Here is a 57,671-nt window from a genome sequence, read left to right as displayed (position 1 = left end):
CCCGCATATATGAAGTAAAAAACCCAGGACGCGAATTAACTGTTCCAGTTAATAGCTTAGAGGAAATATAAGAAATGCCACTTCTCTTTTGAAGTGGCATTTTTCTTATGAATCAAAAATACAACTATTATTTCTTCTAATTTTTTTAAGCTTATAATAAGAAAATGTAAAATTTATACTCTAACCCTATATTTTGTGATATTGTATAATCTGGAAATAATTAAATCTTTATAGACGAATAATATATTTTTATTTTTCCCACTCTATACATAAAGGAGGAATTGTATGAGCCTTTCTATATACGAAGGTTTAGGTATTATTTTTTTCGTAATCATTATGACTTACGCCCTTGCACACAAATATTTATGGTCAAAAAAATTACTTATTATTCTATTTCTCATTTGTAATGCTATTTATCTTATTTGGCGAACTTTTTATTCGTTACCAACTATTAATCTCATAAGTATTATCGCTGGTATTATATTGTTAATTACAGAATGGGCTGGTTACTTACAATCTATCGTTTTCAGCATTATTTCATGGAAACCATATAAACGAAAAGAAATACCATTATCCAATTTTGAAAAACTACCTACTGTCGACATATTTATCGCAACTTACAATGAACCGATCGATTTGTTAAAACGTACTGTAGCTGGCTGTACGTTGATTACTTATCCGAAAGAGTTACTAAACATTTATATTTGTGACGACGGGCGCCGTGAAAGTGTAAAGCAACTTGCGGCAGAGTTTTCTGTTCAGCACATAACTCGCACCGAAAATAAGCATGCAAAAGCTGGAAATTTAAATCATGCGATGCTTCATTCAAAAGGTGATATTATCGTAACAATGGATGCTGATATGATACCACGAGCTAACTTTTTAGAGCGAACGATTGGTTATTTTTCTAAAAATAATGTTGTATTCGTTCAAGCACCACAAGTTTTTTATAATGCTGATCCTTTCCAATATAATTTGTTTTTTGAAGATAACATCGCCAATGAACAAGATTTCTTTATGCGGCAGTTAGAAGAAGGAAAAGATCGCTTTAATGCTACGATGTATGTTGGTAGTAACGCCCTATTTCGTCGCACTGCGCTTGAAGAAATTGGAGGATTTGCGACTGGAGTTATTACTGAAGATATGGCAACTGGTATGCTACTACAAGCTAACAAATGGGAAACTATATTTGTCAATGAAACACTAGCTGTTGGATTATCCCCAGAAACATTTAGTGATTTATTAAAACAGCGTGACCGCTGGTGTAGAGGGAATATTCAAGTCGTAAAGAAATGGAATCCTTTCACTATAAAAGGATTATCTTTTATGCAGCGTCTTTTATATGCAGATGGAATCCATTATTGGTTTTTCGGTATTTATAAAATGATATTTTTACTAGCACCGCTATTATTTTTAGTATTTGATATTTATAGTTTAGAAATTAATTTCATGCACTTATTTATGTTTTGGGCACCTGCCTTTTTAACATCACAGCTTATTTTCAAAGCTGTTTCTAATAAGAAACGCACAACTACGTGGAGTCATGTGTACGAAGTTGCTATGGCTCCTTATATGGGATTTGCTATTTTATCAGAAACTTTCTTACGTAAAAAGTTCCAATTTCATGTAACAAGAAAGGGAGTTCAAAATAATACAAGGCATTTTTTATGGATTACAAGCGTCCCTCACCTCGTATTACTCATTTTAACAATTATTGCACTGATTCGAGCAACACTTATGCTCTTATATCCTGAGCAATATCATATTGAAAGAGAAAGCTTATATATTAATATTTTCTGGGTACTATACAACGGGATAGCTATTGTTACTTCACTATTTGTAGCATTTGAAAGACCGCGTTTTCGAAATTCAGAACGTTTCGTAGTAAATTTACCAGGTACTTTATATGCTGAAGATATGATCATTTCTTGCCATGTCCTTGATATTAGTGAAACGGGGGCACGTTTTGAATTAGATCCCTCCATTCCATTTGAAACTTTATCAAGTCTATCTTCCTATACGCTATCTTTTGGCGAGGTAGAAAAGATTCATAGTACAAAAAAATGGATTCGGAGACAAGAAAATTCTGTACAAGTTGGTGTATCATTTGATGATGTATCCCATGAGCAATATTGTAAACTCATTCTTCATCTATTTAGTAAACCGGTTAATGACCGGGTGGAAAAGGTGTACGATAAAGCATTTCTTACACTAGCAATTGCATCTTTCATAAAAAATACCAAAAAAGCACCAAGACAATTTCGCAGGCAACATATACGTGAGCAACTGATGTCTTCTGGAACATTGCATATGAATGGAATGCCGATTGAAGCGACCATTATCGACTATAGTACAGGTGGGTGCCAAGTACAAACGAACATCCCTCTTGTGATTGACCAAATTATACAAGTAACAATGGAAGAACGTAATATTCAAAAGAAAAATGCACAAGTGTGTTGGATTCAAAAAAAGGGTCGTAAAATATATGCTGGATTAAAATTCACAGCGTAAAAAAGAAAAGAAGCGTACTGCTTCTTTTCTTTTTTACATGCTAAAATACTTATTAAAGGGGGAATTTATATGGAAAATGCTTCACAAAAGGCGAATCATTATTATGCAGTTATATTCACTTCTAATTTATCAAATGATACAACAGACTATAATACCGTTGCCGGAAAAATGGAGGAACTTGCAAAGCAACAACCTGGATTTTTAGGTGTAGAAAGTTCACGAGGTAATTCTGGACTCGGGATAACAATTTCTTATTGGGAATCACTTGATGCGATTGAAAATTGGAAGAAGAACGTCTTACATAAAGAAGCGAAAAAAAGAGGTCGTGAGCAATGGTATGAAAACTTCCACCTGCGTATCTGCCTTGTTGAGAAAGAATTTAAGTTTCAAAGAGGCACAATATAACTATGAAGAAAAAAGTAGCTCTCGTTATTGTTCATGAAATATATGGTGTGAACGACCATATGCATCACGTTACCAATCACTTTACTTCATCTCATATAGACGTATTCTGTCCTAACCTTCTACAATCGCAACATGCATTTCATTATAGTGATGAAGAAAAAGCATATGAACATTTTGTAAATCATATTGGATTTGATTATGGAAAAAAGCAAATTGAAGAATTCATTTCTCATCTTTCTAGTAGTTATACACATATTGGTCTTATCGGCTTTAGCGTTGGAGCTACCGTCTCATGGCTATGTAGTAACAATCCGAAAATAAATTTTATTATCGGATGTTACGGTTCTCGTATACGCGACTATGTTCACATAAAGCCTACATGCGCTACACTACTTATATTCCCTGAAAAAGAAGCTAGTTTTTCAGTATCCTCTTTAATTCAAACATTGCAGCAACAAAAAAATCCTTTATTAGAAATAAAACAACTACACGGTGAACATGGATTTCTAAATCCGTACACTGAAAAATATAACAGGCACTCTACAAAACAAGCATACAATTTAATAGATTCATTTCTTGTAAAGTGAAACTTCAATCAGTGGGGGGTTCATCCCCCACCTAATCTCTTTTCTTACGTTGAGTTTTAAGGTGTGGATCTTACTGCCCATGCGTGATAAAAACAATCTTTTAAAGGAGAATCAAATGACGCTGACATTACTCTTACTTGTTTTCATACTCATTGCCTTTATCTCAGCGCTAACTATCATTTTTAAAACCGTAAAAAAAAGGAGATTTTTCAACCGCCCCTACCTACAATCTATTATCATTTGCATTTTATTTTTTACAAATTGGATCTTATATGTAACAACTTTTTATTCGTTACTCCCCGAGAAAGTTAGCTAGTTCATATTCCTGCCCATTTGGTTTTTCCTTTGTATTTTAGGATTTATCGTTTGCTGGCGCGAATGGAGAAATAATCGTGTGTTCTCGATATGTATTGGTTTTCTTTCCTTTATTAGTTTTTTATTTGGGCTGTTGTTGTTAGTTCTTTCGGGGATGTAATAGAAGAAGGAAGAAAAGCCAACTTTCAACTTTTCTTCCTTCTATGTTTACCTTTAGCTTTCACTGTCACTGATTCACAAGGTGTATAATATATTTGAGGCGTCGCCTTATCAACAAACATCATAAATGTAATAAAACCGAGAATAAAGAAAATAAACAACGTTAACAAAATTGCTCCTATCGTTAAAAGTATCATAACACCACCCCTATATTTTTCATGTTATTACACTTTTCGCTATTATATGAGCGTAATCCTTTTTAGAAAAAGAAACGTAACAAAATAATCACAACCACTCCCGTTAATACTGTACCTAATAAACTACGAGTATATATTGCAACAAGAAATGTTGGGATTGCTGCAATAAGATAATCCCACTGCATCGTCTCATGCATAAATAAAACTTGTGCTAAAAGCGCTGCTAATATCGCAATTGGTATGTAATTTAACCATTTTAAACCCCAGTCAGGAATTTGTAGTTTACTAAATACGAGTAGAGGTAAAATACGTGGCACAAGTGTAACAGCTCCTGCTGCTAGTAAAAGTAATAATACATCTAATCTCATTTCCATTTTTCAATCACCACTCCAATCGTCGCAGCTAGTAATGTTGCGATAATAACCGCTATACTATCTGGCATAAATAGGTGTGAAACGTATGCGATAATAATCGATACAATTGCAACACTTAAATGAATTACTAGTTTTGGTTTACTACTTATGAGCTGAAGAACAAATAATCCGATAAACATCGCTGGTAATGCATAATCCATCCCGTATGTATGTGGATCTGGTATCCACTCACCAAATAGCCCACCAATAATGGTAGCAAGTATCCAATTTAAATACGCTGTTACGTTAAGCCCAATCATCCATCTTTCACCTAAATATCCTTTTTGCGCTGCGTGCTGCACTGCAACGCCGAAAGTTTCATCTGTAATTTGCGAACCGATGATTAAGTTTTTAAATAGAGGAATTTTCGTAAAGTACGGTGCAAGCGCTGCGCTCATTAATAAATGGCGTAAATTAACAAAAAATACAGTAAAAATAATTGCGGAAGCAGGAGCACCGGCTGCATACATACCAGCTAATATAAATTGGGCAGAACCTGCATAAATTAAAGTGGACATAAATGTAATTTCAATGATAGAAAAACCTGCTGTTTTTGCAATTACACCAGCTGCTATACCGATGCTCAAATAACCAAATACAGTTGGTAAACAATCTTTTACTCCTTGCTGAAATGTATCATCGCTCTGCAAAGCTACATGTGCCTCAGCTTTACTCATCCTTATCATCCTCCATTCCTTCTAAAGTTCGTTTTCCTGTTACGACATGAACTAAATCTATATTTTCACGCCATAACGTATCTAACTTATCAGCTCCAAATTCCTTTGTGATTTCTTCAACCATAATATCGTGCCGCACATACTCTGTCGCAACGAGAACTAGCGCTGGGTCATACGTTGTAACGGCCCATGAAGTGCTATCATTTGAGAAGTTCGCAATTAATACTTCCTCTCCATCACGAGCAATAACAGTTAAATGACCACCCATTCTCTTTTCAACAACGTGGGGCGTCATATAATTATGGTGAAACGTCGCTCCTATTTTTGTTTCTGGAGCTCCAAATAAGATTGAAAATATATGTACGCCTTCCTCTTCCTTTTGATGAATGTATGGCTCAATTTCATGCACTTGTTCTTCCCATACAGAAATCCATAATTCTTCCTTTGCCCTATTAATTATATTGCATATTTCTTTTAAAACACGATCATTTGAGCGAATATGCGAAATTACATCTATTTGTCGCTCTTGTTCTAAACAATTTAATTTCTCATCTAAAAATTCAAAGGACTTTTCAAAGTCTTTTCGCATTCGATTCATTAATTCGGTAGCTGGTACTGGTACATATTTAACTGGTTCAGAAGGTACAATATGCACCGCACCTTTATCCATTAACTTACCGAGTACCTCGTAAATCATAGAACGAGGTACTCCTGTTTGTTTACTCACTTCATAGCCTGTTACTGGGGAGTGTTTTAACAATCCAATATACGCTTTACATTCATACTGGGAAAATCCTAACTTTTGTAATTCCTTTATAATTTCATCCATCGGTAACCCCTCACAATCTAAATCGCCCTTACTTCAAAACGACGATTTTGCTTCCCTTTACTTTTTACTTTATCAATAACAAGTGTTCCTATTTCACTCGTATTTTTCACATGTGTGCCTCCACAAGCTTGTTCGTCTAAATTTTCAATTGTAACAATGCGGATTTCTTGGATAGTAGTTGGCAGGAGATTTATTGCTGTTTTAATCATTCCTACAGCATTTTCTGCTTCTTCGCGGCTCATATAGCGAGTGGAAATTTCTTTATTTTGCTCAATAAGTTTATTCACTTCCTCAACAATTTCTTCTACTTCCACGCTCGATAACTCTTGTAACTCATTAAAATCGATACGTGCTTTATCAGGGTAAATTTGGTTTCCGGTGCATAGTGCTCCATACTTTTCATAAACAACAGCTCCGATAAGATGCAGTAAAGAGTGATGACGCATTAAATTATGACGTCTTTCCCAATTCATCTCTAATTTAACTGGACCTAATTTTACTTGAGCTTCACCTTTTATATAGTGAACTATTTCTCCCTGCTCCCTCTTTACTTTTTCAACTTCAAATACAGACCCATCTTGTACAATGACACCCGTATCACATTCCTGCCCTCCACCAGTTGGATAAAAAACTGTTTCTTTTAGAAATACTTTATTCCCTTCTACTTTTATCACTTCTGTTTCGCAACTCGTTTTGTATGCATCTTCTAAATATAATGCCGTTGTCATACTCTCACCTCTTTAGTAGTTATAGTTATACCTACTAATATAAAAAATAACATTCATACAGTCAACTTATATTTCAGAATTTTTAATTTCAAACAAAAAAATCCTTTTATAATAAGGCTTTTTTCTACATACTATTATTTATTTTAACTGTAAAGTATTTAATATGTTCCCCGCCAAATGCTCCCGTAAAGTAGAACCTGTATACTCTTCCCTAAATACACCCGCCTTCACAAATAAAGGGATGACTTCACTAAAGAATAGATCTAGTGACTTTGGAGGTCCTCCTGGAATGGCAATAAATCCATCTAACGCCCCTGCTTCAAGCCTATCCATAATTTGCTTCACAACGTCTTTTGGTGTACCAACTGCAACCCAATGAGCCGATCCAACAACTTCTGGTCGTTCTAATATTTGTTCAACTGTTGGTTCATTTTTAATAATGAAGTTCCGTAATAACTCGGCATGAGTTTTACTGCGAACAGTTTGATCCCGACTTGGCAGCATCTCTTCTGTAATTTTACTTTCTTGCGGAATCCCTCTCGCATCTAATCCGAGAACCATTTCAAGTAACGCATATCTCTTCTCTTTTGTGAGATGTTGATGAGCTTGCCTATGCATTTCTAACGCTTCTTCATATGTATCACCTATAAAGAAATATAATCCAGGTAATACGCGTATAGCATCTTGCTTTCGGCCATGTTTTTCTGCTCTTCTTCTTAAATCTTGACGAAGTTCAATACCTGACTCTACATCTGGCGTTGCAGCAAAAATTGCATCAGCAACAGAAGCAGCAAAATTCCGACCAGACTCTGAAGCACCGGCTTGAAATAATGGCATTTCTCCTGATATATGCTGCGGAATATTAAGTGGACCTTTTACCTCAAAATATTCACCGCTATGTTCAATTGGCTTAGCCATCTCTCTAATAACTTCAGTGTTATCTATTTTCAACACTTCATAAGGATGGCTCCTCCAAAGTTTTCTTACTAACTCTGTACATTCTGCCGCTTTCGCGTATCGTTCCTCAGATGATGGCATCTCTTCCTCACCAAAGTTTTCAGCACCGTCAATGGATGTAACAATATTCCACCCTACTCGGCCGTTACTAATCCAGTGTAACGATTGTAATTGCCTTGCTAATATATATGGTGGATAAAACGAAGTTGAAGCAGTTGTAACGACTCCAATTTTTTCTGTCGCATAAGCAATAGCAGTAAACAGTAACGTCGGGTCTAAAATGACATTCCCTTTATTACGAGCAATTAAATCTGGGTGCGCCACTAAATAATCGGCTTTAAAAACAAAATCTAACTTAGCCTTTTCTGCCTGTAGTGCCAACTCTACTTGTTCATCAATTCCGGAATTAAACTCATTCTCTTGTTCTTTCTTTCTAGAAATTAAACATAATCCAATGCAAAGTTGATTCTTTGTAGACATATATACACCATCCCCTTGTTTTTAATTCACTTAGTTAAACAAATATTGCTGTCATTATGAAAATAGATAAAATGATATTGATAATCATTATCATTTTATGATGTAACTGTAATAAAAGCAATAACAAAAAAGACTCCCACTTTTGGAAGTCCTTTATCTCAATATTTCATTCGCTTCTTTTTCATAAATTTTATCAAATGACGTCATAACGCGCTGTGATGCTTGAATCATCTTTTGATCCGTCATAAGATCGGCCATCTCTTTCGTCATATCTACATTTGAATTTTCTAGCATATGATTTTTTACTATTCCTGTTCCGTTCGGTAAATTAGCAATGTTTCCTTCTGCTAGTGTAAAGCTTTTATTTTCACGTTGTACGAGACGAGCATTCGTTTCTGCATCTACTGTTTTTGTTTGCAAACGAGCAATATTATTTTGTGTTACTTCATCATATAATGTACCATCTGCTTGTACAGCAACCTTTGCTCCTTCTGGAATACGAATACGCTCATTATTCTCTCCCATTACGAAAGCACCTGAAGATGTTTGTAAATAACGATCACTATTTAATGTGAAACTACCATCTCTCGTTAAAAACGTTTCATCATTTTTAGAAGTAACGAAAAATGATGTTGTGCCGGCTGCGCCGTCATCTAAAAAGAAATCTGTAGCGCTATTTGTCATTTGTATATTTCCTTGTACTAAATTCACATGTGTTGCAGCTGGTACTACAGCATAATCGACCGAACCGATATTTGTTACCGCCCCATCTCCGCGGCGATATGTGTCTTGTACATCAAATACTTTAGACGTCATATTTTCTGCTTTAAATCCTGTCGTTTGAGCATTTGCAACGTTATTCGAATGAACATTAATTCGCTGCATGTAGTTCATCATACCCATAGAACCTATATAAAGACCGTTCATATTCGTTTGAATAAGGCAAGCGCCTTATTCTTCACCTCTTTTCTACGATGTTTGTAACATTTGTTTCGCTAAATGTTCAGCTGTAGCGATATGTATATTTTTCCTTATGTCTTGGCCATCTGTCATTAATACAATAGGAGCTGATGATACTGCTGGAATTTTCAACAATTCACCACTACTTGCTGTTTCATCAAATTTTGTAAACACAATACCATCTATATGAATATCTTTAAAGTTTGTAATGATTTCAATCATATCTTTACTTTTCATCGAAGCTGATAACGTTAAACAAATATAATCTGGCTCTACTTGTCCCATCGTTTCAATCATTTCTTCTACTGTTTCTGTCGTACGATAATTTTTTCCGGCTGTATCAATTAAAATATAATCGACGCGCGCTTCTTCTTTAAAATACGTAAGCGCTCTTGTCATTGCAGCTTCATCACGCACAGCAATTACTTCCGATCCAATTGTCTTTACGTTATCTTGCAATTGCTGCACTGTCCCTATGCGCGAATGATCTGTCGTTATAAAACCAACTGTTTTTTTCTTACCGTGAAATTGCCATGCCATTTTCGCAAGCGTCGTCGTTTTACCAACACCAGTTGGACCGATTAATGCAATTGTTTGTACTTCTTTTTCAAAGACGTTTTCCGTATTGAAATGAGATTTCATATCTTCCAATATGTACCTAATAACTTCTTCTTCCGTAATCATCGTTGCATTTTCAAACTTTATTTTTAACTTTTCAGCATATGCATAAATGAAATATTGTTCTACATCGTTTTGTTCTAGCATCCGAATTACTTTTTGAATAATAAACGGTACAGATTCTTGATTTTCTTTCTTTGGAACTACTTCTTCTTTCTTTACCGGAACGACTTGTTTCACAACTTTTTTCTTTTTCGGTACTTCCGTTTCTTTCGTCTGTTTCACCACGACAATTCCTTTTTCAAACAGCTTTAATAGTTTTTCTTTTTTTCTTGCCCATTCTTCACTATTTCCTGTTTGCATTGCCGCGTATGACATAGAAGTCGTTACGTTTTCTAAATTGTGCAGTACTGATTGAATTCCATTCGCCTTCACAATTTGTTCTGAAGGATCATTCACGACATCCATTAACTGTTCATGAAATTGTGCTGTACCTTCATTCACTTCTTCCTGTTTTTCTTCTGGAAAAGCAACTAACATTTCATAATCCTTTTTCCAGAAAAACGGTATATTTCGTTTTACACTTTCATCGACAACGTAATAATAATCTGTACCATATTGGTCAAATAACTTTCGATACAATTCATTTTTCGAAGCTGCTTTTATTCGCATTAACGCTTCTTTCTTTTCTGTACTTTCCATTACTTCACCCCCTACTATTCAATATAGGCAATTTGATCCACAACAATTTCTGGTGCTAATTCGCTAATACAAAGTACTTGTGCTTCTACTTGATAACGTTCTAGCAGTCTTACAATTGCAAATCTAAAATCTTTTCTACGTGTTAATAACACTGGTTCTCTTCCCATTAAACGTGCTTGCTTAAAGACGCGTTGCACTTGCTCAACGACACGTGTTTCTAAATCTAAATCCCAGTTTAATAAGTAACCTTGATATGAATTATTCACAACATCCGCATCTAACTCAATTGAATCAGAGAAGAGCGCTGCATATATTTTTCCGTCCGGATTTTTCGCATTTTCACAAATAACTTTTGAAATACATTCACGAACAAATGATGTCACACCGTCAACGTGGTTTTGATACACTTCTTTTCCGTCAATAATACCTTCAATAATTGTTGGTAAATCACGAATAGAAATACCTTCTTTTAGAAGTTGTTTAATAACATTTTGAACGAGTGATAAATCAATTTCTTTCTTCTTAATCTCTTCTAATAGAACGCCATTATCATTTTCAAGCGAGTTAATTAAGTCTTTTACATGTTGGCGCTGAATTAATTCATGCAGATTACGTCTTACGACAACATCTAAATGTGTAATTAATATGCTAAGTGGCTCTAACACTTGATAGCCTTTCATTTGTGCATCTTGCACCATATGCTCTAAAATCCAATATCCATCTTCGCCGAAAATTGGATCTTTCGCTGGTTCTGCATCTAAATCAGCCATTACGTTCGGTGTTTTTAGTGCTAATAAATAACCTGATTTTAAAACACCTTCAGCCGCCTTCGCACCTTTAATACGAATAATGTAACGACCACGTGGTCTAAAGCTCGTATTATCTTTAAAGTTAATTCCAGGAACGTTAATACCGAGGTCAGTAATAATCGACTTCCTCATAAGAACAACTTTATCACGAGCTGTTTCCCCGTTAATTTTCTGCTTTACAAGTGCTGCTAAATCTAAACCAAGCTCTACAATAATTGGATATTTATCCGTAAATACTCCGAATGAATCTTCCACTTGTTGCAGTTGCTCATCTTCGCCTTGAATCATTTCTAATTCTTTTTGGAGCTCGTCTTCTTTTTCTTTCTTTATTCGATTTTTATTACGAATGCCTAAGAAGATAATCGTTCCACCAACGAGTGCGAATGGTAGAAACGGTAGCGGAGTAAAAATACCCATTGCGATAAATAAACCACCTAGTGCATATACAACGACTTCATGCGCTAATAACTCTTTAAAGATACCTTCTGTTACTGTATCCGGTGAGCCGTCAAATACACGCGTTACGATAATACCTGTTGAAATTGCAAGCATTAATGAACCGATTTGGTTTACGATTCCGTCACCGACAGTTAACTGTGTATAATGAAGAGCTGCATCTGCAAAGCTCATTCCTTGCTGCATCATTCCGACAATTAAACCAAAAATAATGTTTACGAATAAAATGACAATCCCGAAAATAACGTCCCCTTTAATGAACTTCCCGGCACCATCCATCGCTCCGTAAAACTCTGTTTCCATATTTAATTTTTTTCGTTTTGCTTGTGCATCTTTTTCTGAAATAATACGCTGGTTTAAATCAGCATCGATAGACATTTGTTTCCCTGGTAAAGAATCAAGTGTAAAACGAGCTGCTACTTCAGCTGTACGAGACGCACCGTTTGCAACGATAAACTGGAATATGATTAAAACTATAAAAATAACGATACCAATTAATAAGTTCCCGCCAATTACGAACTGGCCAAACTCTTCAATAACATGACCCGCATTTCCGTCTGTTAAAATCGCTCGCGTCGTCGAAACGTTAATCGATACGCGGAAAATCCCGATTAATAACAACATCGTCGGAAATGACTTTAACTCATCCCACTCGTTAATACTTGTCGCTCGCATATAAATAAGCACTGACATACTTAGTAGAAAAACGATAACGATATCAAGTATAAATGGTGGAAGTGGAATTAAGAGCGCCACAACGAATGACGCTGCTAAAAAGATAGAAAAATAGGTTCTTGCAGAATCCATCTTAAACAAAGAGATCCCCTCCAAACGCGCTATTATACTTCAAGTTCATTCGTTTGAATTAAATAGCGCATAACTTCAATTACAGCTACGTATAAATCTTCAGGAATTGTCTCATCTTCCTCGACTTGATAATATAAAGAACGAGCAAGCGGACGGTTTTCCACCATTGGTATTTCATGTTCACGGGCAAGCGTTCGTATATATAATGCGAGCTCATCTTCCCCTTTTGCAACGACAATAGGCGCCGCATCAACTTGTTTATTGTACCGAAGCACCACTGAAATATGCGTCGGGTTGTTCACAATAAACGTTGCACCATCCATCTTCTTCGCGATTGTCCCTTGCAAGATTGCATGCATAAAGTTTTTTCGTTTCCCTTTTACTTGCGGGTCCCCTTCATTATCTTTATGCTCTTGTTTCACTTCTTCTTTTTTCATCTTAATATCTTGTTCGTACTCCCATTTTTGATAAATGAAATCGATAATAGAAAGAACGATTAAAATAATTAAAATGGCTAAGAAGATAAATTTAATTTGCCTAATAATTTCAGTAAGTGACGCAGTCCAGTTAAATCCAATCATACTGACGATTTTCTCTAAATTCTTTTTAAAGAGAACGTACGAAACGTAACCGATTAATCCCATATAAAACAGTGATTTCAAAATATCTACTAAACTTTTACGACTAAACAATCTCGTAAAATAGTTTTTCGGATTAATACGTGACGCTTTCGGTTTAATGACTTTAGAAGAAAATAGGAAGCCGACTTGAATCATATAATTGAATAAATGAAAAGCATATACGAGTATTAATATCGGAGCCGATACTTTCAGTAATAAAATCCCCATTAAATAAAAATACTCGGTTGAATCTGTATTTTTTCCAATTTGATCAAACAGCACCGCTACGGAATTCGCAATCTCAAACCCTAGCCAATCTCCGAAAAAGTAAACGACAACTGCTAATACGAGAATGGAAAATAAATTATTTAAATCTTTACTCCGGGCGATATTCCCTTCTTCACGCGATTTTTTACGCTTCTGCGGGGTGGCCTTTTCTGTTTTATTATCCTTTGCCATGCGCGTCCCCCTACTTCGTTAAGAAAAAGTTAAATAGTTTCGTATACTCTTCAAGTAATACATCCGTCATATTTTTAAACACATAACCGAGCATCGGTACACTCATCGCAATAAACAAAATACCACATGTAATTTTAATTACGTATGCATTCATAAAAACGTTTAATTGCGGAGCATTTTTTGCAATTAAAATAAGAACAAAGTTAATGATGAATAAACTTCCCATAAGCGGCAGAGCAATTTCAACCGCTGATGTTATCGCAAATAATAACGTTGCGAGTAGACTATCTAAAAAACTAGTCGTCAACAATTTTGAAATCGCCTCTGTATATTGAAACGACTTTAAAATCGTGGCAACGAAATAGTTAATGCCGCCAAGTGAAATAAAAATAATAAGAAAAAATATATCAAAAATGGTTGATAGTAAAGTAGACTGTGAGCCCGCATTTACATCAAACAAACTTGCTTGTGATAAACCGATATCAAAGTCTAAAATATGCCCTGCCATTTTCGGAATGTTCCACAGCATCTCTACAATTTTTGAAAGTGATAAACCAATTACAATTTGCGTTGCTGCATAAGCTGCAACGTCCCAAACTGTCTTGATGTGAGAGACATCCACTTGATCGGCCACTGTAATTGAAAGAGCAAGTCCAAATGTAACCTTTGCCATCGCCGGAATTGATCGACCTGAGAAAAACGGTAGAAAATATAAAAATGAAGTAATGCGACAAAACGCAAAAAACGTCGCCGCCCATAATTCCATATTCATTTCAGTTCACCTATCTTAGTACGAACGCAATAGCGATGGGATTTTATCAAATAAATCTAAAATAAGCATCGTTAACTCTTGGAACATCCACGGACCTAAAATGATAATAACGAGCACAATACTCGCCATTTTCGGTAAAAACGTCAGCGTTTGCTCTTGAATTTGCATCATTGCCATAATAACCGCGATAATAATAACGACAATCAGACTTACAACGGCAATCGGCATTAAAATCATAACCCCTTTATAAAAAAAGGTTTGGAAAATATCTATAATTGGTGACGTATTCATTTATATGACTCCTATCACATAGCATCAAGCGCTTCAGGCGACCGTCTTAAACATAATATCGACGATTTTTGTATATCCACCTAAATATACGAAAACGAGTATTTTAAACGGTAAACTTAAAATCATCGGCGGTACCATCATCATCCCGAGGTACATTAAAAGTGTACTAATAATCAAATCTATAAATACAAACGCTAAATAAATGAACATCCCTGTTAGTAAACCTTTTTGAATTTGCGTTAACGTAAAGGATGGTACGAGTGTAAATAAGGAAAGATCTTTCAAATCTTTCGGCAACTCTTCTCCGCGTACTTTCAGCATCATTTTCAAATCATGCTTATACGTATGCTTTGACATATATTCTTTCATAATAGGAGCTGTCGTTTCCGCAGCTTGGCTTACTGTTATTTTCTCTTTCGTCATCGGATCCCACACATCGCTCTTCAGTTGCCCGAGTACAGGCTGCATCGTAAAGAGTGATAAAAATAATGCAAGTCCAACAAGCACTTGGTTTGGTGGTAAATTCATTACCCCAAGTCCTTGACGTGTAATCCCAAGAACGATCATAAAATAAGTAAAATGTGTAAATAATAGAACGATAGAAGAAGATAATGATAAAAGGGTAACGAGCGCAAATAGTTGTACACTTGAATTACTCGTAAACTCTTTTCCATTTTCGAAATTAATAAAACCGTTCGGGGCCGCATACGCTGGATTTACAAAAATAATTGAAAAAACGATAGAAAATACGAAAATAACGGCTAATAATGATAACTGTTTCTTTATTCTCATGATGGATCCTCTACTTTTTTCGTTTCAGTCTTCACCGCGTCTTCTAGTGCTTGTTGAAACTGATTTCCTGTTCCGGTTAATTGCACAGACTGCACACCGTTATTACTAATAACAGTGAACACTTGCTTTCCGTCCACTTCAAATAAAAAGGCACTCGTTTGATGATTTAAATACACGCCGTCTTTTACTTGAATATGGCCATTTTCACCCTGCTTAAAAAACTGCTGTTTGCGCGTCTTTTTCGTCATATAATATGCACCGTAACCGAGCGCACCAAACAGTAAAACGACTTGAAATAAGGTCGTCATATACGACATATGACTCCTCCTCTACTCTTTATCTTGCATTTGACTTTGCGCTTTCATAAGCGCCGCTTGTTTCTTATCAGCTTCAATTTCAGAAATGATAATACCGAATTTCTCGTCCATTACAATTGCTTCACCGATGCCGACTTTCATATTACTTAAATACACATCTACTTTATGTCCTAAGTTTTTCTCTACTTCAAGAACATCGCCAACTTTTAACTGCTTTACATCACCGAGCGTAATAGATGACTTTCCAAGCTTTACACCAAGTTCAATCGAAATATCTGAAACAGTATCAATATGTGCTTTACCTGCTTCATTTCGCTTTCCTGCAAAATCTTCTAATCCCATTAATGACACAGGAGATACTTCATGCTTCATATGGATCCTCCTACTCTACAAAACTTTTAAATAGAAGCGCCTTACGCGTTCCATCTTTTCCAATAAAACAATTAAATTTATGCTTTCCATCTACATAACCAAGTAATTCATCCGAAACTTTCGTATGAAGCGGAATAATATCGCCTTCTTCAATTTGTTCAATCTCACTCATTGTCATTTTCTGCTCACCAATCGCAACGTGAACAGGTTTGTACACTTGATTTACTTTCACTTCCACTTCAGACGTATACTTCCTACGTTTGTCCGAAGAATGTTCGACAATATTTTCAGACGTTAACTTATCCATAATTTCTTCAACAGATAAGAACGGAATCCCGATACGCACCGTCGTATTCCAAAAATCTGTTTTCATATTTACGTTAAGTAATGAAATGATATCGCTCGCTGTCGTAATCTTTAATGCATTCGGATCTGTTTCCGTCGTTACAAATTTCGGTTCAATCGCAACAACACTTTCAAATGATTGCTCTAAATTTTTACAAAGAAGCAAGAATATATTATCAAGCGTTAAAAACTCAAATGCTGTTAACGGTCTGCGCATCGTAAAGTTACGCTTACTATCTCCGCCAAGCCAACATTCATGAATATAAATAACGAATGCTAAATCAATCTCAATAACAATTTCTCCAAGCTCTGGTAAACCGAGATCAATTACGCAATATAAATAATAATCTTTCGGCATTTTCTCCACATACTCACTCGTAAATGGAACTTGCTCAACCGTTGAAGGCTCTAATTCAATTGGAATACGCATACGCGCTGATAACGTCTGTGACGTCTGTTTCCCAAACGTAGAAGCAATCGCTTGCAAACTACGTAAATGCTCAACACCGAACTTCTCTGGTCTATTAAAATCATACTCTTGAAATTTCTCTTGCTTTCCTGCTTCTTGTGCGAAAGCTGGCATTTCCTCGCCTTCATTTACCGCCTTCAGCAGGGCATCAATTTGCTCTTGGCTTAATTTTTCGCCACTCATGACAATCCCCTTCCCTACCTTTTCAATTCAACGATTTCAACGTACATCTTCCCATTCTTCGTCAAAATCTTTCCGGTTCCAATCTCTTCATTCTCAAGCATAAGACGCACCGTATTTTTCGTTGAATTTTCAAGACGATACAATGTACCTTTCGTAATATGAAGCAGATCTTCAATTTTCTTTTTCGTATTTCCGATTTCAAAATAAATTGTTAACGGAATATCATCTTGTAATTTCAAATCTAGCCAACTCCCATATCATGTTCACGAAAATTTCATGTTCTCTCTATATATGAAACTTCTTATTTTGAAACGTCGATATTTAATATTTTTTTAATATATCCTTGCGTTTCTTTAAATGGCGGTACGCCTCCGTACTTTCTCACATTGCCAGGACCAGCATTATAAGAGGCAAGTGCCAATACTAAGTCGCCGTTATTTTTCTTTAAATAACCGCTTAACTCTTTCACACCACCTTCAATACTTTCAGCTGGTGAAAATGGATTCTTCACACCCATTTCCTTCACATTAGCTGGCATAAGCTGCATAAGACCCATCGCACCTGCATGTGATACCGTTTTCGGATTAAAATTAGACTCTACTTCAATCATTTTTTGAATTAACGTTTTTGGAATTCCGTATGTACGACTTACTCGATCAATAATATCCTCATACTTCCCTTCATTGGAAGAACGTATTTTTTGAATATTATACTTCTTCGTTAATTCCCACGTATCAGCAGCCTCATTTTTCGTTTCTGGGAAACGTCGTTCAAACTCTTTTTGCGCAACTTGCACTTCATCTGCTTTCTTCGTTTCAACCTTTTCTTCAGGCTTACTCGCTTCCTCTACTTTATTAATAGTTTCTGCCGGTTTATTAACAACCGCTTCTATTTTCGTAGATTGTACCGGCTGACTCATATCCTCTACTTTTGCCGGCTGCGTAGTTTCTTTCGTCTCCTTCGCAGGTTCACTCTGCAACTTCTCTTGAAAACGACTACTAACAAATGCTTGTGGACTACTTAACTTTTGCTGAATTTGTCCTTTTTTATATGCAAGCACTTCTTTTACTATATTTCCAACTATCATAATATCACCTTTTCGGTAAACAAAGATAATCTAATATTAGAGTTTTTTTTTAAAGTTTGCAATAATCCTTTTAATAATTATGTAATAAAAAAATGAATATATTGTTAAACTGTTATTTTTTTATATTTATTAATTCGAATTTTTAGTTGACACCCGTTGTAGCAAGGATTACAATAAATCTCGAAATTGATTTTTTCGCATATTACCGTTTTTCAATTTGCAGAAAAGTCAATATAAAAAAATGGGGGTTTCTTAACATGAGAATTAATACAAACATTAACAGCATGCGTACTCAAGAGTACATGCGCCAAAACCAAGCTAAAATGAGCAACGCTATGGACCGTTTATCAAGCGGTAAACGTATCAACAACGCTTCTGACGATGCAGCAGGTCTTGCAATCGCAACTCGTATGCGTGCACGTGAAAACGGTTTAGGTGTTGCAGCTAACAACACGCAAGACGGTATGTCATTAATCCGTACAGCTGACTCAGCTTTAAACTCAGTATCTAACATCTTACTTCGTATGCGTGACATCGCTAACCAATCTGCGAACGGTACGAATACTGGTGACAACCAAAAAGCATTAGATAAAGAATTTTCTGCATTAAAAGAACAAATCGATTACATTTCTAAAAACACAGAGTTTAACGATAAGAAATTATTGAATGGTGATAATAAAACTATCGCTATTCAAACTTTAGATAATGCAGATACTACTAAACAAATCAACATCAATTTAGCTGATTCTTCTACTAAAGCATTAAAAATTAACGAACTTACAATCGCTGGGGTAAGCACAACAGAAACTATCAACGTTACACTTACTGCTGATGATATCGCGGGTGCTCAAGAGAATATTACTGCAGCAACTAAGGCATTCTCAGACATAAAAGCTGCAGACGGTTCAGCAATACCTCCAGTTACTGCTTCTACTAAAGAAGAAATTGCTAAAGCAGTTGAAACATTTAAAGATGCATTTGATAAAGTTAAACCTTTAATGTCTAAGGCAAATGTTAAAGCCGTTGAAGCAGCAATTGCAGAATCTGTTAAAGCTCCAACAGATATAGACAAAGCTCAGGCAATTGGTACAGCATTTGTTGCTCCTAAAGCAGGAGACGTAATTGAAAAAGGAGTACAAAATGCTTCTGGTGCTATCAAAGCAATTGATTCAGCTCTTGAAACAATCGCTTCAAACCGCGCAACTCTAGGTGCTACATTAAACCGTCTTGACTTTAACGTAAATAACCTAAAGAGCCAATCTGCTAGCATGGCTTCAGCTGCTTCTCAAATCGAAGACGCTGACATGGCGAAAGAAATGTCTGAAATGACTAAGTTCAAAATCTTGAACGAAGCTGGTATCAGCATGCTTTCTCAAGCAAACCAAACTCCACAAATGGTTTCTAAATTATTACAATAAGCCATTTGAGTTAGTTTCATGAATAAACCTCTCTGCTTGCGGAGAGGTTTATTTTTTATAAAAACTTCCTTTTTTTGATGGAAGAGAGCATCTGCGGTGCATAGAAACGGTTAGTGCTTATCTTGATCCCCTCTTATGCTAAAACACAAATAGCAAATAAGCATAAGCCTTTTTATCTTTTCATGACCTTTTATTAACTTTAGAACACTAACTATATCAATCTATAAGGGGTGTCTATTATGCGTATTGGTACGAATGTTTTAAGTATGAATGCTAGGCAGTCGTTGTATGAGAATGAGAACCATATGAATGTTGCAATGGAGCATTTGGCGACTGGTAAGAAGTTAAATACTGCTTCGGATAATCCAGCAAACGTAGCGATTGTGACTCGTATGCATGCGAGAGCGAGTGGTATGCGCGTGGCGATTCGTAATAATGAGGATGCACTATCAATGCTTCGTACGGCCGAAGCTGCCCTTCAAACTGTGACGGATATTTTGCAGCGTATGCGTAATTTAGCTGTTCCATCTGCAAATGGTACAAATTCAAATAAAAACCGTGACTCACTCAGTAAAGAATTTCAATCTTTAACAGAACAAATTAGCTATATTGGCGAGACGACTGAGTTTAATGATTTATCCGTATTTGACGGTCAAAACCGCCCAGTTACATTAGACGATATCGATCATACGATAAATATGACGAAACATATTCCCCCTTCCCCTACACAACACGACATCAAGATTTCAACAGAACAAGAAGCCAGAGCGGCGATTCTTAAAATTGAAGAGGCTTTACAAAATGTATCACTTCATCGTGCTGATCTCGGTGCTATGATGAATCGTTTACAGTTCAATATTGAAAATTTAAATAGCCAAAGTATGGCCCTAACAGATGCAGCATCTCGAATTGAAGATGCAGATATGGCGCAGGAGATGAGTGATTTTTTAAAGTTCAAATTATTAACTGAAGTTGCCCTTAGTATGGTTTCACAAGCGAACCAAATTCCGCAAATGCTTTCTAAACTACTACAATCGTAAAAATTCATCTTCCTTCTTTGGAACGATTCCATACAAAATAAAAGGGAAATACATATAAACTATGTATCTCCCTTTTATTTTGTACCCAAATTTTATTACTGTGTTACGGTCATAACTTGTCCGCTACGATCAACCATAATTTTCATTTTACCGTCTTGTGCATTATATAGCCCTAGTTTATGTAATTCCATTTTACAATCTTGTACGAAAGTTGGTAATTTACGAATTTGATCGATATCAGAACTTGTAATGAAATGAATTAAAAGCTGCGTCATGCCTTTAATATCTTGTACAAGCTCTTCTTTCTCTCGTTTTAACCTTTCATTTTCTAGTTGTAACGACTGCAATTCACCTTCTAGGCTACGTGTATTCTTTGCTTCTCTAAAACGCCCTGCCGCCATACTAGAAAGCTTATAAATACCTTCCATAAACTGATGTAGTTCGTCTTCTTTCCTGTCACTACATTGATTAATTGTTTCAAAGTTATCAACAATACCAGATATAACTGTTACAAGACTTTTTTCATCCTCTTTATGCTGGATTTCTTCTTTTAATTCGTACTCGTTTTCTTGTTTTCTTGCAACGATTGTCTCTTTTACTGGTATATATTTTCTCTTTCGTCCTGGTTTTTGTTTTTCAATATTTTCAAACGGTATTTCACGTTTTTTCAATTTATAATACGTATTTTGCAATTGACTTTCTGTTTTTGGAAAAAGATTTAGTTCATTTTTACTTACGTATTTTGAAATATTTAAAATGTTTAAACCGTGACGCTGACAAAATTGATACACTTCATACAGTAGCTCTAGTTCAGATTTCAGCCATGTAATTGCTGATTTTTCGTACGCTCGCATCCCGCCATTTTTTTCTATATCTATTTGAAATAATACCATTCTATTATGTAAATCAACTAATTCTTCATACTTTACTTGGAATTCTTTTTCTATTTTTTTAAATTCCACCTCTAGTTGCATATCGTTCATTTTATTATTTGACATGTTTTGTAAAAGACCTAATACATTAATTGCTGTGTGGTGATACATAATCTGTGCCACTCCCCCTCATCCTTTCACAATTCTCATCTGACTCCCATGTCTTTTAAGAAAATAGCAATTTTTACATATCCATATTATAACAGTTCGAAATTATCTGTCAAATAATTAACATACAAAAATGTATAGAAAGTATAAAAATTTGGAAAATGTTTTTTATTAATATGTAAAATTGCATATTAATTACATTTAATTATATTATATGGTATTTTGAATATTTTTTCACCGAAAAAATTTGCGTTACCACGAAATATAACTAAAATAATCCCAAAAATACGTTCGCTTATATTTTTAAATCAAAAATCTCTAAATGAAGATTATTCACACAGACAGCGACAAACACCCAAGAAACCTTTCATTTTTCTGCCTGTTTAAAGTATAGAATACTAAAAAGGAACTAACCAATGCTTACACATGGCTAATTCCTTCCCCCTCTAACAGAATAGAGTTATAAACCCAATCTTCAAATCCTCAATCAAAGTCTCACTTCTTCTTACCTAAAACTACTTCATACCTCTGAACTCACATCGCATGAGACTCTATTAAGCACTGAAAACTTACTTACATAAGTAGTTTCCCCTATTCCTACTAAATAGAAAAATGTTATACACCAGCTCTTCTGCTTACCTATAACCACTCCATATCTCTGGTCTCAACATCGCATAGGGCTCTATTAAGCACTGACCGCTCAGCACTTAGCTAGAGCTTCTATTCTGGCTAAATAGAAGCTTTTAAAGCACTAACTTATCAACTAAACCAATTAACTCTTGAATATCTGGCTTACTTACTTGGGCATTTGCTCCTACAGCTTCACCTTTATGGAATAATTCATTTGTAATTAATGAAGAGAAAATAATGACTGGTAAACGATTCATTACTTCACTATCCTTAACTACTTTTGTTAAATGATGTCCATCCATTTTTGGCATTTCAATATCCGTAATTAGCAGGTGAATATGTTCAAACATTTTTTCGCCTTGCTCTTTCGCTAATTTTTCAATTTGCGCTAACGCTTCTGCACCATTGCTGAAGAAGTTCATTTTCGTATATCCAGCTGATGATAATGTTTCTTCTAATATTTGACGAAGCATCGCTGAATCTTCTGCAATATAAATTACTTTTTCAGCCCGATCTGTTTTTTGTTCTAACCCTGCAATTGATTTATTGTCATAACCAGTGCCGCTAATTTCACATACAATTTTTTCATAATCTAATAGTAAGATGATTTTGCCATCTAGTTTTACAATACCAGATGTCGTTTCTTCTAGTCCCATAGATAATGAAGCTGGTTCATCAATTTGTTCCCATGAAATACGTTGAATACGATGCACTTCATCAACGCGGAAAATAACTTTCATTTGGTTTAATTCTGAGATGATAAATTTCGTTTGATCAAGTGGCTTTGTTGACTTTAAATTAAGAGCCATTGCTAAGTTAATAACAGGTAAAATTTCACCACGTACTTGAACAACACCTTCAACTGCATGATGAGATTCTGGCACAGTTGTAACAGGGAATGGATTAATGATTTCACGTACTTTCATTACATTAATACTAAATAGGTTTTCACCAACAGTGTACGTAACAATCTCTAATTCATTTGTTCCGCTTTCTAATAAAATACTTTGTGCTTGTGACATAAAGGTGTCGCTCCCCTTCCATTAATTCCGTATATCTAATTATTAAGCTTTATAAAAGCGAAAAAGTCAACTACCTATATAAAAAATATAGATAGTCGAACGATTCATTTTATAAAAAAAACAATTAATCTTGTATAAACGAAGCAAGTGCCTCTAATAACACTTCTTGTGCTCCTACAACTTCCGTCGGCATTGCTTCCCATTTTTTCGAAAGCTCGGTCTCTACTCTTATTCTCAGCTCAGAATTCATTTCTGCTAGCACATATTCTTTCGTTGCTATATCAACATCCAGTAGCGCGAGTGCATATAATTCCGGGTCATTTATTTTTTCGAATAATCGTTTTAATACTACTGGTGCTATATGTTTTAATTTTTCAATATGAATTTCCTTATCCGAAAATAGTAACTCATACTGAATAAACGTAACATTTTCTTTAATCACTTTAAAATAACAATTATTTTTTTTATCATTCACAAAATAACCGTGTGGATCTGCAATAATACTCTCTACTTTACGAATTAAATCTGGCAAACTATTCGCCGCCATTACAGTCCGCTGCTCAACCTCACTCGGCGAAATGAATGTAACGCGATACTTATTTTGCGCCATCCTCCTCACCTCTCCTTTTATAAAAATCTATCGTCACATACTATCCAGAAGGCACTGGCCTACTATGAGATGATTATCTCATCTCCAACTATCTCAGTACGCCTCCATAGCTCTATTCTTACAACTAGGAGCTCTTCTGGATCATAACTGTTTATCTTGCTTACCTCTTCTTATACTACCCTAGTAACTCTTCATACCTCTGTCCTTACCCACCAGTCGAGTCCCTATTAGGCACTAACCGCTCCAAAACAACGCTGGGTCCTCTCGTCAACCCTAAAAAGAGCTTTTAAGATCTTTTTTAAGAACTTTTCAATAACTCTATGTTATTAAACCAAAACGCTATCTGCTGATCCGTAATATCAGGCAACATAACAAAAAACTCACGACACTTCATCTCATCCTTAAACAGTTGATACTTCCAAACGCTATCGCTACCAACACTTATGAAATAAAACTCATGGATACGGCCAATGATTGCTTGTTTTTCGCCAAATGAATACGGAGGCACTTGCTTAATTTCAAATTGATCTGGTAAATATACATGCTCTTCTCGTTCTATTTTTAATACTTGCTCGGCAAGTTCACGTTTATTTTCGAAAAAAGGCAATTGTAAAATTCGCTCTTGTCTTGTCATACGAATAAAAAACCCTTTCTACTCCATTACATTTTTTCATTACGATATATTATCGAATTAAGTTTACAACTTCATTTAATACTTCATCTGAAACTTTAATTACTTTCGCATTTCCTTGGAATCCGCGTTGGTATAACATTAAGTCAACGAACTCTACAGATAAATCTACGTTTGCACCTTCTTGTGCACCACCACGTACTTTACCCGCACCGTTTTGACCAGATGCACCAAGAGCTAAAATACCTGTTGTATTCGTCGCTGTATAGTTACCATTACCTGTTTTCATTAGTCCGCCTTCGTTCGGGAACATCGCAACAGCTAATTGACCTGCAGATTTCATACTTCCATCAGAATATTTTACCATCACATATCCACCGTCAGCAATGAAGCAATCTTTAACTGTCGCTGCTGCTCTACCATCTACGTCTGTTACTGATAATGTTTTATCTGTTGGATGGTTTGTTAAATGACTTAAGTCTAATTTTATAGAGCCGCCATCAAATGGAATATTGGCTCCTTGCTCTTTCGGATTTGGATTTCCAACAGCATCAAATGTCATATTACCACCTGCACCTGGAACATCCTTAAACTCTGTTTCTTTTTTCGAGTCATTACGCATTTGTACTTTATATGTATAATTATGTTCACTCGTTTGTTTAAACTCTACACGCATTGTCCATGTATTCCCTGCGTTATCATATACAGGTAAATCTTGTGTAATTTGTTTTTCACCAGTTGGAATATTCCCTTTAATTGTCCCTTTCGATGTTCGAATACCACCAATTGCTGTTCCCATTGGAATTTGCAACGGTCCTGGAATTCCAGATAAATCAACTTCACCAGTTGCCTCATTTGCAGGGTATGCAAATACGTATTGACCTTCAGTATTCGTAATATAGTAATCTGAAGATATCCCAAACGTACCTTTACGAGTAAATTCCATATTCCCGCCCTTTGAATCACCTACAACGAAGAAACCATTACCTTCCATTGCGGCTTGTGTTTTGCCACCTGTTAACGTAATTGTACCATCACTATAATCCGTAACTGTACCACTCATTTTCACACCATTACCAATACTTTTCGGATTTGTTCCTGCGTATTTACCGTCACCTTTTGCACCAATCGAATTGTTATATAGTAAATCATCAAACATTGCTTTTTGTTTTTTATAACCTACTGTTTGTGCATTGGCAATATTATTTGAAGTTACACTTAATGCATTTTGTGTTGCATTCATCCCTGTAATACTTGTATATAACGCTTTAATCATAACGTATGGACACTCCTTATGAATTTGTAGTTTTTACTTCTTCAGTTACTTTTTGATCGTCTTTCTTTGCGTCTTCTGGGTTCGTTTCCCCAATCGGTTTATCAGACACTCTCTCAACGAAACGAAGAGATACAACCTTATTATTAATAACGAGCTGTACATCGTTATTTTCCGCAAGGCGAACCGTTTCTACTTGACCGGTTACTTTGTTTCCGTCACCGTCAACACCTCTTACGTATTTACCTAAAAACTTCATTCCACCATCAAGTGCTGTTGAATACATCGTTGATTGTAGCTTATCTACTGCTTTCGTCATATTCTGTACTTGTTCCATAAGAGATAACTGTGCTGTCTGATTCATCATTTGATTCATATCCATCGCATTAAATGGATCTTGATGTTGGAAACTTGATAAAAACAATTTTAAGAAATCATCTTTCCCCATTACCCCAGGAGTCTTTTGCGCTCCTGCCGAAACTCCATTACTTTGTTGCACTGGCGATTGTACACCATTAACAGTTGCGTTTTTTGCTTGCGCTCCTGCTTGTAACGGAATATGATTTGTACTCGTTGTATTTAACCCAACTGTTGGCACGCTTTATTCCTCCAATAATCCCGCAAATTCTGTTGATTGTTGTTTTTCATGATTTGTATTTGCTAATTTCTGTTTTTGCCTTTGCTCTTGTTCTCGCTGTTCTTTTCGATTTTCATCTTTATCTGAATAGCTAATTTGAATATTGATTTCTTTTTCTTTTAATTTTAATTTCAATTCATCAAAAATGATTTCAACACGTTTTTTCGCATCGTGTTTTTCCATTTCTACGTGAACGTCAATTTGATCTCCGTGTTTTTTCATAAACACTGTTAATGTACCAAGTTTTTCTGGATTTAACTGAAATAAAACACGTTCTTGTTTCACTACAAATTTTTGCAGCGCTTCTACTTGCGCTTCCATTTTCTTTCCTAAGTCAGGTAACGAAACTTTCTCAGCACCACTATTTGATTTCCCTACTTGTTCGGTACTCGCCGTTTTATTTAATAACTCTGCACCTGCAGAGCTCGAATCGTTTAATGCATCAACTTCTGGCAACTCTATCTTTGCATCATCGCTCTCAGTTTTCGGAAGATCTACCTCTTTAGACTCTTCTTGTTTCTTTGCAATATTACAAGTTTCTGTTTCTACAACCTTCAACGCTTGCATCGTCTGCTCTGGCATCTTCATTTTGTCTAATACCATTTGCATTGTATCTTCTAAACATATAGCATTTTTGATATTCATATTTGAAAGAAGTTCTTGTAATTGTTGTAATTCAGCTGCAGGTAATTCATTAAGTTTAATATTGCCATATTCTTTATATAGCTCTTGTATTTTTTGTATGTATTGATATAACAATTCCGGCTGCACATGTAATTGCTCAATTGCAACCATTTGCTCAGATACAGCTAATAACAACTGTTCTGTCTCTTTTTTTTCTTCTTTCTTTACAATAGGCTCTTCTTTCGTTACCGATTTTTTAGAAAGAATATAATCTTTTTTCTCTTCTGGTGGTGCTTCTTCTCGTTTCGTTTTCTCCGTTTTCGGCTGCTTTTTATTTTCCATTCTCATCGTACGATCGAATGAAGAATCTTCATTTTTCGATTGTACTTCTAGCCCTTTTTCTTTTTGCGGAGGTAAACTTTGTTGCACCGGTAATACAGACTGTATCACTACATTCACCTCATCCATTCATACACATTTTCAAATCCAGAAGCATTTTTTCTTCCAGCTTTTCTTGTGCTTTCGCAAGCTTTTTGCAATTTTCTTGATACATCTCATCAATGACACGTTCTTTTTCTTTTACTTGCTCTAAAAGGCTTTCATTTTTTTGAATAAAACCTTCCGTTTTTTTAATTTTTCGATTCCATTCTTCTATTCTTTCAGGTGAAAACGTATGTGAAGAAAGCATACCTGCCATAATACGTTGTCCAGTTTGTACGACTTTACTACGTGATTTCACAACATATAAATCATATTCTTTTTTTTGTTCTATTTTTCTTTTTTCAGCTGTTAATTCATACACTTCTTTTAAAATATGTTCTTTTTCTTGATTTATTTGGAATTTTATTGTGTCGTACTGCTGTTTATCCACCTGTTTTCATAGCCCCTTCCTATTATAACGTTCTCTTTTTCTATTATATAGTTTTTTTCCAAAAAAATCTGTGAAATATTAAAAAACAAAAAAATAAGACCTCTTAGGCAGAGGCCTTATACTATATGGTGTATCGCTTCAACGATATCATCAAATTGGAAACTATCCGATCGACCTTGCTTTAAAAACGTATTTATACCTTCTACTTTATTTTTACATTCAAAAATATAAGCATTTTCTTCATTTTCTTGAATCGTTCCTAACTTAAAATACAATTCATTTTCTTTATAAATTGATAAAATTCTTCTCATTTCATTTGCAAGTTGCCAATGATGTGGCGACACGATTTCTTCCATAATCCTACTTACTGAATCTAATACTGAAATTGCAGGATAATGACTAAGCGTTGCAAGCTCACGCTTTAATACAATATGTCCATCTAAAATACCACGCGCTAAATCTGGTACAGGACCATTTAAATCGTCCCCATCAACAAGCACCGTATAAATACCTGTTATAGATCCCTTTTGCGTTTTTCCGGACCGCTCTAACAGCTTCTTCATATAACTTTCCATTAACAGTGTTTTACCACCAATCGGTAACTCTTTAACAGCAATATCAACACTTCTACGGGCATCGGCGAAACGAGTAACAGAGTCCATCATAAGTAGTACGTTATTGCCTTGATCACGGAAGTATTCAGCAATAGACGTTGCGAGTTTCGCGGCACGAAGTTGCATAAGGTGACTTTCATCTGACGTCGCTACAACAACGACGCTTTTTCGCATCCCTTCCTCGCCTAACTCTTTTCGAATAAAGTCTTTTACTTCCCGGCCACGTTCTCCTACTAAACTAATAACGTTTATATCAGCTTTTGCATTTTTTGCTATCATTCCAAGTAAAGTAGATTTACCAACTCCTGACCCAGCAAAAATACCAATCTTTTGACCGATACCAATTGTTAGCATAGAATCAATTGATTTTATTCCTGTTTCAAATACATCGGTAATCTCTTCACGTTCAAATGCATGTATAGGCGGTGCATCTAGTTTAATTTTCTGTAATGGAATGTTTTCAGCTTCCTCATTTAACACTTCACCATTTGCACTTAACACTTTTCCGAGCAAGTGATTACCACGTGGTACAACAACATCTTCTGAAACTAATGTCACTGAATCTCCATAACATACTTTTTCTGTCTGTTCAAATGGAAGTAGCATATTATTTTCTTTTTCAATAGCAATCACTTCACATAAGACGTTATGTTCTCCAACGAAGCAAACATCTCCAATCTTCGCTTTCGGCCCTTTTGCTACGAAAAACTGTTCTTGTACACTATGAACTTTGCCTACTTTCGTATACAGCGGTGTTTCAATGAACTTATTCCATTTTTCGTTCTCATTCATTAACAGGCGGCTCATACATTTTGCTCCTCAAATAACTTCTCTTCTTCCCATTTCTGACGAAGTTTCACAAATATAGGTGCAAATTTAAATTCAAAGAACTCTTTCTCTTCTTCCAGAACAAATTCACCAAACTGCAGGGAGAAATCATATTTCCATTCTACTAATTGTAGTAACCAATATTCTTTCGTATTCTCCTTCTCTTCTTGAATACGTTCAAACGTTTCTGGATGTACTGTAATGATTAATTTTTCAAACGAAGTTGGCAATGTTTGCACGATGCCAGTTAAAATAGGTAACACATCAAGCAATCGTGAATCTACCGCTTGATTCACGATTTTTTCTGCTAGATGAAAAGATTGATCCCATAATAACTCTGTCCATTCATATGCTGTTTCTTGTTGTTCTTTTTGAAACTGCACACGCGCTGCTTCCATCTGTTCCATTTGTTCATGAATATGCATTTGAAATTGTTCTTTATCTTGTAATAACTGCTGACGCTCTCGTTCTAGCATTTGTTGCTCTTGCCTTAGCTGATTCATTTCCATATGTAATGACTCTTGCTGGGCGCGAAGCTCTGCATGATCAGCTTGTAATTCTTCCTCTTCTATTTGGACTGAAGCTGGTTTTGGAAATTGTAATTCATACGTTTCTTCAGAAAAAGAAACAGAATTCTTCGGAATTCTGTTTTTAAATAAGGACATCATCTTCACCTCTTTGAACGATAATTCTTCCTTCTTTTTCTAGCTTTTTCACTGTACCAGTGATCGTTTGCTGCGCTTTTTCAGCATCCGTCATCTTAAGTGGTCCTAAGCCATCTAATTCTTCTAGAATCATCTCTTTACGGTTTGAAGACATACATGTAAATAGTTTCTCTTTAATTTCTTCTTTTGCAATTTTAAGTGCTTTCGCAAGAACACCGTTATCTGTAATTTCTTCTAATACACGGCGAAGCGCAAGATCTTCAAGACCAAGTAAGTCTTCAAAGACAAACATATTTTCTTTAATTTTCTCAGATAACTCATAATCGACTTCATCCAGCTTTTGAAAGACTGTTTTTTCAACACCTCGTGAAACATTATTTAAAATGTTTACGATCGTTTTCAAGCCATCAGTTTTATTAATTGCACTAAATGCCATATTATTTAATTTCGATTTTAACAACTCACCAATTTGATTAATTAATTCGCCATCAACTTGTTCTAATTTTGCAATACCCATTACAGTCTCTACTCGTTTATGATCTGGCAATCTCTCAATTAATTGAGACGCAAGTTGCGGTTTAATATAAGAAGCGATAATTGCAATTGTTTGTGGTGATTCATCATTAAGCACTGTAAGGAGTGGCTCTAAATCTGTAAGTGAATTTAAGAACTCAAACGGATTATCTTTGTTATACCAAAGATCTTCCAATAATTTTTCCAGTTCGTCTTCTGGCATGTTTTTAAATATGCGACGAATATATTCTTTATCTGGAGTGACTAAGTTCAATTCTTTTACATTTAGTTCATATAAGAACTCTCCTAGTACATTTTCTAACGTTTCTGGTTTGTATACACGAAACTTTGCGATTTCACGAAGTAGTACTTCTTTTTCCTCAGCTGTCATATATTCAATGACTTTTGCTGCCACCCCTTCTTCTAATGTACGAATAAGGATGGCAGCTTTTTCTTTGGAGGAGATTTCATCTAACATCGTTGTTCCTCCCTTACTGTCCGTTTAACCATTTTTTAATTACTTTTGCAGTTCCTTCTACATGTTCTTTCGTAGCATCCTGCACTTGTTCATCTAACGTTGGTTCTTTCGGTTCTTCTGGTTCAGGTTTTGGCTCTGGCACTATTTTTTCTTCAGGAATTTCCAAGATACTTTCATTACTTGCAGCCACTTCCTCTTCTGCTAAGTATTCTTCATATTCCTCTTCTTCTTCTTTCTTTCTCTTACGTCTTGCTAATAAGAACCATACTAGACCACCGATTGCTAATAAGCCAGCTGTAATTCCACCGAATAACCACCAGTTCATACCACTTTTTTCTGGCTCTTTCTCTTTTTCGGCTTTCGGCTGATCGAACTGAACAGTTACAACGTTAACTTGACCATTTATAAAGTTACCGTTCGGATCAGCTTGAAGTCCTGCCGCTGTTCCAATTGCTTCTTTAAAAGTTGTCATATCAATTCTACGTTTTACTAGCGTATCATTATCTACCCATACAACAACATTTGTTTTCGTTAATTCTGGGTGTTTCTTAATTGTTTCAACTGTTTTATCTATTTCATAGTTTTCGATTTTGTTACCATTTTTATTATCATAAACAACTTTACCATTTTGATTATTGTTCGTACCGTAGTTTGGCACTTCACCGTTCGCTGTAATACCAGCACCTTGCTTCGTATCTGCCCCTTCTTGCGCAGTAGAGCTTTCCTCTTGCTCTTGTTTACTACGAAGTACACCTTTATCACCATACTTTTCTGACTGACGTGTAACTTCATCGTAGTTTACAGATACTTTCGTATTCACTTTATATTCATTCGGTTTAAACATCGTCATTAACGTTGCATCAATATCTTGCTTTAATTTACCTTCAAGTTGATGCTGCATCTCTACTTCTTTCTCATAAGAAGAAGAACTACTAGAATGTGCTTCATCTGTCCCTTTTGAGATAACACCTTTTTTACTATCAATAACGCTTACTTCTTCTGCCTTTACACCAGGAACTGCTGCACTTATCATTTGCTGTATACCTGCAACTTGATCAGCTGTTAACAATTGTCCACGTTTCACTCCAACCGTAATCGCCGCTGTTCCTTTTGCTTTTTCTTCATCAAAAATTGTCTCTTTTTCAGGCAATGTAATTTGAACATTTGCCGTTTCAACTGTCGCAAAGTTTCTTACAATATCTTGCTCCAATTGCTTCTTCGTACCGACAATTTGCTTCATTTTTTTATCTTGCTCACTTGAACCGAGCGAGCTTTCTAATAAAATTTCCTCACCACTTTTAGAATTAAACGGTAAGCCCATCCCATTCATTTCTTTTCGAACCCATGGAGCATCATTCTTTTGCACACGAATCGAACCATCGGCCGCTAATTGATAATCGACACCTAACTTCGATAATTCTGCTGTAATCTCTTGTTTATCTGTATCATTTAAATTTTGATATACAACAACATATTTATCTGGCAAGGTGAAGTATAAAAGTGCTCCTGTTACAATCGCTAAAAGCGCAGCACCAATTACTAACTTATGCCACGTTTTTAATGATTGGATAACATTTTTCATCTTTTCCATTTAAACACACCCGTCCACTTTCCTAAATTTGCATATTAATTAGTGACTTATAATTTTCAATAAGATTATCACGTACGAGAGCAGCCGTTTTCATTTGAGACTCAGCTTTCTTTTGCTGAATTAAAACGTCATGTGTTTCTCCTACCCCTTTAGTTAGTAAATCATATACTGCTGTTTGTGCATTGTTTTGTGTTTGATTCATATCTTCCAATAAATCAATAAACTTTTTCCCCTCAACTACAGATGTTTGAGAAGTTTTCGGTGCACCAATTGACTGAATTGCTCCAAATGGTTGTGTATTTAACATTGGTTGGATTTTCATATTACTATCTTCCCCCTTATCCTCGGCCGATTTCTAAATCTTTATCAAGCATTTTTTTATTTGCATTTAATACACTCGTATTCGCTTCATACATTTTTTGAGCAACCATTACATTCGTCATTTCAGCAGTTACATCAATATTTGGATAGCGTACATATCCTTCTTCATTTGCGTGCGGATGCGTCGGATCATACACTAAATTTTCCGTTTTGTCTGCTTCAATACTTTTTATTTTCACTCCATTAGTAGGAGCACCATCTAACATACTTGCAAAACTATTGTTTGATTCTAGCACCACACTACGACGCTCATATAAATCTGCCCCCGGAGCCGCCGTCGTATTCGCATTTACAATATTGTTAGAAGTAACTTCCATCCACTTTCGCGCTGTCGTTAGCCCTGAGCCACTGCATTAATTGCCTGAAACATCCGTTGTCTCTCCTTCTACTTTTAACGTCCGCGTGCCGCTTGGTTAATTGCATATTGTGTATTAATTGCGTTAATTGAAATACCGTATAACTGATTTGTTTTCATTAAATCTAGCATTTCTGTCGTTACATCCACACTATTCCCGTCTTTATTCGTTTGCATTGATTTTGTTTGAATCTTTGCATATGTATTTTTCGTATTTACTGTCGGCAAGTGCATTTCATTCGTTTGATATAAATCTGGATTGCTCTTTAAATCAGCCGCATTGTTTTTATATAATGCACTACTTTTATTCATCTGCTCAGCAAATGTTACATCTTGTGCTTTATAGCCAGGTGTATTTGCATTTGCAATATTACTAGAAACCGTATTTCGTTTCGTCACTAAATAATTCATATAATGGCTTACATCACTCACTAAATCTGGCATATTCCACACCCTTTCTTTTCTAACTTAATGATCCACTGATAGAAGTTTCACTTCATTATTTATTTTCTTATATGCATTTATTAAAATATTTACTATTATGTACCCTTACATATTTTATTCCATTTTTCCATTGTTGTCTTTAGAAAAATACAAAAATATAAAAAAGAATGCAAAAAACTGTATACACACAGTAATCTATACAACATTTCAATATATGAACTATAAACTAAAATCCATTTTTCTATTATTTAGATTACTATTATTTTTTCATCACAGTCATAAAATGAAACCTCAATCAGCGGATTTCTTTATTTAAACGAAGGAATAGACCCCCTTTTAAAAGGGGAATCTGTTTCCAAACGTTATTATTAATATTTACCGTAAAATGAATTGGCCTTCATTCGTCCATCATTTGTCATAATCATTTCTTCCAAAATCTTTTGCTTATCTCGAATATGCTGTGCTGCCTTAATAATAAATGGGCTTACTTCTGCTGCAACTTGCGCACGCGTTTCTTCATCCAATGTCATCATCCAGCGATTTAACATCTCACTCTTCTCAGCAAACTCTCTGTCTGACACTTGCAATTCACCGATTTCATTAAAACAGCTGACAAACGTCCGATAAATATCATTGTTCATTTTCAAGTGCTCCGCGGTAACCGTCTATTAAATCTTGTAACACTTTCACAATTGCATCAATATCTTTCGCTTCACGCGTTACTTTCATCGATTGAATTTGAATGCTAATCCAATCGTATAAACCATATAAACTATCATATAAATCTTTCGTAATTTCAGGATTCAATTGAAGTTTTAATTCTTCAAAAATACGTTCTAACTTTTCAAGAAGTGCGTCCCCTTCTTGTAAGTTAAAAGTATGTAAAAGTTCTTCTAAATTACGAAACTCTACAATACATCTTTCATAAATAAAAATTGTATTTTTAATCGGATTACTCGTCATAATATCATTTTGCATATAACGTTGCCATGCTTGCATACGATCACTTCCTCAACTTTCATTAATCATCACTTTTTTGTTTTGTCATTGCTTTAATTGTTTTTAGTTGGCTATCAAGCGCCGCCAATGTACTTTCTAGCTTTTGATACTTCTTCACAATTTCATCTTGCTTTTGCAAGTTTTGCGTTTCAATATCTTTAATCTTTTTATCTAAATCACTTACACGTGAATCAATATTTTTTACTCTCTCGCCGACTACACCTTTATCACCGAATAGTTTATCAAGTGGCTCTTCCATCATTTTTCCTAAACCGTTAGAACTAAAGAAAAATTGCTTCGCTGCATCTGGCTTCTCTTTTAATGCTTTCGTTAACTTTTCGTCATCAACTTCCATCGTTCCATCTTGCTTTAATTGAATACCAAATGTGAATAAATAATTACCATCTTGAGAAAATGTTACGACATTGTTCATCGCTTGACGTACACTTTGCATAATAGCTTGACCTTGGAAAGCTCCACCTTTTCCAGCAAAGATATCTACTGTAGAAACAGCTTTATTATAATCAGCTACCATTTTTTTAATAACATTCGATGCATCTGTTACGTTTGAGTCATTTACTGTAAATTTCAGGTCTATACCTTTTGTTTTTGGATCTGTTGTTGTACCAGCATCTGGCGCTCCTTCTACTTTCGGCTCAGTTACCTTTAACAACTCAATTTTCACACCAGGAAGAGCTTCAATTGTATTAGTAGAACTTTCATCTGTAATACCATTAATACTATATTTAGCATTTTGTGCTTCATTGATTGTATTGAGCGCTTTGCCATCCGCGTTAGCTAAACCAATATCTTGAAATAGCGTAGATGTGTTCGCCTCAAACTTAATCTGTCCATCTGTTCCCTCTTTTTTCGAGGTCATGAAAATTTTATTTCCAAGTGTATAAGCTGATACGCCATAATCTCCATCATTAATCTTATTAATTAAATCTTTATATGTCATATCTGTTGTTACTTTTAATTCTTTACCGCCTAGTTTTAATGTTTCATCTTTAGGAAGCTTTGCATTTATATCTTTAATTTCATTAGAAGCTATTTGATGACGTTGCGCGAGCTGTGTAATTGTCATATTAAAAGTTCCTGCAATTGCACCACCATCAGCTTTTACATTAATATAACCGTCTTGTGATGTTGTTACTTTTTTCTCATTCCCTTTAAAAGCCGCTAAGTTTTTAAAAGTTTGTGTGAAAGAGCCAAATTCTGATTTCAAACTTGTATATAATAATTTATCATTTGTAAGGTCGTTCTTTTCTTTCGTATACGGTGTCTTTTTCATATCTAACGCATTCATTTCTAATTCAACGAAGTGAGAAGTATCGATCATATTATTTCCAAGATTCCAAATCTGTTGTCTACCACCAATGCCTGTCATCGTTCCTGCCATATTTATCACTCCTTATTGTTTACATATAATCTAAGATGCTCGTTTTACTCATCGTACTAACCGCTTTAAGCGTCGCTTCATACGTTGCATTTATATATGCCAAGTCAGAAATTGCAACCGCTAAATCAACATCCTCAATTTCTTTACGGTTTTCTTGAAGCGCTAAGTTTTGCTCGCTTAAAATTGTTTTAAACGTCTCCATTGTGTTCATTGTTGAACCAACTTCAGTTGTACGGTTAATGATGCCATCTAAGTTTTTCTTATTTTCTCCTAATAACGGTTGTAACGCTTTTTGGTCACCCTTTTGCATCGCTTCGCTCATCTGTTTTAACGTTTTTATAACCGGGGATAATAATGCTTCTCCGTTACGAAATGCCTTTAATTCATAACCGTCATTTAGTTGCCAGTTCACATCATTTTTTCCGCCCTGGTACGTACCATCTTCTGCAAATGGTGACTTTTCTGCACTATCACCACCGAAAATATAACGACCTTGCTCTTTCGTATTCGCTAAATATACAACTTGTTTTAAAATTTGATCAATCTCTGCACCAATGGCTTTCAATTCTTTTTCACCATTTGGCTCATTTAATGCCTGTACCGTTAATTGATCTGCTCTCGTTAAAGATTTAAAAATACCTTGTAAAGTATTTTCAGTTTGTGTTAATACATTTTTTGAGTCAGCTAAATCTTTCTGCATTTGTTCAATATTCGCCAATGAATGTTGAATCGCAAATGATTTACTCGCTGCTAGTGGATCTTCACTCATAAGAAGATTTTTCTTCCCTGAAGTTACTTGGTTTCTATGGTATTGTTGTTGCACATTCAAATCCATTAACTGATTCTTTGCCCAGTTTGCATTTTGAAATGTAGATACTCTCATTTCTATCTCCTCCTTATATATTTCCAATCAATTATTATCACTTATCGAATAATCGAAAATAGACTATCAAACACTTCATTCATTGTAGTAATAGCTTTAGAGTTTGCGACGAAGTATTTTTGGAAGGCCATTAAATTTACCATTTCCTCTTCCATATTTACCCCTTCGATGCTCATCTTTTCTTGCTGAATGCCTTCTAATAAGTCCCCATGAATTTTTTGATAACCATTTACTGCACTTTTATCAGATGCAACACGAACTATAAATTGGTCTAATGCTTGTTTATAAGAAAGACCTTCTTTATAATCGTCTTCTGTAACTGCTGCTAGTTTATTTGCTGTTTCAGCAGATATTTTCATTTTCGAAATATCTTTTTGAAATTCTGGATTTAACTTCATATCTTTCGCATGATCTCCAACGAAGAAATCTTTTCCCATCACTGTATTCACTTGATTTTTCACTGAACTCATTAAGTCTTCAAGATTTTTTTTATAATCAACAATCTTCGCTTTCGTGTCAATCGCTGATTTTATCGCTCCGCTAGTTACATTGATTTCTGAACCGTAAATCTCAACTGACATTGGGTCTTTTTCTTTATTTAATTGAAGTGGATATGTATCTTGTCCATTTACTGTTAAAATACCATTCATTCTAACACTCGCGATATTAGGATTCATAGATTCATAAGATACTTCGATGTTTGCATACTTAGACATCTCTGTAACGATGCGATCTCGTTCGTCTAAAAGTTGATTCGGCACTTGTGTACCTGCTTGTCCAATTTTATGATTCGCTTCTGCTAAACTAGCAGCAAGACGATTAAATTCATTAACATGCGCTTCAATATCTTCTGCCGTCTGTGCTTCCACTGTATCTAAGTTTTTCGCAAGACGATTCACTTGACTTGTGAACTTCCCAGTTTCAGAAATTAATGTATCGTAGTAGTTTGGTTGTTCTGGATTTTTTGCCACTTCACGAAAGGCATTAAAGAAACCGTCCATTAAACTAGATAATGAATTCTTTCCTGTCGTTCCAACCATAGACTCTACACGTGATAAAGTCGAATTCATGTAGTTATAGTAAGAGAGCTGAGATAATTGATCATTAAACTGCTTCGTCTTTACCTCATCAGTAATACGGTCAACACCTAGCGTTTGTACACCGTAACCAATTCTCTGTTCTGGCGTATGACCATTGCTTGCTCCAACAGATCCGTAATTCACCATTTGACGCACATAACCCGGTGTATGAATGTTAGACAAGTTTTGTTTCGTTGTTTGTAACCCCATTTGAGCCGCTAACATGCCTGATAGCGGTGTATTATAATCAGATAATCTCATAAAGCTTCACTTCTCCTTTACAATAGTTCGTTCATAAAGATTTGCGAATTATTGTTTCGCTCTAAGTTATATTCAGAAACAGAATCCACAATACTTTCTGTAGTTTTTAATAGTACGTTTAAGTAATATTGATTTTTCAAAAGAATCATTTTTACATTCTCTTCTAATTCAGTTACGTTTTTTTGTAATTCTTCCATTTTTTCAATTTCTTCTTGAGAAAAATACGAAAATAACGCACTTACACGAAACGATTCAACTCCTTGTTCTTTACAGAAATGAACAACCATTTCTTCAAATGAGCTTGATAACCCTTTTAAACCATCAATGTACTGCAATTGCTCTACTTGTAACTTTTGAACTGCATTTACATTTTTACTTTTTAAATTCTCATATATTTGCTCTCCAAGCGCTTGAATATTTTCATACGCTTTTTGAATAATAACGAGTTTTTCATATAATTGTATGTACATATAGCTTCCTTCCTTTTACAAGACTAAATTCACAATTAAACCATGGATTTCTCCAATTTGATTTAACATTTCTAAATGTCCTGTTTTCGTATTAATTAAATTCATAACATCTTCTAATTCATTCAATCCCATTTCTGCCTGTTTCACAATCGTCATTTTCTGTGAATATCCGTAACGTGGGTGACGAGACATGACATCTTTATACTGCAATACATTATCAACGTAAAAATTCAAAAATGATTTTACTGTATTTTTGTATTCCATTACATTATCAAGCGTTAATTCCATTTCAATTTTCTCTTTAATTTCTCCAATATTATCGACAAACGCTTCCATTTGTTCTAGTAATTTATCTTTTTTCGGATCTGCATGCAAATTATCCGAAAATGCAAGTCCTGTCCTGACATTTGCTTCTTTCGGCATTTGAGTAGCAGGCGGTATATGCGATAAAATTGGATTATGCGAGATAGAACGTAGCATATATATCACCTATTTATTTTTTTATTTCTTCCTAAACTTAATCGTAAAATCCAGTTATTTATAATTATACTCTGAACAGTAATATTTTGCAGTTATTTTTTATAAAAGATATGTTACAATTTAGCATGAGGTGGCACAATTCTATGAATATTTTCCTTTGTGGTTCAAATCAATTAACAGCATTAGATCAAGAAGAAATAAAAAAATTTTTAACTGACTATGCTCACAAACATAAAATTTACATATTATGTTATAAATCTATTGAAAATGAGGTTCTTCGTTTTTTCGTTGAGAATGAAAGACTCGCTCAAAATTTATGCCTTTACACGCTGCAACCATTGCAAGCAATAACAGATGAATTTCAAGAAGTCGTTGATTACTTAAAAAAACACGGAGCCGAATATGTTGCTTTCGATCATCCTTCTGACTCCATTTACCGATCAGATTATATGTTTTTTGTTAAACAAATTATTGAAGACACTGATTTAGTTCTCTGTTTTTATAATGGGGACAAACATACATCTGTCATCCCTGTCGATGTTGCAAAAGAAGCAGGTATTGATGCTGTCATTTATGATTTACCAGGATTACATGAAAAGCAAATGAAAAAAAGCTTTGAACAAAAAATTCGTATGATGTAAAGGGGGAGGCACAATATCATTATTGTGCCCATTGTAAATATGATAATTGAACAAGATTATGATCATTTTATCGCGAGTTTTAAACAACAATTCAATATGGATATCGCTTCTTATAAACAAGATAGAATGCGCCGTAGAATCGATGCTTTCATTTCGAGAAAAGGCTTCGAAAACTACACTAATTTTTTAAACAAATTACGCGCTGATCAAAATTTATTTTTAAATTTTATTGACTATATTACAATTAACGTTTCAGAGTTTTTTAGAAATAAAGAACGCTGGCAAACTTTAGAGTCGAAAGCACTACCAAAATTACTCGAACAAAATAGCGGAAAATTAAAGGTATGGAGTGCCGCTTGCGCTGCTGGTGAAGAACCGTACACACTCTCTTTAATTTTATCAAAGCATCTAGCTCCATTTCGTTTTGAAATTCAAGCAACAGATCTTGATTTTCATATTTTAGAAACCGCAAAACGCGGTCAATATACAGAACGTTCTCTGAAGGAATTACCTAATGATTTGAAAGAACGTCATTTCACAAAAGAGAATGATATATATTCATTGCATCAAAACATTAAACAAAACGTTACGTTCAAACAGCACGACCTTTTAATGCAGTCGTTCGATACAAATTATGATTTGATTATTTGTCGTAACGTAATGATTTATTTTACAGAAGAAGCAAGAGTAAAACTTTATGAAAAATTTAGTCGTTCTTTACGAAAAGGCGGTGTACTATTTGTTGGTAGTACGGAACAAATTTTAACACCCGAACGTTACAATCTTCAGCGATTTGATACATTCTTCTACGAAAAAATATAAAAGAGGTCGTCACAATGGAGTGACGACCTTTTTACATAACTCGAATTAAAATAATACCGACAATCCATATAAAGAGAAAAAGAAACGTCATAGACCATTTATGTTCTTGCACCGTATGTTTCAACGCCTGTGACAATTGTGTCATGTTCATTTCCGCAAGCGCTCTCCATACACTTACATCCCGATCTTTAGCAATACGGTCTGTAACGCTAATTAAAATTGTTTCGTTAGACAGTTTCGTTATATAAGCAGTAATAACCGTTACCATCAAATTTATATTTCCTTCTGAAGAATCACTTTCCACTCTAGAGATAAGTGCACTCACATCTAGTAACGGAATATGTACTTTTCTACCAAATGATAGTTGTACTTCAGCGAAATCATATGTTCCATCTAACAAAGGAAGTTCTTTTATATGCGCCTGCTTAACAAGCCCTTGTAGGCTTCTAATTACTTGTTCAAATATTTTTTCTGTTTGCTTACCTTCTCCGGATAACGTATGTAACTTTTTAAAAAGTTGTAACACTGTATCCATCTCTTTAGAAAGCATTTCCTTCATAATCTTTCCATCACTTAAACTTGCAAGTAAAATACCTATTTCATTATTTTTCGAAATAATTTTAGACTGTCCAGTAAACACTAAATTGCTACGCTTTCGTTCTTTCTGGATTTCATGCTCCGAAATAGCTGCAGGCTGTTTTAATGGTTGTAACGCCTTATCTTCAATTGTCGTACGTTTAATCTCCATTTAAGCGCCTCCACTACTATGAAATAATTAGCCCCATTCTTTATTACTCTTTAAAACTAAAAACAGTACGAATAAACCTGACATGATAGTAAACACATCAGAAGCTTGCACTCCCTGTTCACCTTTTTCTTCTTTCTTGTCTTTCGGTTCTTCTTTTTGTTCTTTCTTTTTAGAGGCAACTTGTTTGTTATTTTTCTCTTTTTGGTCCTTCGCCTTATGTACTTCCTTGTTGTCTTCGAACGGCTCTTTTATAACGTAAGTAAATTCCTCTTTCTCTTTCAACGGTTCTTTTATAAACTTATTTACTATCTCATCTTGCTTCGGAATTTGAACGACTGGTAAATTTTCTTCTGGAAGCGGGTTTTTGACTTTCGAATCTTCTTGTTTCTCATTTTCTTTCTTATCTTCTAATTCATTTTCTAGTTTATTATCTAATTTTTCTTCTTTTTCTTTCTCTTCTATCTTTTTATCATCTTCGTTTTTTGGCACCAAAACAGAAATGGTATATTCACTTTCCTCAACAAGTTTATTACCTGCTGCATCTATTATCTCTACAAGTAATTCGTATGGCCCAGCCGGCAATGCTTCTGTTATTTCAAATACTTTTTGCCAATCCATATCATGCTTGTTGTAGTCTAATAAAAAGGAAAGCTCTTTATTTTCTTCCCCTTTTAATGTAACGCGCACTTCTTTTACAACCGATTCTATATCTGACGCTTTTACTCGTATATGTATAGAATCTCCCTGTTTTCGTTCAACTAAGTTCTCTTTTACTTCATCAATAGTAACTTTCTGTAACTTTGGCAATTCTTTATCTATAGTTGGCGTTTCATTTTTAATACGAATGAGCGGGACTTTCACTTCATTTTTTATGAGCTCTTCTTTCTCATTCTCTTTGTAACTTTGAACGAGCTGAAGATTCCAATCACCTTGCAAATCAAAATCCCCTGCTTTATAGTTAGCAACCCAGCTCTTCGTTTCTTCATCATACTCAAAAGATAACATTCTTTCTTGCGCATATTGCTCGCCATTTTTTTGTAACTGCAATATACCTTTCATACTTTGAATGTTTTTCCCATTCGGTTCTACAGCAATTCGCACCTCTTCGCCAACTTTAAGCTCCAGCTTATTTACTGTAATAATTCCCTGTTCTGTTTCTATCTTTCTTTCACTCAATTGTTTATTTGCTACTTCTTGTTGTTCTGCTTCTTTTTGTTTCTCTTCTTTTTGTTTCTCTTCATCTTGTTTCGTTTCCACTTGCTCTGGCGGTTCTTGAGATTCCTTATTTTCTTCTTGTACATTCACTTCATTTATTTTTTGATCTGGCTCAATTTGTTCCTCAGCCTGACTTTGCAAGGGGAAGAACAAGCACACATGTATGCATAGCCAACTCATTAGAAAAAACTTTACGTTTTTCATCTACTAGTTCAAACTCCTATTTCAATGCCTTATAGTGATTTCGTCACTTTTACTCCGAAAAATCCATCTACATTTACAAGTTCACCATACGCCACTAATACATCATTTACATAAATACGAATTGGTTCATCAATATCCTCATCTAGTACAACTGCTTTATTTTCTTGTAAACTTAATATATCTTGAATCGTTTTCACTGTACTTCCAAATACAAATTTCACGTTCATTTCTACATTTTGTAGAATGGACGTGTCCATATATACTGGTTCCATTTGTTTTACTTCTTTAAATTCAATAGGTTGCACAACTGGTTCTACAATTTTTTCTTCTTCAATTTCTTCTGTGGCAATCTCTTCTTCTTCCACCATTGGATACAGAAGTCGCCTTACCATTTCTTTCGCTTCAGAAATTGGCAAAATTTGATACATTTTCGATTGAAGCAGATCACCAATTTCAAGATTGAACGTAATTTGAACGAGTTCGTCCACTTCCATTGACTCTCCCAAATACTCCATTTCTTCTTTTAACGTTACAAATTTAACATTTGGCGGCGTCATGTCCATTTTTTCTTGGAACATTTCTGACATCGCCGTAGCAGCGTGACCCATCATTTGGTTCATTATTTCTTTAATACCGCTCAGTTCTAATTCAGTAAGCTCTTTTTCCGGATCAACTTCACCTGTTCCCATCATCATTAAATCTACCATTGTTAAGGCGACATCTTTCGTAAATACGAATACATTCTCATTCTTTAGCCCTTCAACAAAGTCAACATTTAAAATAACAAATGGCACTGGTACTCCATCATAATGACGAACATTGATTGCTTCCACATTTGGTGTACTAATTGTAACTGGCTGATTTAAAAGCGTTGACAATACTGTTGAAGCGGAACCAATTGAAATATTTGCAATTTCACCAAGCACATCTTTCTCTTCTTGTGTTAAATGCTCTTTTTCAACTTCTTCTACAATCTCAGCTTCCACTACTTCTGCTGTCTCGTCTTTTTCTTCTACTCCACCAGATAATTGCATTAATTTATTTACCATTTGTTTCGCATGCTCAACTGAAACAATTTGTACAAGTTTAGAGTTTACAAGATTATCTATCTTTAAATCAAACGACACTTTAACAATCGTATGATTCCCATCGATTTCAGAGATTTTCTCCATTTCTTCTGATAACTTTACAACATTAATCGTCGGCGGAGACATATCTACTGTATCTTGGAAGAATTCCGACATAGATGTAGCTGCGAATCCCATCATTTGATTCATCGCTTCTTGTACAGCACTTAGCTCTAATTCACCAAGTTCTTTTCCGTCCTCCACTTCACCTGTTCCCATCATCATTAAATCAGCGATGGACAATGCAACATCTTGCTTAAGGACAAGAAGGTTTTCCATATCTAATCCTTTTGTAAAATGAATGTTTAATACAACATGTGGAACTTCGACATCTCTTGAATCATATAAATCTACCAACTCTATGCGAGGAGCAGTAATGCTTACTTGCCTATTTAGAATCGTTGATAATACAGTCGAAGCTGAACCAAATGATATATTTGCAATTTCGCCAAGAATATCGCATTCTTGAGGCGTTAAATGCTCATTTTCTTTTTCTAGCACAATCGTGCTCGTATCCCCTTTTGTGTGTTGCTCAGGCATTTTCCCTGCCTCCTCATTTCTGTTTTTCTATCAAATAATATAAACTCTCATTTGATTTTAGCAAACTTATTATATAAAACGTTAATATGTATGTATTCCCATTATTAGATTAGTAACGATTAGCCAAAAAGCTCCCCAATTGTATACAAGTGGGGAGCTTTCCTTCATTCCTATTATAAACCTTCTGGGTTTAAAATGAGGACCACTCGTCCATCACCGAGAATCGTCGCACCAGAGAAATAGTTAGAACTCTCTGCAAAGAAGTCACCTAATGACTTTAAGACTATTTCTCTTTGACCGATAATTGTGTTTACAATAAGTCCATAGCTGCGATGTGTATTACGAACAATTAACACAGGAACCATTTGACCATCATATGACGCAAACGCCTCATCTACTGTTTTTTCACCAAATACAGTACTTAAATGTTTTACTTCAATAATTTGATTACGATAATTTAACACATCTTTTCCTTGTAAGGATTGGATGTCTTCCCTCTTAATTCGAATTGCTTCAACGATATTTCCAAGAGGTAAAGCATAACGCTTATCATTCGTTTGAACAAGCATAGATTGAATAATAGACAACGTTAACGGAAGTTCAATTCTAAATGTACTTCCCTTTCCTTCCTCAGAATCAATAATTAAATGTCCACCTAAACTATGAATCGTATGTTTTACAACATCTAATCCGACACCGCGTCCAGAAAGATCTGATACAACTTCAGCTGTACTAAATCCTGGTTGGAAAATAAGATCAAACACTTCACGATCTGTTAATCTATTCGCATCTGCTTCAGTTACAACGCCATTTTTAATCGCTTTTTCTAATACTTTCCCTTTATTAATACCGTTTCCATCATCCGTAATTTGAATAACGACATGATTTCCACTATGAAAGGCTTCTAATTTAATAGTACCTGTCTCATTTTTACCTGCATCACGTCGTTTTTCAACAGTTTCAACACCGTGATCGATTGCATTTCGAATTAAATGAACGAGCGGATCACCAATTTCATCAATAACAATTTTATCTACTTCAGTATCTTCACCTGTAATTTGTAAATCGATTTTTTTCCCTAAATCTTTCGCTAACATACGTACCATACGTGGGAAACGATTGAACACAGTTTCAATCGGTACCATACGCATATTTAATAGTACGTTTTGAATATCTTTTGAAATATCGCCTAATCGATTTAAATGTTCAATTAACTCCTTGTTTTGAATCGTTTGAGCCAATTCATCAATGCGCCCACGTTCAATTACACTTTCTTCAAACATATTCATTAATCTTTCGATTTTCTCTAATTGAACACGAATTGAACGATTCTCCACTTTAGCATTTTTCGTTTTTGTAGTACTTTTAGCTGGCATAGCACTTTTAGGTTGATTCGTTGCCACTATCGGTGATTCTACCTGCGTAGCCACAGCTGGTTGTAGCGTTCCTTCTACTTGCACAACTTCTTGTGTAACGAATTTTTTAGAAGCTACTTCCCTCGATATAGGTTCTCCTTGCTTTACTTCCACTTTCTCAATTTCAGAAACATGAAGTACTACTTGTTTCAATTCTTCTATACTACAATCAGTATCCATAAATACTGTAAATTCAAATCCGAAAGCATCTGCTTCAATTTCTTCAATACTCGGAGCTGTTTTTTGTATATTCCCTACATTCTGCAATGCTTCAATACACATAATGGCACGTACTGCTTTTAAAATTGCTTGCTGTTCAACTGTTATATGCACTTCATGCGAAACTGCATCATCGTTGTCTATATGATTTTGCTCTATATGTTCCGTAGGAGTTTCTACATTGCCGTTCAATAATGCTTCTAATTTCTGTTTAGTTGAGACTACATCAATATTGCCCATTCCACCTTGTTGCACATCTGCAACCATCTTCTCCAAATTATCAATGCACTCAAAAATCACATCAATAATATCCGCATTTACAACTATATTTCCATGACGAATTTCATCTAACACATTTTCCATCTTATGCGTTAAATCAGCCATCTCTGTAAATTCCATACTCGCAGACATACCTTTGAATGTATGAGCGGAGCGGAATATTTCTCCTACAACATCCATATCAGCAGGATTTTGCTCTAACACTAGCACATTTTCATTTAGCGACTGTAAATGTTCTTCTGACTCTTCGAAAAATATATTTAATAGATCTGTTTGCATTTTTATCCCCTACCTGTCTAACAAACATTTCATTTATGTATAACAATTTAGTGTTTTATAATGAGAAAAAAGGGGGCCACACGTCGATCCGCTATCACTGTTTTGATTCCTTGTGGCACCCCTTCTATATTAACTATTTGCTACTTTTGTTAAAGCTTCAATTACACGATCCGCTTGGAATGGCTTTACAATAAAGTCTTTTGCCCCGCCCTTAATTGCATCTAATACCATACCTTGTTGTCCCATTGCAGAACAAATAACAACCTTTGCACTTGAATCAATTTTAATAATTTCTTTTAATGCTTCAAGCCCGTCCATTTCTGGCATAGTAATATCTAATGTTACAATATCAGGTTGAAGTTCTTTATACTTTTGAATTGCTTCTACCCCATTCTCTGCTTCGCCGATAACTTCAAATTCAGCATTACTTTTTAATAAGTTTTTAATCATCGTTCGCATAAACATCGCATCGTCTACTACTAAAATTTTATGTGCCATTCTTTTTAATTCTCTCCTTCTATGTATAAATATATCTTAATATTTCACCTTATCATTCTCACTCATTATACAAAATAAAATGATAAAATTTAATATTTTTTTAAAAGAATTTTCGTATTTTTATTATTTTATTATTAAAATAATAATATACTACTCTTTTATATAAATAACAACGCGACGGTTTTTTTCCCAGTTTTGCGGTGAATCATTTGGTACAACTGGCTTTGTGTCTGCATATCCTACCGCAGCTAGCCTTTTATCATCCACATTATACACTTCAATTAAATGGTGAATCATATTTGCCGCTCGTGCTGAAGATAACTCCCAATTAGAAGGGAATTTCTCGTTATGAATAGGTCTACTATCTGTATGTCCCTCTACAACAATTGGGTTAGGTACGGATTGAAAAAATCCAACTAATTGACTTATTATCCCTTTCGCTTCAGGCTTAACGTTCGCATCGCCTGTATCAAATATTAAATTATCTACTATAACGACGCTTACCCCTGTATCCTCTCGATATACATTCACTTGGCTAATACCGTTATTATCTACATACGATTTTAACTTCTTATATAATTCGTCCATTCTCTTTTTTGAGATCATTTTTTCATCATTTTTTTCATGTGAAATATCTGGTATTGTATTTTCCATTACTTTTGCATCTACTTGCCCCGTATCACTAAACTTTTCAAGCATCTTTGACAATTTTACTGCATCTTGCTTTGATGTAGCAACTAGTAATACAAAGAAAGTTAATAATAACATCGTTAAATCTGTAAAAGTCGTCATCCAACGAGGCGATCCCTTTTGCGGTCCTTTACTCATCATACCACTCCTTGAAATATTAGGCTGCTCCTTTTACCTTTGTTACCTTTGTTTCGTATACGTATGTATCCAGTTTCAACTTTAATTTAGAAGGGATTTGTCCACGATACAATTCTGAAATTGCTTCTATTACAAACTTCTTCTCTGTATATAAATCTTCAATACCACGATATACTTTTTCCGAAAGAGGGATTGCAATCATATTCGCAAGTACAGACCCATATAATGTCGTTAACATCGCAACTGCCATCCCTGTACCAATTTGCGATGTATCTTGTAAGTTTTGGAGCATAATGATAAGACCGATTAACGTACCAATCATTCCCCAAGCTGGAGCAAAATCACCAATTTTATCTAATAATGCTGCTCCTTTTCTTAACTCATACACTTCCGTTTCAATATCTCTCAATAACACTTCTCTTAATTCATCTTCATCGTAACCGCTTAACATTAATCGAATTCCTTTTTGAATAAAAGGATTGTCTACTTGCTCTCCATCAACCTCTAAAGAAAGCAAGCCATTCTTTTTAGACTTTTTCGAAAAATCAACAAACAAATCCGTTAACTGTTCTAAATCTTCTTCTCTTCTATGTAAAACAGTGAAAATACTTTTCGTATATTTTTTTATTTCTCCAAATCGATATGCCACAACAATTGTCGCTGTCGTTCCCCCTATGACAATTAAAATAGATGAAATATCTAAAAAGTTTTTGAAAGCTTTTATTCCACCGCCACCAAGCATAATCGCCGCTATCACTATGATGAAACCTACTATGATGCCCACTGGGCTAGAAATATCAAACTTCCTTTTTCTTCTTTGTGGTCTAGCTAATACTTGATTTTTTTCTCCCATATTTCTGCCCTTTCCTTTCCATTTTCATATAACATTTTTTTATTTTAATAATACGTTTTCACATATAACATGTATTATACGCTTATCATCTGTTTATCGCAATATACTCATGAAATTGACACATTTCATTTCTATATTAGAATTATGGTATAAAAACATGAGGAGGCTCACGATGGAACACAACATTTTACAAGTCATTGCATTAGCAGAAAAACTAAAATATGAAATGCGACACAGCTGGCTTTCCAACGGACGTCAAGAAAGTGTTGCCGAGCATACATGGCGTATGTCTCTAATGGCCATTTTAGTTGAACCTTATTTGGATCAAAAAGTAAATATTGAGAAATTACTTAAGATGGTTATTATTCACGACCTAGTCGAAGCCGAAGCTGGTGATATCCCTGCTTTTGATACAATGAATAGTCACGAATTACAACTACAAAAACAAAAAAATGAACTAGAAGCTATTTTAAATATTAAACAAACATTAACAGGTTCTCTCGGCGAAGAATTATATGACTTATGGATGGAGTTTGAAGCGAAAGAAACGTACGAAGCAAAAGTTGCTAATGCACTCGATAAACTTGAGGTGAAAATCCAGCATAACGAAGCTGATATTGATACGTGGCTACCAATTGAACATAAAATGACATTCCAAGTAGCAAAGCATACAAACTTTGATTCTTTCCTATCTAAATTACAAAAAATTATTGAACAAAATGGAGAAAAGAAGTTAATCGCTGCCGGCATTGATGTTGAGGCATGCAAGCAATAATGAAATAAGACACTCAACACGAGTGTCTTATTTCATTATTGTTGATACAGCCTGCTTATAAATAAGCTGTTGTTTTCCATCCACTAAAATTAAAACTGTAAATTTATCTACTCCAACAACTTCTCCTACTATTCTAACGCCACTCTTTAAGAAAATTGTAACTGTACCTTTTTCTTCTTTTATTTGTTTATACAATTCTTCCTGTAAATGTTCCAATTACTGTCCTCTCCTTTCGCGAAACATCTTAATATAAAAAACTATAAATTTTTTATTTATGCACTTTGTCTTTTACATTCATAAACTTATTAATTAGTATATCTAAATCTCGGCTAAATAACAAAACTTTATCATGATCCAATTCGTGTCTCGCAACAAGTTGAATTAACTCTTTCTTTTTGTTTTCTATTTTATTTTGTAATTGTCCCATCTCCATCTCTATACTAAAACTCCCTTTTCCCATAATATTACTTGTAAAATTATAGTACATATTCTCTCATAAAAAAATAAAAAAATGGTTTTTTTTACAATTTTTTATTTTTCTATGCCTAAATTACGAATCATGTAAAGATTTATTTACAAATCACTAACATACAATCCTAATGAATCTACAGGCATTTGTCTAATTATAAATGAGACTGGCTCGTTTTCTATACAAAAAACATACTGTATATAGTAGTCCATGAACCATATAGATTAACTTACTAAAAAGGAGGAAAACATATGAGTTATGGTGGAAGTTGCGCTGGTTTCGGCGGTGGATTTGCTTTGCTTATCGTACTATTCATCCTTCTAATCATCATCGGATGTAGCTGTTGGGGTGGCGGCGGATACGGATATTAATATATCCTATCCTTGACAAATGAACTAAAAACTATAGAAAAACAGCTCATATTTGAGCTGTTTTTTTCATACTTTCGTATGAATTTATATCCCTCTTATTTGCGATTTCAACTAACAAAATATCGTTTAATATGGAATAAGAAACATTTTACTAAGGAGGATTACAATGATTAAAGGTCTTTACGAAGCCCATTTACCTGTCCATAGCTTAAAAGTATCTATTCCTTTTTACGAATCACTAGGCCTAACATTATATAAAAGAGGAGACAATATTGCTTTCTTTTGGATTACAGAAAATAAAAGTTGGCTCGGCCTTTGGGAAGGGTCAGAATACAAAGTTCATTATCACCCCTCTTTACGACATATCGCCTTTCAAGTTAGCTTACATGATTTAGAAAATGCGATATATTGGCTAAATCAAAAAGGAATTTCAGCACGAAAAGACTTTGGGATGGAGCCAATTGAACCGATTGTTTTTCCAGAATTGGCACACGCCTCCGTATACTTTAACGATCCTGATGGAAATAGTTTAGAGTTGATCGCACAATTACCTGTTGGACTTCCTACAGAGGAAAAAGTGTATTTAAGCGAATGGAAAAAACAAGTTCAAGCATCATCATTACATAAGGATTAATCTATTTATGTCAGTTTCTTATTCCACACTTCTTAAAACAAATAAAAACTTCAATAAACTATTTTATGGGCAAACATTCAGTGTACTTGGGGATTGGTTTCATACGGTAGCTTTATTAACATTTGTCTACAGCATAACGGAATCGCCGTTTATGATCGCACTTACTTTTATAAGTAAAGGGTTACCAGCGCTTCTTCTTAGTCCTTTCATTGGCGGAGTTGTAGATCGTTTTTCTAAAAAAAATATTATGTTTTTCACCGATATTACACGGGGAATTCTAGTCCTTACATACTTACTCGCAGGCTATAAAATTGAGATTATTTTCATTGCTAATATATGTTTATCTGTACTTTCTTGTTTATTTGAGCCGGCTAAACAAGCAACCTTAAAAAATATCGTACACCAAAACCATTTCGTAACTGCTAACTCTCTTTCTAGTACAATTACTGGTTTTATGTCTATTATAGGTGCTTCTTTGGGCGGGATACTTGCACAATCTTTACATATTGAGTTCACTTTTTTAGTAAATAGCCTATCATACTTTATTTCAGCTTATTTTATTTATACTATGAGTATCCCTGCTCATAATACTTGTAACAAGAAAAAAGCATTTTTCACTGATATAAAAGATGGTTATACATACATATTACAATCAAAAATCATTTTAACATTAATTCTTGTCGGCATTTCATGGGGCATTATTGGAGGCGCTTATCAACTACTTCTAACGATCTATGCCGAGAGAATTTTCCACACTAACATTGGAATTTTATATACAGTTCAAGGCACTGGGCTTATGATTGGAAGCCTCCTCGTTAATCTTTATATGTCTCATAATAAAGAAAAAATGAAAAAAGTATTCGGTTGGGCCTACTTATTACAAGGAATTTTCTTTCTCGGATTCATTCTATCCGATCAACTTATTATCGGTATCATTACTTTATTCTGTATGCGCATAGCAGGAGGAATCATCGTTCCACTTGATACGACATTACTTCAAACTTACACACACGAAAATATGATGGGTAAAGTTTTTTCATTCCATTATTCCATTTACGGATCTCTTATTCAGTTATCGATGTTTTTTACAGGAGGGCTTTTAGAAATTCTTTCTCCTCAAATGATTGGCAGTTTATTAGCTATATGTTGTATTTTTGTAAGTTTTATATGGCTGTTCTTGTTTTATCGCGGGGAATTTAATGAAGAATCTCCTTCTACTTAATAGCATGTTTATAAACATGCTATTTTTATTTATGTCGAAATACAGAGGAAAAAGACGATTTATTTTCCTTACGTTCTATTTTTTTAGAATATACAATAAATTTAGATTATAAGAAAAGGGGTGCCATAATGTTTGACGATAGACTTACTATTTCAGCTGAGCAGCAAAAGCTCATTTCCAATGCAACTCGCATTCAAATTCTTCACCTTTTAAAAGATGAAGCACTTACTGCAAAACAAGTTGCTACTAAACTAAATAAATCTGCTGGAAGCGTACATTATCACGTTCAAATTTTATATGATGGAGGGTTGCTTGAATTAGTAGAAACGAAGGAAAAACGAGGGATTATTGAAAAATATTATAAAGCAAAAGCTGCTCATTTCTATATTGAAGAAAGCGGCACAGAAGGAACGAATACAGGTAGTCATATTGTATCTCATTTATTTTTAACTCCAGAGGAATTACAACAGCTTACTTGGGAGATTACACAAGTTTTATTACGCTGGGAAAACAAAACCGCTCGTCAATCAAACTCTGAAAAGGAATACGCTATTTCCTGCAGGATTAAAAAACAATGAAAGAAAGGGCCATTTATTCATGAAAAATAAATTATTATTATTGTCGGGAACAGGAATTTCTCGTTTAGGTGATTTTATGTATCTCATCGCTCTAAACTTAATGGTGTTAAATAGCACAAACTCACCTGCTGCTGTAGCAGGATTATGGATTGTTGGTCCAATCGCCACTGTTGTTACAAAAATATGGTCTGGTAGTATAGTAGATCGATTAAACAAACGGTCCATTATGCTCATCACAGATATAATTCGAGCAGCTCTCATTGGCTGTATTCCATTATTTGATTCTATTTGGGCCATTTATATGTTCATCTTTTTAACTCGCATCGCTACATCATTTTTCGATCCAGCTTCATTTACTTATAAAACAATGCTCATACGAGCTGAAGAGCGCGCTCAATTTAATGCATGGAATAGCCTATGTACAAACGGGGCTTTTATTATCGGTCCAGCTCTTGCTGGAATACTTCTCACCACGTACTCAGCAGCCTTTGTTATTTACTGCAACTCACTTTCATTTCTACTTTCTACTATTCTCATTTACTTCTTGCCAAACATTACATTACAAACAAAGCAAAACGAAGAAGTTGCAAATACTTTCGTACAAACATTACGAAGTGATTGGAAACAAGTTTTTTCGTTCGCTCGAACAGAAACGTACATTATTCTCATATTCGTTTTATTTCAAGCGACTATGCTTGTTTCTATGGCACTCGATTCACAAGAAGTTGTTTTTACGAGGCAAGTACTGTTTTTAACCGATATAGAATACAGTATGCTTGTTAGTATAACTGGCGCTGCTTACGTTTCCGGTTCATTTCTCGTCTCTCTCTTTGCCAAACGATTACCAATTCAACATTGTATCGGATTAGGTATGATTTTCACAGCAATAGGCTATGTAATTTTCGCCTTTTCAAATTCATTTATAGTCGCAGCAGGTGGTTTCATTTTACTTGGTATTTCTTCATCATTTGCTGGTACTGGCTTTATAACATTTTATCAAAATAACATCCCTATATATATGATAGGACGTATCGATAGCGTGTTTGATTCCATAAAAAATTTCATCCAAATCTTTTTCGTTTTAGCAATTGGGGCATCCGCACAATTTCTTTCCGTTCAATTTACTGTAATAAGTAGCTCGTTACTCATTCTTTTCCTTTCCTGTTTATTAGCAATCCGGGTAATGACTCCTTCACGAGAAAAATACTTTAAAACTACAGGATCATCATTAGAATATTAAATGCAACATAAAAAGCGGCTATTTGCCGTGCAGTAAGCCCCCCACTGATTAAAGTTTCACTTTATGTTAAAATATTTATTAAATTTGATTATGTAGGGGGGCTATTTTGGAAATTATATTCATTTTCATATGTATTATATTAGTAGCTTCTATTTTACAAACAAGTACAGGTTTTGGCTTTTCTATTATGGCAACACCTTTCTTACTCATGTTATTTCTACCACAAGAAGCTATACAAATAAATATCATTTTATCATTAATTATTTCCATATCACTCATTTGGAAAATAAGAATGGATATTGATTTTATACTACTGAAAAGATTAATTTTCGGAAGTATAGTTGGTGTTCCTTTTGGTATTTTCATTTTCACTTCCATTAACATCAACACTTTTAAATTAGCAATTAGCATCCTGCTTTTACTATTAACGTTGATGCTAATATGCAACTTTAAGATTAAATCAACAAAATCTAGAGATTTCTTAGTGGGCGGTCTTTTAACGACAAGTATCGGTATGCCAGGACCACCCCTGTTACTCTACTTTACAGGAACTGATACGAAAAAAGAGAAATTGAGAGCAACTACTTTAGCTTTTTATCTATTTATATATTTCATTAGCCTACTAACTCAAATACTCTTTACTGGCACAAACAAAACAATTTGGGAATCAAGTTTTTACGCTATTCCAATTGTATTTCTAGGTTTGTATATAGGGCAAATTATTTTCAAATGGCTTAATCAACGGATTTTCAAAATATTTACGTACATCCTTTTAAGTTGCACGGGTATGTATCTTCTTATTGAAAGTTTGCATTTATTATAAGTAAGTTTTTCAAAATACAAAATCATACATAAAATACTAACCAAACGATAAAAAGCGGCTATTATGCCGCTTTTTATTTTCACATTAAATATTTTAAAACTAGAAGCCCAGCTATCGCTATTACAAACACATTGAAAAAAATCATCCAACTTTTTTCGAAATCTTTATATCTCTCTTCTTTCACTCCACATTGTTTTAGCTTTCCAATTAAAACTGTTAATTCTTGATTATACTCCTTACTTCCTAATTGTATATAATTGTTATTTATTTTAATTCCATATACATTTTTCATTTTTTTATGTTGCGAAACTGCTTGAATTGAGTTTACTAATACACTGTATTCATTTAACTTTTTAAAATAACAATCTAACGCTATAATTTGTAACCTTGTATTAGTTAAAACAATGTAATAATAAAATGTAGCACCTGTGGTTAATATATTAGGTATAACTTTAGAATTTACAAGACTTCCTTCTTCCACTAATATTTCGCATTGTATTTCCTCTCCTTCTTGCAACTCTTTCCGAACTGATTCTTCCAACATTTGCACCGTTAATTTCTTCAATAACTCCCCGTTTTTCACATAATACTTATCTATATTGATAGACTCATTTGCTTCTTTCTCTAAACGTGTAATTTCTTCCTCTGAATATTGGAGCTCATTTAACATCGATAATAATCTTTTATCCATATTACACACTCCCTTTCCACAGTTTTTGAAGTTTTTTCTTCCCACGAGAAATTCGATTGTATATATAATCCGCCGTTACTTTTAATTCTTTCGCAATATCGTCAATGGAATATCCATCAATATACCTCTTTAAAAAAATATATCGATCTTTCTTATTTAAATCTTGAACTATTTCCATAATCTCTTCTTCTTGTTCTATTTCATACCTATCATGGACACTTGTATCTATTTCTACGTCTTTATCGATTTTATTCTCTTTATATACTTTCTTTTTATATTCCAATGCCTTCAATTTAGTAATACCAATCATCCAAGATTTTAAGTTTCTCTTTTCTGTATCAAATTGATCGATATTAAACCAAATGACAGTAAATACATCGTTATAACAATCATCCACATATTGTTTTTCAATAGGGGTACTTAATGATTTATGAATAATGTACAAAATTAATTTTCCATATTGATCAATCACTTCTTTCAAAGCATCTTGATCATGTTTTTTCATAGCTATAATTAAATCCTCTTCAGAATTGAAAATCATAAGCCTCTTCCTTCCTCAGTTCCCCTTTAGCAGCTGCTTTTACTTACTATTGGCATTTTATTCTCATTTTCTATCACTTTTGTAAAAAATTATTAATTTTTATTTCTATGTATATGATAACAAACAAAATACCTAAGATCAGAAAGAATAGACAACTTTCTGGCCTTAGGTATTTCTCCTTCAAAAAAAGGCAAACCCGCATCACAGGTTTGCCTCTTTACTCACTTCTTATTTAATCCTTTTTCACTTAAAAACTCTTTCATATGCATTCTTTTTTCTTTAGACATAAACGAACTCATTGATTCCGTCCATGTTACGCTTTTCTTGTTTGATGATCTTTCTTTGTAATACGAGTTCATCGTTTCATCATATTCATTTAATAATTCATCATATTTCTTTTCATCATATCCATTTTCATGAAGAACTGCTGCTACTGGTAAACGTGGTTTAACTCCATGTTCTTCATCTGGTACACCGACTGTCATTCCGAATACAGGGTATACTTTATCCGGTAAATGAAGCAATTCGCTCACTTCTCTCGGATTATTACGAATTCCACCAATATAGCAAATTCCGTATCCTAATGACTCTGCTGCTAACGCTAAGTTTTGCGCAAAAAGTGAAGCATCTACCGTCGCAACGATAAAGTCTTCCACTCCTTCATGCTTTATTTCTGTACCATGTTTTTCACATGCCATTTCAAGTCGTTTTAAATCTGCACAACAAACAAAAAATGCTGCGCAGTCTTTCACATGGCGATTTCCGGATAGCTCTGCTAGTTTAGCCTTTAGGTCTTGATCTGTTACATATATAACAGAATACGCCTGTACAAAATGTGATGAAGCCGCATGTTGCGCAGCGTGCACCATCTTTTCTACTACATCTTTCGGAATTGCTTCTTCTTTATATTTACGAACTGAAACGTGTTGCTCTATCTTATGTATTATCTCATTCATGAAAATCACTCCTTTTTCTCTTCATAATGAAAAATTAACACATCTTTTTTAATATTCACAACTTATAAGCACAAAAAGAGCAATTCTTTTTTTGAACTGCACCCCAATTGTTAGACACAGTCTAACAATTGGAGGTGCAGTTTTTCT

The 57,671-nt window shown here is 34.6% G+C and carries 66 protein-coding genes and 2 pseudogenes (1 of these 68 running past the window's edge); 16 read left to right on the top strand and 52 right to left on the bottom strand.

Annotation, left to right across the window (positions count from 1 at the left end; genetic code table 11):
* The 5 genes and pseudogenes from ACODS7_RS06065 to ACODS7_RS06045 form a co-directional block, all read left to right on the top strand.
* Positions 1 to 71: the final stretch of an H-type small acid-soluble spore protein gene (locus tag ACODS7_RS06065; protein ID WP_001025734.1), read on the top strand. It extends 109 nt beyond the left edge of the window; the window shows 71 of its 180 coding nt (coding positions 110-180); its start codon lies beyond the left edge, outside the window; the stop codon is at positions 69 to 71.
* 214 nt (positions 72 to 285) lie between these two features.
* Positions 286 to 2,511, top strand: a complete 2,226-nt coding sequence (locus ACODS7_RS06060) for a glycosyltransferase (protein ID WP_098628987.1) — start codon at positions 286 to 288, stop codon at positions 2,509 to 2,511.
* Positions 2,512 to 2,580: 69 nt separating this feature from the next.
* Positions 2,581 to 2,916 carry an antibiotic biosynthesis monooxygenase family protein gene (locus ACODS7_RS06055; protein WP_098628988.1) on the top strand — a complete coding sequence of 112 codons (336 nt, stop codon included), beginning with the start codon at positions 2,581 to 2,583 and terminating at the stop codon, positions 2,914 to 2,916.
* A gap of 2 nt (positions 2,917 to 2,918) precedes the next feature.
* Positions 2,919 to 3,503, top strand: a complete 585-nt coding sequence (locus tag ACODS7_RS06050) for a dienelactone hydrolase family protein (RefSeq protein WP_050843186.1) — start codon at positions 2,919 to 2,921, stop codon at positions 3,501 to 3,503.
* 115 nt (positions 3,504 to 3,618) lie between these two features.
* A pseudogene (locus tag ACODS7_RS06045) lies at positions 3,619 to 3,978 on the top strand (hypothetical protein).
* Between the two features lie 25 nt (positions 3,979 to 4,003).
* Here ACODS7_RS06045 and ACODS7_RS06040 read toward each other — a convergent pair.
* The 18 genes from ACODS7_RS06040 to ACODS7_RS05955 all read right to left on the bottom strand — a co-directional run bounded on the left by ACODS7_RS06040 (position 4,004) and on the right by ACODS7_RS05955 (position 18,317).
* Positions 4,004 to 4,174: a DUF3951 domain-containing protein gene (locus ACODS7_RS06040; RefSeq protein WP_000602245.1), complete on the bottom strand. Its 171-nt coding sequence runs from the start codon at positions 4,172 to 4,174 to the stop codon at positions 4,004 to 4,006.
* Positions 4,175 to 4,236: 62 nt separating this feature from the next.
* Positions 4,237 to 4,548 (bottom strand): AzlD domain-containing protein, encoded by a 312-nt coding sequence (locus ACODS7_RS06035; protein ID WP_000425944.1) that lies wholly within the window; start codon positions 4,546 to 4,548, stop codon positions 4,237 to 4,239.
* Positions 4,539 to 5,264, bottom strand: coding sequence for an AzlC family ABC transporter permease (locus ACODS7_RS06030; protein ID WP_243168302.1), 726 nt, complete (start codon positions 5,262 to 5,264; stop codon positions 4,539 to 4,541). The genes ACODS7_RS06035 and ACODS7_RS06030 overlap by 10 nt, the downstream gene beginning before the upstream one ends.
* Entirely contained in the window at positions 5,257 to 6,093 is an 837-nt protein-coding gene (locus ACODS7_RS06025) for a TrmB family transcriptional regulator (protein ID WP_029441916.1), read from the bottom strand. The genes ACODS7_RS06030 and ACODS7_RS06025 overlap by 8 nt, the downstream gene beginning before the upstream one ends.
* Before the next feature lie 17 nt (positions 6,094 to 6,110).
* Complete coding sequence (locus ACODS7_RS06020) at positions 6,111 to 6,821, bottom strand: alanyl-tRNA editing protein (protein WP_029441915.1); 711 nt, start codon at positions 6,819 to 6,821, stop codon at positions 6,111 to 6,113.
* 138 nt (positions 6,822 to 6,959) lie between these two features.
* Positions 6,960 to 8,258: an NtaA/DmoA family FMN-dependent monooxygenase gene (locus tag ACODS7_RS06015; RefSeq protein WP_098628989.1), complete on the bottom strand. Its 1,299-nt coding sequence runs from the start codon at positions 8,256 to 8,258 to the stop codon at positions 6,960 to 6,962.
* Between the two features lie 153 nt (positions 8,259 to 8,411).
* Positions 8,412 to 9,185, bottom strand: coding sequence for a flagellar basal-body rod protein FlgG (locus tag ACODS7_RS06010; protein ID WP_001013934.1), 774 nt, complete (start codon positions 9,183 to 9,185; stop codon positions 8,412 to 8,414).
* A 42-nt stretch (positions 9,186 to 9,227) separates the two neighbouring features.
* Positions 9,228 to 10,538 carry a flagellar biosynthesis GTPase FlhF gene (flhF, locus tag ACODS7_RS06005; RefSeq protein WP_088022594.1) on the bottom strand — a complete coding sequence of 437 codons (1,311 nt, stop codon included), beginning with the start codon at positions 10,536 to 10,538 and terminating at the stop codon, positions 9,228 to 9,230.
* A gap of 14 nt (positions 10,539 to 10,552) precedes the next feature.
* Entirely contained in the window at positions 10,553 to 12,619 is a 2,067-nt protein-coding gene (gene flhA, locus ACODS7_RS06000; protein WP_029441911.1) for a flagellar biosynthesis protein FlhA, read from the bottom strand.
* Positions 12,620 to 12,642: 23 nt separating this feature from the next.
* A complete protein-coding gene (gene flhB / locus ACODS7_RS05995; RefSeq protein WP_016082171.1) occupies positions 12,643 to 13,689 on the bottom strand; it encodes a flagellar type III secretion system protein FlhB in 1,047 nt (348 codons plus the stop codon).
* A 10-nt stretch (positions 13,690 to 13,699) separates the two neighbouring features.
* On the bottom strand, positions 13,700 to 14,461 hold the full coding sequence (locus ACODS7_RS05990) for a flagellar biosynthetic protein FliR (protein WP_001055695.1): 762 nt from the start codon (positions 14,459 to 14,461) through the stop codon (positions 13,700 to 13,702).
* A 15-nt stretch (positions 14,462 to 14,476) separates the two neighbouring features.
* A complete protein-coding gene (locus ACODS7_RS05985) occupies positions 14,477 to 14,752 on the bottom strand; it encodes a flagellar biosynthetic protein FliQ (protein WP_001098080.1) in 276 nt (91 codons plus the stop codon).
* A 33-nt stretch (positions 14,753 to 14,785) separates the two neighbouring features.
* The gene (locus ACODS7_RS05980; protein WP_001220582.1) at positions 14,786 to 15,544 is read right to left on the bottom strand and encodes a flagellar type III secretion system pore protein FliP; all 759 of its coding nucleotides are present in this window, start codon (positions 15,542 to 15,544) and stop codon (positions 14,786 to 14,788) included.
* Positions 15,541 to 15,861, bottom strand: coding sequence for a hypothetical protein (locus ACODS7_RS05975; RefSeq protein ID WP_000121178.1), 321 nt, complete (start codon positions 15,859 to 15,861; stop codon positions 15,541 to 15,543). Before ACODS7_RS05975 ends, ACODS7_RS05980 begins: the two co-directional genes overlap by 4 nt.
* A 12-nt stretch (positions 15,862 to 15,873) precedes the next feature.
* Positions 15,874 to 16,233, bottom strand: a complete 360-nt coding sequence (gene fliN, locus ACODS7_RS05970; protein WP_000680010.1) for a flagellar motor switch protein FliN — start codon at positions 16,231 to 16,233, stop codon at positions 15,874 to 15,876.
* A 10-nt stretch (positions 16,234 to 16,243) separates the two neighbouring features.
* On the bottom strand, positions 16,244 to 17,230 hold the full coding sequence (fliM, locus tag ACODS7_RS05965; protein ID WP_000012361.1) for a flagellar motor switch protein FliM: 987 nt from the start codon (positions 17,228 to 17,230) through the stop codon (positions 16,244 to 16,246).
* A gap of 14 nt (positions 17,231 to 17,244) precedes the next feature.
* Positions 17,245 to 17,469, bottom strand: coding sequence for a flagellar motor switch protein FliN (locus ACODS7_RS05960; RefSeq protein ID WP_000775712.1), 225 nt, complete (start codon positions 17,467 to 17,469; stop codon positions 17,245 to 17,247).
* 62 nt (positions 17,470 to 17,531) lie between these two features.
* Positions 17,532 to 18,317 carry a lytic transglycosylase domain-containing protein gene (locus ACODS7_RS05955; RefSeq protein WP_000635230.1) on the bottom strand — a complete coding sequence of 262 codons (786 nt, stop codon included), beginning with the start codon at positions 18,315 to 18,317 and terminating at the stop codon, positions 17,532 to 17,534.
* A gap of 257 nt (positions 18,318 to 18,574) precedes the next feature.
* Between ACODS7_RS05955 and ACODS7_RS05950 the strand changes: the two genes are divergently transcribed.
* Positions 18,575 to 19,735: a flagellin N-terminal helical domain-containing protein gene (locus ACODS7_RS05950; protein WP_098628991.1), complete on the top strand. Its 1,161-nt coding sequence runs from the start codon at positions 18,575 to 18,577 to the stop codon at positions 19,733 to 19,735.
* 239 nt (positions 19,736 to 19,974) lie between these two features.
* On the top strand, positions 19,975 to 20,775 hold the full coding sequence (locus ACODS7_RS05945) for a flagellin N-terminal helical domain-containing protein (RefSeq protein WP_098628992.1): 801 nt from the start codon (positions 19,975 to 19,977) through the stop codon (positions 20,773 to 20,775).
* 95 nt (positions 20,776 to 20,870) lie between these two features.
* Here the strand turns inward: ACODS7_RS05945 and ACODS7_RS05940 are convergent, their stop codons facing one another.
* From ACODS7_RS05940 to ACODS7_RS05835, 22 genes and pseudogenes are all read right to left on the bottom strand, one after another.
* Complete coding sequence (locus tag ACODS7_RS05940) at positions 20,871 to 21,818, bottom strand: DNA-binding domain-containing protein (RefSeq protein WP_142333771.1); 948 nt, start codon at positions 21,816 to 21,818, stop codon at positions 20,871 to 20,873.
* A 740-nt stretch (positions 21,819 to 22,558) separates the two neighbouring features.
* The gene (locus ACODS7_RS05935) at positions 22,559 to 23,467 is read right to left on the bottom strand and encodes a chemotaxis protein (protein ID WP_000075943.1); all 909 of its coding nucleotides are present in this window, start codon (positions 23,465 to 23,467) and stop codon (positions 22,559 to 22,561) included.
* Positions 23,468 to 23,591: 124 nt separating this feature from the next.
* Positions 23,592 to 24,077 (bottom strand): LysR family transcriptional regulator, encoded by a 486-nt coding sequence (locus ACODS7_RS05930; RefSeq protein ID WP_243168301.1) that lies wholly within the window; start codon positions 24,075 to 24,077, stop codon positions 23,592 to 23,594.
* A 298-nt stretch (positions 24,078 to 24,375) separates the two neighbouring features.
* Positions 24,376 to 24,711 carry a DUF3964 family protein gene (locus tag ACODS7_RS05925; protein ID WP_016122222.1) on the bottom strand — a complete coding sequence of 112 codons (336 nt, stop codon included), beginning with the start codon at positions 24,709 to 24,711 and terminating at the stop codon, positions 24,376 to 24,378.
* A gap of 49 nt (positions 24,712 to 24,760) precedes the next feature.
* The gene (locus ACODS7_RS05920) at positions 24,761 to 25,984 is read right to left on the bottom strand and encodes a flagellar hook protein FlgE (protein WP_000588320.1); all 1,224 of its coding nucleotides are present in this window, start codon (positions 25,982 to 25,984) and stop codon (positions 24,761 to 24,763) included.
* A gap of 16 nt (positions 25,985 to 26,000) precedes the next feature.
* Positions 26,001 to 26,579, bottom strand: coding sequence for a flagellar hook assembly protein FlgD (locus tag ACODS7_RS05915; protein WP_016082176.1), 579 nt, complete (start codon positions 26,577 to 26,579; stop codon positions 26,001 to 26,003).
* A 3-nt stretch (positions 26,580 to 26,582) separates the two neighbouring features.
* Positions 26,583 to 27,692, bottom strand: coding sequence for a flagellar hook-length control protein FliK (locus ACODS7_RS05910; RefSeq protein WP_142333766.1), 1,110 nt, complete (start codon positions 27,690 to 27,692; stop codon positions 26,583 to 26,585).
* 10 nt (positions 27,693 to 27,702) lie between these two features.
* Complete coding sequence (locus ACODS7_RS05905; RefSeq protein ID WP_098628996.1) at positions 27,703 to 28,113, bottom strand: cytoplasmic protein; 411 nt, start codon at positions 28,111 to 28,113, stop codon at positions 27,703 to 27,705.
* Between the two features lie 116 nt (positions 28,114 to 28,229).
* Entirely contained in the window at positions 28,230 to 29,534 is a 1,305-nt protein-coding gene (gene fliI / locus ACODS7_RS05900; RefSeq protein ID WP_098138367.1) for a flagellar protein export ATPase FliI, read from the bottom strand.
* Positions 29,531 to 30,220: a FliH/SctL family protein gene (locus ACODS7_RS05895; RefSeq protein WP_029441907.1), complete on the bottom strand. Its 690-nt coding sequence runs from the start codon at positions 30,218 to 30,220 to the stop codon at positions 29,531 to 29,533. Before ACODS7_RS05895 ends, fliI begins: the two co-directional genes overlap by 4 nt.
* On the bottom strand, positions 30,207 to 31,211 hold the full coding sequence (fliG, locus tag ACODS7_RS05890; RefSeq protein WP_029441906.1) for a flagellar motor switch protein FliG: 1,005 nt from the start codon (positions 31,209 to 31,211) through the stop codon (positions 30,207 to 30,209). Before fliG ends, ACODS7_RS05895 begins: the two co-directional genes overlap by 14 nt.
* A 13-nt stretch (positions 31,212 to 31,224) precedes the next feature.
* On the bottom strand, positions 31,225 to 32,802 hold the full coding sequence (locus ACODS7_RS05885) for a flagellar M-ring protein FliF C-terminal domain-containing protein (protein ID WP_029441905.1): 1,578 nt from the start codon (positions 32,800 to 32,802) through the stop codon (positions 31,225 to 31,227).
* Between the two features lie 22 nt (positions 32,803 to 32,824).
* Positions 32,825 to 33,124, bottom strand: a complete 300-nt coding sequence (gene fliE / locus ACODS7_RS05880; RefSeq protein ID WP_000701682.1) for a flagellar hook-basal body complex protein FliE — start codon at positions 33,122 to 33,124, stop codon at positions 32,825 to 32,827.
* A 16-nt stretch (positions 33,125 to 33,140) separates the two neighbouring features.
* Positions 33,141 to 33,553 (bottom strand): annotated as a pseudogene (gene flgC, locus ACODS7_RS05875) (flagellar basal body rod protein FlgC).
* A gap of 21 nt (positions 33,554 to 33,574) precedes the next feature.
* On the bottom strand, positions 33,575 to 33,982 hold the full coding sequence (gene flgB / locus ACODS7_RS05870; RefSeq protein ID WP_016077909.1) for a flagellar basal body rod protein FlgB: 408 nt from the start codon (positions 33,980 to 33,982) through the stop codon (positions 33,575 to 33,577).
* 368 nt (positions 33,983 to 34,350) lie between these two features.
* Positions 34,351 to 34,623: a hypothetical protein gene (locus tag ACODS7_RS05865; RefSeq protein WP_001058088.1), complete on the bottom strand. Its 273-nt coding sequence runs from the start codon at positions 34,621 to 34,623 to the stop codon at positions 34,351 to 34,353.
* Positions 34,613 to 34,981 (bottom strand): flagellar export chaperone FliS, encoded by a 369-nt coding sequence (locus tag ACODS7_RS05860; RefSeq protein WP_048565258.1) that lies wholly within the window; start codon positions 34,979 to 34,981, stop codon positions 34,613 to 34,615. The genes ACODS7_RS05865 and ACODS7_RS05860 overlap by 11 nt, the downstream gene beginning before the upstream one ends.
* Before the next feature lie 22 nt (positions 34,982 to 35,003).
* Positions 35,004 to 36,383 carry a flagellar hook-associated protein 2 gene (locus tag ACODS7_RS05855; protein WP_098628997.1) on the bottom strand — a complete coding sequence of 460 codons (1,380 nt, stop codon included), beginning with the start codon at positions 36,381 to 36,383 and terminating at the stop codon, positions 35,004 to 35,006.
* Positions 36,384 to 36,402: 19 nt separating this feature from the next.
* Positions 36,403 to 37,266, bottom strand: a complete 864-nt coding sequence (locus ACODS7_RS05850; RefSeq protein ID WP_098628998.1) for a flagellar hook-associated protein 3 — start codon at positions 37,264 to 37,266, stop codon at positions 36,403 to 36,405.
* A 41-nt stretch (positions 37,267 to 37,307) separates the two neighbouring features.
* Positions 37,308 to 38,606 (bottom strand): flagellar hook-associated protein FlgK, encoded by a 1,299-nt coding sequence (flgK, locus tag ACODS7_RS05845; RefSeq protein WP_098628999.1) that lies wholly within the window; start codon positions 38,604 to 38,606, stop codon positions 37,308 to 37,310.
* 17 nt (positions 38,607 to 38,623) lie between these two features.
* A complete protein-coding gene (locus tag ACODS7_RS05840) occupies positions 38,624 to 39,076 on the bottom strand; it encodes a hypothetical protein (RefSeq protein WP_016082185.1) in 453 nt (150 codons plus the stop codon).
* Between the two features lie 15 nt (positions 39,077 to 39,091).
* Positions 39,092 to 39,556 carry a YaaR family protein gene (locus ACODS7_RS05835; protein WP_000946323.1) on the bottom strand — a complete coding sequence of 155 codons (465 nt, stop codon included), beginning with the start codon at positions 39,554 to 39,556 and terminating at the stop codon, positions 39,092 to 39,094.
* Positions 39,557 to 39,699: 143 nt separating this feature from the next.
* On the opposite strand from ACODS7_RS05835, the gene ACODS7_RS05830 reads away from it, so the two are divergent.
* On the top strand, positions 39,700 to 40,197 hold the full coding sequence (locus tag ACODS7_RS05830; protein WP_001020110.1) for a flagellar motor switch protein FliG: 498 nt from the start codon (positions 39,700 to 39,702) through the stop codon (positions 40,195 to 40,197).
* Between the two features lie 39 nt (positions 40,198 to 40,236).
* The gene (cheR, locus tag ACODS7_RS05825) at positions 40,237 to 41,019 is read left to right on the top strand and encodes a protein-glutamate O-methyltransferase CheR (protein WP_000582875.1); all 783 of its coding nucleotides are present in this window, start codon (positions 40,237 to 40,239) and stop codon (positions 41,017 to 41,019) included.
* A 31-nt stretch (positions 41,020 to 41,050) separates the two neighbouring features.
* On the opposite strand, the gene ACODS7_RS05820 is transcribed toward cheR, so the two are convergent.
* The 7 genes from ACODS7_RS05820 to ACODS7_RS05790 all read right to left on the bottom strand — a co-directional run bounded on the left by ACODS7_RS05820 (position 41,051) and on the right by ACODS7_RS05790 (position 49,224).
* Positions 41,051 to 41,767, bottom strand: coding sequence for a hypothetical protein (locus ACODS7_RS05820; RefSeq protein WP_016082186.1), 717 nt, complete (start codon positions 41,765 to 41,767; stop codon positions 41,051 to 41,053).
* Positions 41,768 to 41,794: 27 nt separating this feature from the next.
* Entirely contained in the window at positions 41,795 to 43,186 is a 1,392-nt protein-coding gene (locus ACODS7_RS05815) for a transglycosylase (RefSeq protein WP_243168300.1), read from the bottom strand.
* Between the two features lie 29 nt (positions 43,187 to 43,215).
* Positions 43,216 to 44,853 carry a flagellar motor switch protein gene (locus ACODS7_RS05810; protein ID WP_243168299.1) on the bottom strand — a complete coding sequence of 546 codons (1,638 nt, stop codon included), beginning with the start codon at positions 44,851 to 44,853 and terminating at the stop codon, positions 43,216 to 43,218.
* A gap of 173 nt (positions 44,854 to 45,026) precedes the next feature.
* Complete coding sequence (locus ACODS7_RS05805; protein WP_243168298.1) at positions 45,027 to 47,045, bottom strand: chemotaxis protein CheA; 2,019 nt, start codon at positions 47,043 to 47,045, stop codon at positions 45,027 to 45,029.
* 129 nt (positions 47,046 to 47,174) lie between these two features.
* A complete protein-coding gene (locus ACODS7_RS05800; protein WP_000940568.1) occupies positions 47,175 to 47,543 on the bottom strand; it encodes a response regulator in 369 nt (122 codons plus the stop codon).
* 150 nt (positions 47,544 to 47,693) lie between these two features.
* Positions 47,694 to 48,371: an OmpA family protein gene (locus ACODS7_RS05795; protein WP_016082190.1), complete on the bottom strand. Its 678-nt coding sequence runs from the start codon at positions 48,369 to 48,371 to the stop codon at positions 47,694 to 47,696.
* Between the two features lie 19 nt (positions 48,372 to 48,390).
* Positions 48,391 to 49,224 carry a MotA/TolQ/ExbB proton channel family protein gene (locus ACODS7_RS05790; RefSeq protein WP_243168297.1) on the bottom strand — a complete coding sequence of 278 codons (834 nt, stop codon included), beginning with the start codon at positions 49,222 to 49,224 and terminating at the stop codon, positions 48,391 to 48,393.
* 172 nt (positions 49,225 to 49,396) lie between these two features.
* Between ACODS7_RS05790 and ACODS7_RS05785 the strand changes: the two genes are divergently transcribed.
* Positions 49,397 to 49,999 carry an HD domain-containing protein gene (locus ACODS7_RS05785; protein WP_016082192.1) on the top strand — a complete coding sequence of 201 codons (603 nt, stop codon included), beginning with the start codon at positions 49,397 to 49,399 and terminating at the stop codon, positions 49,997 to 49,999.
* 27 nt (positions 50,000 to 50,026) lie between these two features.
* On the opposite strand, the gene hfq is transcribed toward ACODS7_RS05785, so the two are convergent.
* Together hfq and ACODS7_RS05775 are read right to left on the bottom strand one after the other, a co-directional pair.
* Positions 50,027 to 50,215, bottom strand: a complete 189-nt coding sequence (gene hfq, locus ACODS7_RS05780; RefSeq protein ID WP_016082193.1) for an RNA chaperone Hfq — start codon at positions 50,213 to 50,215, stop codon at positions 50,027 to 50,029.
* Between the two features lie 52 nt (positions 50,216 to 50,267).
* Positions 50,268 to 50,486, bottom strand: coding sequence for an aspartyl-phosphate phosphatase Spo0E family protein (locus ACODS7_RS05775; RefSeq protein WP_243168296.1), 219 nt, complete (start codon positions 50,484 to 50,486; stop codon positions 50,268 to 50,270).
* Between the two features lie 233 nt (positions 50,487 to 50,719).
* On the opposite strand from ACODS7_RS05775, the gene ACODS7_RS05770 reads away from it, so the two are divergent.
* The 6 genes from ACODS7_RS05770 (at position 50,720) to ACODS7_RS05745 (ending at position 55,336) form a co-directional block, all read left to right on the top strand.
* Positions 50,720 to 50,839 (top strand): YjcZ family sporulation protein, encoded by a 120-nt coding sequence (locus ACODS7_RS05770; protein WP_000120179.1) that lies wholly within the window; start codon positions 50,720 to 50,722, stop codon positions 50,837 to 50,839.
* A gap of 166 nt (positions 50,840 to 51,005) precedes the next feature.
* Entirely contained in the window at positions 51,006 to 51,473 is a 468-nt protein-coding gene (locus ACODS7_RS05765; protein WP_016082195.1) for a VOC family protein, read from the top strand.
* Between the two features lie 7 nt (positions 51,474 to 51,480).
* Positions 51,481 to 52,695 (top strand): MFS transporter, encoded by a 1,215-nt coding sequence (locus ACODS7_RS05760; protein WP_098629000.1) that lies wholly within the window; start codon positions 51,481 to 51,483, stop codon positions 52,693 to 52,695.
* A gap of 128 nt (positions 52,696 to 52,823) precedes the next feature.
* Positions 52,824 to 53,273 (top strand): ArsR/SmtB family transcription factor, encoded by a 450-nt coding sequence (locus tag ACODS7_RS05755; protein WP_000459090.1) that lies wholly within the window; start codon positions 52,824 to 52,826, stop codon positions 53,271 to 53,273.
* A 19-nt stretch (positions 53,274 to 53,292) separates the two neighbouring features.
* The gene (locus ACODS7_RS05750; RefSeq protein WP_000791674.1) at positions 53,293 to 54,513 is read left to right on the top strand and encodes an MFS transporter; all 1,221 of its coding nucleotides are present in this window, start codon (positions 53,293 to 53,295) and stop codon (positions 54,511 to 54,513) included.
* A gap of 106 nt (positions 54,514 to 54,619) precedes the next feature.
* Positions 54,620 to 55,336, top strand: a complete 717-nt coding sequence (locus ACODS7_RS05745; protein WP_243168295.1) for a sulfite exporter TauE/SafE family protein — start codon at positions 54,620 to 54,622, stop codon at positions 55,334 to 55,336.
* A gap of 79 nt (positions 55,337 to 55,415) precedes the next feature.
* Here the strand turns inward: ACODS7_RS05745 and ACODS7_RS05740 are convergent, their stop codons facing one another.
* The 3 genes from ACODS7_RS05740 to nfsA form a co-directional block, all read right to left on the bottom strand.
* Positions 55,416 to 56,027 (bottom strand): flagellar motor switch protein FliG, encoded by a 612-nt coding sequence (locus ACODS7_RS05740; RefSeq protein ID WP_000361356.1) that lies wholly within the window; start codon positions 56,025 to 56,027, stop codon positions 55,416 to 55,418.
* A gap of 1 nt (position 56,028) precedes the next feature.
* The gene (locus ACODS7_RS05735; protein WP_098629002.1) at positions 56,029 to 56,568 is read right to left on the bottom strand and encodes a sigma-70 family RNA polymerase sigma factor; all 540 of its coding nucleotides are present in this window, start codon (positions 56,566 to 56,568) and stop codon (positions 56,029 to 56,031) included.
* A 221-nt stretch (positions 56,569 to 56,789) separates the two neighbouring features.
* Complete coding sequence (gene nfsA, locus ACODS7_RS05730; RefSeq protein WP_016082200.1) at positions 56,790 to 57,524, bottom strand: oxygen-insensitive NADPH nitroreductase; 735 nt, start codon at positions 57,522 to 57,524, stop codon at positions 56,790 to 56,792.
* Positions 57,525 to 57,671: the final 147 nt, after the last annotated feature.

This window comes from Bacillus sp. FG16 (assembly GCF_057809515.1).
This window is presented reverse-complemented; position numbering and strand designations above follow the sequence as displayed.

Coding starts and splice junctions, on each gene's coding strand:
- ACODS7_RS06060 (WP_098628987.1), top strand. CDS start 286: ATGAGCCTTTCTATATACGAAGGTTTAGGTATTATTTTTTTCGTAATC.
- ACODS7_RS06055 (WP_098628988.1), top strand. CDS start 2,581: ATGGAAAATGCTTCACAAAAGGCGAATCATTATTATGCAGTTATATTC.
- ACODS7_RS06050 (WP_050843186.1), top strand. CDS start 2,919: ATGAAGAAAAAAGTAGCTCTCGTTATTGTTCATGAAATATATGGTGTG.
- ACODS7_RS06040 (WP_000602245.1), bottom strand. CDS start 4,174: ATGATACTTTTAACGATAGGAGCAATTTTGTTAACGTTGTTTATTTTC.
- ACODS7_RS06035 (WP_000425944.1), bottom strand. CDS start 4,548: ATGGAAATGAGATTAGATGTATTATTACTTTTACTAGCAGCAGGAGCT.
- ACODS7_RS06030 (WP_243168302.1), bottom strand. CDS start 5,264: ATGAGTAAAGCTGAGGCACATGTAGCTTTGCAGAGCGATGATACATTT.
- ACODS7_RS06025 (WP_029441916.1), bottom strand. CDS start 6,093: ATGGATGAAATTATAAAGGAATTACAAAAGTTAGGATTTTCCCAGTAT.
- ACODS7_RS06020 (WP_029441915.1), bottom strand. CDS start 6,821: ATGACAACGGCATTATATTTAGAAGATGCATACAAAACGAGTTGCGAA.
- ACODS7_RS06015 (WP_098628989.1), bottom strand. CDS start 8,258: ATGTCTACAAAGAATCAACTTTGCATTGGATTATGTTTAATTTCTAGA.
- ACODS7_RS06010 (WP_001013934.1), bottom strand. CDS start 9,185: ATGAACGGTCTTTATATAGGTTCTATGGGTATGATGAACTACATGCAG.
- flhF (WP_088022594.1), bottom strand. CDS start 10,538: ATGGAAAGTACAGAAAAGAAAGAAGCGTTAATGCGAATAAAAGCAGCT.
- flhB (WP_016082171.1), bottom strand. CDS start 13,689: ATGGCAAAGGATAATAAAACAGAAAAGGCCACCCCGCAGAAGCGTAAA.
- ACODS7_RS05990 (WP_001055695.1), bottom strand. CDS start 14,461: ATGAATATGGAATTATGGGCGGCGACGTTTTTTGCGTTTTGTCGCATT.
- ACODS7_RS05985 (WP_001098080.1), bottom strand. CDS start 14,752: ATGAATACGTCACCAATTATAGATATTTTCCAAACCTTTTTTTATAAA.
- ACODS7_RS05980 (WP_001220582.1), bottom strand. CDS start 15,544: ATGAGAATAAAGAAACAGTTATCATTATTAGCCGTTATTTTCGTATTT.
- ACODS7_RS05975 (WP_000121178.1), bottom strand. CDS start 15,861: ATGTCGTATATGACGACCTTATTTCAAGTCGTTTTACTGTTTGGTGCG.
- fliN (WP_000680010.1), bottom strand. CDS start 16,233: ATGAAGCATGAAGTATCTCCTGTGTCATTAATGGGATTAGAAGATTTT.
- fliM (WP_000012361.1), bottom strand. CDS start 17,230: ATGAGTGGCGAAAAATTAAGCCAAGAGCAAATTGATGCCCTGCTGAAG.
- ACODS7_RS05955 (WP_000635230.1), bottom strand. CDS start 18,317: ATGATAGTTGGAAATATAGTAAAAGAAGTGCTTGCATATAAAAAAGGA.
- ACODS7_RS05950 (WP_098628991.1), top strand. CDS start 18,575: ATGAGAATTAATACAAACATTAACAGCATGCGTACTCAAGAGTACATG.
- ACODS7_RS05945 (WP_098628992.1), top strand. CDS start 19,975: ATGCGTATTGGTACGAATGTTTTAAGTATGAATGCTAGGCAGTCGTTG.
- ACODS7_RS05940 (WP_142333771.1), bottom strand. CDS start 21,818: ATGTATCACCACACAGCAATTAATGTATTAGGTCTTTTACAAAACATG.
- ACODS7_RS05935 (WP_000075943.1), bottom strand. CDS start 23,467: ATGTCACAAGCACAAAGTATTTTATTAGAAAGCGGAACAAATGAATTA.
- ACODS7_RS05930 (WP_243168301.1), bottom strand. CDS start 24,077: ATGGCGCAAAATAAGTATCGCGTTACATTCATTTCGCCGAGTGAGGTT.
- ACODS7_RS05925 (WP_016122222.1), bottom strand. CDS start 24,711: ATGACAAGACAAGAGCGAATTTTACAATTGCCTTTTTTCGAAAATAAA.
- ACODS7_RS05920 (WP_000588320.1), bottom strand. CDS start 25,984: ATGATTAAAGCGTTATATACAAGTATTACAGGGATGAATGCAACACAA.
- fliI (WP_098138367.1), bottom strand. CDS start 29,534: ATGAGCCGCCTGTTAATGAATGAGAACGAAAAATGGAATAAGTTCATT.
- ACODS7_RS05895 (WP_029441907.1), bottom strand. CDS start 30,220: ATGTCCTTATTTAAAAACAGAATTCCGAAGAATTCTGTTTCTTTTTCT.
- fliG (WP_029441906.1), bottom strand. CDS start 31,211: ATGTTAGATGAAATCTCCTCCAAAGAAAAAGCTGCCATCCTTATTCGT.
- ACODS7_RS05885 (WP_029441905.1), bottom strand. CDS start 32,802: ATGGAAAAGATGAAAAATGTTATCCAATCATTAAAAACGTGGCATAAG.
- fliE (WP_000701682.1), bottom strand. CDS start 33,124: ATGAAAATCCAACCAATGTTAAATACACAACCATTTGGAGCAATTCAG.
- flgB (WP_016077909.1), bottom strand. CDS start 33,982: ATGCCAGATTTAGTGAGTGATGTAAGCCATTATATGAATTATTTAGTG.
- ACODS7_RS05865 (WP_001058088.1), bottom strand. CDS start 34,623: ATGAACAATGATATTTATCGGACGTTTGTCAGCTGTTTTAATGAAATC.
- ACODS7_RS05860 (WP_048565258.1), bottom strand. CDS start 34,981: ATGCAAGCATGGCAACGTTATATGCAAAATGATATTATGACGAGTAAT.
- ACODS7_RS05855 (WP_098628997.1), bottom strand. CDS start 36,383: ATGGCAGGAACGATGACAGGCATTGGTGGTAGACAACAGATTTGGAAT.
- ACODS7_RS05850 (WP_098628998.1), bottom strand. CDS start 37,266: ATGAGAGTATCTACATTTCAAAATGCAAACTGGGCAAAGAATCAGTTA.
- flgK (WP_098628999.1), bottom strand. CDS start 38,606: ATGAGATTATCTGATTATAATACACCGCTATCAGGCATGTTAGCGGCT.
- ACODS7_RS05840 (WP_016082185.1), bottom strand. CDS start 39,076: ATGTACATACAATTATATGAAAAACTCGTTATTATTCAAAAAGCGTAT.
- ACODS7_RS05835 (WP_000946323.1), bottom strand. CDS start 39,556: ATGCTACGTTCTATCTCGCATAATCCAATTTTATCGCATATACCGCCT.
- ACODS7_RS05830 (WP_001020110.1), top strand. CDS start 39,700: ATGAATATTTTCCTTTGTGGTTCAAATCAATTAACAGCATTAGATCAA.
- cheR (WP_000582875.1), top strand. CDS start 40,237: ATGATAATTGAACAAGATTATGATCATTTTATCGCGAGTTTTAAACAA.
- ACODS7_RS05820 (WP_016082186.1), bottom strand. CDS start 41,767: ATGGAGATTAAACGTACGACAATTGAAGATAAGGCGTTACAACCATTA.
- ACODS7_RS05815 (WP_243168300.1), bottom strand. CDS start 43,186: ATGAAAAACGTAAAGTTTTTTCTAATGAGTTGGCTATGCATACATGTG.
- ACODS7_RS05810 (WP_243168299.1), bottom strand. CDS start 44,853: ATGCCTGAGCAACACACAAAAGGGGATACGAGCACGATTGTGCTAGAA.
- ACODS7_RS05805 (WP_243168298.1), bottom strand. CDS start 47,045: ATGCAAACAGATCTATTAAATATATTTTTCGAAGAGTCAGAAGAACAT.
- ACODS7_RS05800 (WP_000940568.1), bottom strand. CDS start 47,543: ATGGCACATAAAATTTTAGTAGTAGACGATGCGATGTTTATGCGAACG.
- ACODS7_RS05795 (WP_016082190.1), bottom strand. CDS start 48,371: ATGAGTAAAGGACCGCAAAAGGGATCGCCTCGTTGGATGACGACTTTT.
- ACODS7_RS05790 (WP_243168297.1), bottom strand. CDS start 49,224: ATGGGAGAAAAAAATCAAGTATTAGCTAGACCACAAAGAAGAAAAAGG.
- ACODS7_RS05785 (WP_016082192.1), top strand. CDS start 49,397: ATGGAACACAACATTTTACAAGTCATTGCATTAGCAGAAAAACTAAAA.
- ACODS7_RS05775 (WP_243168296.1), bottom strand. CDS start 50,486: ATGTACTATAATTTTACAAGTAATATTATGGGAAAAGGGAGTTTTAGT.
- ACODS7_RS05770 (WP_000120179.1), top strand. CDS start 50,720: ATGAGTTATGGTGGAAGTTGCGCTGGTTTCGGCGGTGGATTTGCTTTG.
- ACODS7_RS05765 (WP_016082195.1), top strand. CDS start 51,006: ATGATTAAAGGTCTTTACGAAGCCCATTTACCTGTCCATAGCTTAAAA.
- ACODS7_RS05760 (WP_098629000.1), top strand. CDS start 51,481: ATGTCAGTTTCTTATTCCACACTTCTTAAAACAAATAAAAACTTCAAT.
- ACODS7_RS05755 (WP_000459090.1), top strand. CDS start 52,824: ATGTTTGACGATAGACTTACTATTTCAGCTGAGCAGCAAAAGCTCATT.
- ACODS7_RS05750 (WP_000791674.1), top strand. CDS start 53,293: ATGAAAAATAAATTATTATTATTGTCGGGAACAGGAATTTCTCGTTTA.
- ACODS7_RS05740 (WP_000361356.1), bottom strand. CDS start 56,027: ATGGATAAAAGATTATTATCGATGTTAAATGAGCTCCAATATTCAGAG.
- ACODS7_RS05735 (WP_098629002.1), bottom strand. CDS start 56,568: ATGATTTTCAATTCTGAAGAGGATTTAATTATAGCTATGAAAAAACAT.
- nfsA (WP_016082200.1), bottom strand. CDS start 57,524: ATGAATGAGATAATACATAAGATAGAGCAACACGTTTCAGTTCGTAAA.